This is a genomic window from Scytonema hankhaensis NUACC26 (assembly GCF_045865695.1).
In the GTDB taxonomy this organism is placed as follows: Bacteria; Cyanobacteriota; Cyanobacteriia; order Cyanobacteriales; family Nostocaceae; genus Scytonema.
This window is the reverse complement of record NZ_BAACAP010000208.1, coordinates 1-57,671: the sequence shown is the minus strand read 5'-3', so window position 1 is coordinate 57,671 and position 57,671 is coordinate 1. Positions and strand designations below refer to the sequence as shown.

Genomic DNA, 57,671 nt, shown 5'->3' with positions numbered 1-57,671 from the left:
AGAGGAGAAGCAACTCTATCTAGACTCCAGCAAGAAAGAGAACTGCTTATTCAACGACAAACAGAACCAGAAAACCAATTAAGCACTTACCAAAAAGAGATCGAACAGATAGAAATCGAACTTCAAAATCTCATAATTCGTGCTTCTGCTTCTGGAAAAATAGCACAACTCAATTTACGAAACGTCTCCCAAGTCATTCGTTCTGGAGACACGATCGCCCAAATTGCACCCAGTGAAGCACCTCTGGAAATCAAAGCTGATGTTCCTTCTGAGGAAATCAGTAAAATTCGGTTAGGACAAAAAGTATATATACGCGTATCTGCTTGTCCTTATCCCGACTATGGCTCTTTACAAGGTACAGTGAGTAGTATTTCTCCAGATGCAATAGAACCTCAATCTCATTTAAATTCTTCTAACTCTTCTTTAGGAATGAGGGGAATTTCACAAGCAGCTAGTTACAAGGTGAACATCAAACCGGAAAACTATATATTGAAGATGGCGGGAAAAGAATGTGCTATTCAACTAGGAATGGAAGGAAGCGCTGATATTCTTTCTCAAGAAGAAACTGTATTGCAATTTGTTTTGAGAAAAGCAAGATTACTCGCCAATGTGTAGTAATATGAGAGTCAAATCAACAATTTCTTCCGATCGTGTCTTAAAAGATTTTTGCCACATATGATTAGGAAGTTAAAAAAATCAAGTGCTGACCGGGTAACTGACGTAGTTCATCGGGAGTCCCAGTCAGTTTGGACTCGCCTTTTTCCAACAGTACAATAAAATCAGCCCGCTCGATCGCTCTGGGGCGATGACTTATCATAATAGTTGTTTTCCCCTGACGATACTCTAATAAATTATCTAAAACTTTAGTTTCTAATGCTGGATCTAAAGCACTTGTAGATTCATCTAAAATTAATATTGGTGGGTTAGTAACAATCGCCCTAGCTATTGCTAATCTTTGCTTTTGTCCTCCAGAAATATTTGCGCCGAATTCTCCTAATGTAGTTTGATATTTATCTGGTAAGTTGCTAATAAATTCATCTGCACCAGCTATCTGACAAGCTTTGACAATTTGTTCAAAATTAACTGAAGGATAGGCAAAACGGAAATTATCAATAATTGAACGGCTCCAAAAGTGCGGTTCTTGGGGAACTAATACGATTTGTTGACGGCGACATTCTAAAGATAAATCTTGTTGATTGTAAATACCATAGCGAATATTACCAGATTCGATGTTATATAATCCCGCCATTAACTTGACTAAAGTGCTTTTGCCACAACCTGATTGTCCTATTAAGGCTGTTACTTTTCCCCCTGGAATGGTGAGAGAAAAATCTTTTAATAAACTAACTCTACCTTGATGATGAAAGTTAAGATTAGTACAAACAATATCTGTATCAGCAGGAACTTGCGCCCAAGGCTTTTTATTATCGTTTTCATCCTCTGCTGTAGCATCTAGGACTTCTGTGAGTCGTTGAATCACGACTTGAGCAGCGATAAATTCATCAACTAACCCTACCACCGAACTTAAAAAGCCTAAGAAATTGCCACTCATGCCGTTAAAGGCAAGTAATTGACCTACACTGAGGGTACGATTAATGACAAAGTAGCTGCCTAACCAAAGTAAACCAATATTTGTCAAGCTACTGAGTGTATTTGTAACTGTGCTGCTATACAACCCCAGCTTCAGGGTACTCCAGTTTAAATTAGCGAGGCGGCTGTAATTAGCTTGATACTCTTCCCAGGCTTGATGAGTCCCTTGGGTTGTTTTCAGAATTTGAATCCCGCGAAAAGTTTCTACAAGAAAACCTTGACTTTCCGTACCTAAAATAATATGACTGCGAGTTTTTTGCCGCAAAGCTGGTAAAAATAGCAAGTTGGCACCCATAATTATCATAAAGACAAATAAGGAAGTTAAAGAAAGCTGCCAACTATAAAAAATCATTATACCCAAAGAGATGACAGCGATAAAAAATTGACTGGGTAAACCCAAAACAATTCGAGAAACCAAGCTATTAACCTTTTCTACATCATCAATGCGACTGACAACTTCCCCACTGCGACGAGTTTCAAAATAAGATAAGGGCAAGCGGAGGAGTTTATACCCGTAATCTAAAATTAATCCCAACTGTAGGCGTTGAGCATATTGTCCTACCAAGTGAGATTGAATAATACCAATAGCAGCCTGAAAAGCATTCATAGTAAGAACTACAATGGCTACGGTAGTTAACAGTTGCATGTCTCCCCTCACCAAAACATCATCCGTGAGGATTTGCATCATAAAAGGAGAAGCCAGAGAAAGAAGTCCAACCACAATATTGATTGCGATCGCTTCTGCAAGAATGTTGCTATAGGGTAAAACTCGTTTGAGGAAACGTCCAAAGCCTGCTATTTTATCTGACTCTTGTTGGTAAAAGCGAGCTTCATCCGGAGTCAGTAATAACATGACACCATTTGCCCAACCCTCTAATAACTCTTGACGGTGAAGCTTGCGAATACCTACTGCTGGGTCGGCAATAATATATCTTTTGTCCTTTTGTGCGTATAATACAACCCAGTGATACTTTTTCCAGTGAATGATGGCAGGGAGAGAAATTCTATCCAATCGTTCTATTAATTCAGGAGTTGCTCTCACTGCACGAGCATTAAAACCTAAGGTTTCCGCTCCTCGTCTTAAACCAAGCAGAGAAGTACCTTGGCTACCCGTACCTACTAATTCCCGCATTTTGTTTATAGCTAAAGTTCTACCATAGTGTTGTGCTATGGTTGCTAGGCAAGCAGCACCACAATCTTCTTCACTGTGTTGTAAAACGACTTTCATTATAGGGCAACACCTAATTTTTCATCTTATGTTTCCCCATTGGCTTGTGAAAATAACATAATTTGACCAGTGACCAGTGACCAGTGACCGAATGGCACGCTTGTTAAAGATTTTTTCATAAGGTTTAACAAAGCTACACATCTGCTGTGCAACCAATCACTGACTTTTAATATTTATTATCAGACATCTAAGTAGATAGTCAGCTAGACTACTGTAGTAATTGTTTGTGTAGTAGGAAATTAAATTCGTCAAAACTTTTCAGACAACATACCTTAAAAAAGGAAAATCAAATTTTATAAAGTGTAAACAAGATTTGATAAGTCATGTATCTTTAGATAAGATTTCAAAAATTATCGATGACACAAACTACAATGAATTTACTCAACTATTAACAATAGAGGTTCAAAGTGCTTAGCGATTTACAACAAAACATTAATGTAACTAGCTTAAAAGAAGCTCCCATACATATTTCCGGTCAAGTTCAACCACATGGAGTTCTTCTAGTCCTTAAAGAACCTGAGTTAACTATATTGCAAGTCAGCACCAATGTCTCTTCGGTATTTGGTATGGCTCCGGTAAATCTGCTGCACAAAAAACTAGAAGAGTTACTCGATCCTTTTCAAATCGAAAAAATTAAAGCAGGTCTTTTAGAAGATAGCCTAGATTTCATCAATCCTACAAAAATTTGGGTGAGGAAAAAAGGTGATGATTATGTCGTCTTTGACGCGGTTTTTCACCGCAACCCAGAGGGATTTTTGATTCTGGAATTAGAGCCTGCTATCGCTCAGGATAATATTCCCTTTTTAAGTTTTTATCATTTAGCACGAGCATCCATTAACCAACTAGGAGAAACAAGCAATATTAGGGAGTTCTGCCAAATTATTGTTCAAGAAGTCCGAAAGGTTACTGGATTCGATCGCGTCATGCTCTATAAATTTGATAATGACGGGCATGGTTCTGTTGTTGCTGAAGAAAAACTAGACCATCTAGAACCTTACTTGGGTTTGCATTACCCAGAATCTGATATTCCCAAACCAGCAAGAAGGTTATTTATTTCCAATTGGATTAGAATCATACCGGATACTCGTTCCCAACAATCAGAAATTTTCCCCATCAATAATCCAGTTACTCAACGTCCGCTTGACTTAACAAATTCTAGCCTCAGAAGTGCGGCTCCGTGTCACATCCAGTACTTGCATAATATGGGTGTGGGTGCTTCTTTAACTATTTCTCTGATTAAAGAAGGAAAACTTTGGGGTCTCATTGCTTGTCATCATCAGACACCCAAATATGTTGCCTATGAGTTACGGAAAGCATGCGAATTTTTAGGTCGAGTCATTTTTGCAGAACTTTCAGCCAGAGAAGAAACGGAAGATTATGACTACCGCATGCAGTTAACGTCTATTCGATCGGCATTGGTTGAATATATGGCGCAAGAAGAAAATTTTATTGATGGGCTAGTTAAACATCAACCAAGTCTTCTCGATCTCGCGAGCGCTCAAGGTGCAGCTATCTGCTTTGGTGGAAATTACACGTTGATTGGTGAAACTCCCAAAGAAGAAGATTTGAATTTCTTAGTTCAGTGGTTACGGAATAATGTCAAAGAAGAAGTCTTCTATACAAATTCTTTGCCACATATTTATCCGGATGCTGAAAGATTTAAAAATGTTGCGAGTGGGTTACTTGCAATTCCCATATCTAAGCGAAATTATGTTTTGTGGTTTAGACCAGAAGTCATTCAAACAGTAAACTGGGGGGGCGATCCCAATAAGGCTTTTGAGTTGAGCCAAACAGAAGGGAATTTCCACTTGCAACCCCGAAAATCGTTTGAACTATGGAAAGAAACAGTTCGTTTAACCTCTTTATCATGGCGACCCGTAGAAATAAAAGCAGCACTGGAATTGCGAAAAGCAATTGTTAACATCGTATTGCGTCAGGCTGATGAACTCGCTCAACTCGCACACGATTTGGAACGTTCTAACGCTGAATTGAAAAAGTTTGCTTATGTCGCCTCCCACGATCTGCAAGAACCTCTCAATCAAGTGGCAAATTACGCGCAGTTGTTAGAGATGCGTTACGATCGCCAACTTGATGAAGATGCTAAGGAGTTTATTGGTTACGTTGTTGAGGGAGTCAGTCTCATGCAGACTCTGATTGACGATGTGCTAGCTTATTCTAAAGTGGATATGCAGGCGATCGAGTTTGAACTCACAGATGTTGATACAGCTTTGGAACGTGCTTTGACTAATTTGCGAAAGCGAGTCAATGAGACTCAGACTGTTATTACTTATGATGAGTTACCAACTGTGATGGCTGATAGTACCCAGTTGATGCAGTTATTCCAAAACCTCATCGGTAATGCTATCAAGTTCCGGAGTGACAAAACACCAGAAATTCATATAGGAGCAACTCGCCTAGAGGATGAATGGTTGTTTTCTGTTCGGGATAACGGTATTGGTATCGATCCCCAGTTTAGCGATCGCATTTTCGTCATCTTTCAGCGTTTGCATACGCGAGATGAGTACCAAGGTACGGGAATGGGTTTGGCAATTTGTAAGAAAATTGTCGAATGTCACCGGGGAAAAATCTGGGTAGAGTCACAACTCGGAGAAGGAGCAACTTTCTACTTTACCATTCCAGTCGGAGGACGCGATCGTGAGCGCAGAAATGGAAGAAAAGTACAAAACAATCTTTTTGGTAGAAGACAATAAAGCTGATGTTCGTCTGATTCAAGAAGCATTGAAAAATAGTACAGTACCGCATCAAGTCATTACGGCTAGGGATGGTATGGATGCTATGGCTTATTTGCGTCAAGAAGGGGAGTATGTCGATGCACCCCGTCCTGACCTTATTTTGCTAGATTTAAACTTACCAAGAAAAGATGGTAGAGAAGTTTTAGCAGAAATTAAAGCCGATCCTCATCTCAAACGCATTCCTGTCGTCGTGCTAACAACCTCACACAACGAAGATGATATTTTACACACCTACGATTTGCATGTGAATTGCTACATTACTAAATCCCGCAACCTCAGCCAGCTTTTCAAAATTGTCAAAGGAATAGAAGAGTTTTGGCTAGCAACCGTGACTTTACCATCTGAATAATTATGAATTATGAATGCTGAATGCTGAATGCTGAATGCTTAAACCTTCTATTCATCATTCATAATTTATAATTCATAATTCCATAGGGGGCGAGCGGGCGTGAAAATTTTGTTAATTGAGGACAATCTTGCAGAAGCAAGACTGTTGGAAGAGTTCCTCAAAAACGCCGACTCCAATCAATTTAGTTTGTTTCATGTTCAGCGATTGGGGGAAGCATTCCCTTGGAAAGGTCAGGGAATTGGAAATTAAATTTCCCCCCTTTCTAAGGCTACGGTGTACACACAAGTCTCTGAAAGTGCATTCTTACGATTTCGATCCCCCCTAACCCCACGCCAGTCGCCTACGGAGGGAGACCCTCCGGAGAGCGCTGGCTCCCCTTAAAAAGGGGGGAATTGAAATCAAACTCTCCTGTTTTCAGGATGTTTCATATCTTTTCTAGACATCTGTGTACACCGTAGCTTTCTAAGGTGGGATTAAGGGGGGTAAATCTAATTTGTGTGTACACACAAGTCTGAAATAGTTGATAGACCTGCATTTTAGCCTTATTTTACCCCACCCTAGCCCTCCCCGATGTATTGGGGAGGGGACTGGAAATCTAGTTTCCCCCCTTTATAAGGAGGGATTAAGGGGGGTAAGTTCAACTTGTGTGTACACCGTAGCCTTTTTAAGGGGGGCTAGGGTCCCCTCTGGGGTTGGGGGGCTAGGGGTCCCCTCTGGGGTTGGGGGCTGATGGGGGGATCTTGATACAACGGTAGACTTTACAAACATCCTCTAAGAAAGATTTTCTCGATCCAAAATCCAAAATTGAATCACTTGATATTTTGAAAGATAATTTTTAGTAAATCTACTTGTGAAAAAGGTTTTGTCAGATATCCTGTGGACTTAACCATTTTTGCCTTCGCTTTATCGATCAATCCCGTTCGTCCCGTAATCATAATTATGGGTGTGTTTTGAAAATATGAATGTTTTCTTAATAATGAACAAATTTCATACCCATCTAAGTTGGGCATTTCAATATCTAATAAAATGATGTCTGGTTTAATACGGATAATCTGCATTAACGCTTTAAGAGGATCGCTAATTCCTGTAACGGTGAATATTTGTCGATCTAAAAAGTTTGTAATAGCATTGACAACAACTGGACTATCATCAATACAAACAACTTTATAAAGTTTTTGCTCGGTAATAGGTTGAAAAGTTTCTTGTTTTGTATTATCAGTTTCTGTTTCGGGATCGCTAATACTAGGCTTGAAAAACTGAGTGGAGTCATTGATGACTTCATGACTATCTTGTTTGACAAATTTTTTCTCAATTTTGGCTTGATATTTTCGTGCTTTTGCTTTGATAAATTGTATGCATTGCTGTTGAGCACTTGCAGGTTTAGCCTTTCTTTGTCGCTGTCTATCTTGACATTCTTCAAAAAGCACTCGTAAATCTAAACGACAAAATCTCGGTAAATCGCCTAAGTTATTTTCTGGTATGAATTCATAGCTTCCATCTTCAATACTTAGTAATGGCTCCAACACATCTAGTGCCATTTGCTCTATCAACATTCCTGCTTCTGCAGAAGTCATGTGATTTTCATTAACTAACCAACAAATAGCTCTATACTCTGGAGTTTCTACAAATTGGTTATTCTTTTGAGTTTCCAATAATGATTGGAAGTGTCTATCGATCGCATTCCGAAGATTAGGGACTTGCTCGCTGAGCCGTTGCAAATTTCTATGAAGAATATCAAACATTTGCTCGCTATAGGACATATAAACGAGTTTGCCTTTCTCCATATAAATTAGCCAGGAAGACGATGGACTATAAACTTGCCAACAACCAGTATTGGTGTTACTAGCTATTTTACTTAGTAGAAATAGCGGCTGTATTTTCTGGAAAAACCTGTATCTACCAATGGGAAGTGTAGTCATATTCATGGCTCTAAATTGAAATTAGGATTTGCAACCAAATTGGGGTTACGAACAAATTTATGATTCACAATATCTTGCCAGGATAATTGCAACATATAGACAGCAAATTGCCCATGTTGGCATAAACCTGCTCCTTTCTCTTCTAACTACCCTTGTTCTTGTGAAACCCAAGTTGTAGAAATTAGAATTGTGAAATTACAACTAGTTCACAAAACTGGCGGTACTTATTGTTAGGGAGTTTTGTTTGGAGATGTCTGATTCCTACTCAATTAATTTGGTAACCCGGTAAATTTATAGTTTTTTCGGCTATATTATCCTTGGCAAGGGCAAGGATGGAATCACCAACAACTGTTTTAGAAAATCTAAGCATCTGTTTAAGGTAGATTTGAGCAAGCGTACTAAGCCGCAAAGTCTGACGAACTGCAAAGTGTTGATATGGTAGACAGCTTTTCTCCAAAAAAGTTCTTATTTGACACAATCGCATATCAAGACTCTCTTGTCTTTTCATATGCCTTGGGCAGATAGGTAAATTCTGAGAGCACTTGCTATCTTTGTTTAACACTTGTTCGCTCGATAGCTCTGTCTCTAGTAAACTTAGAACACTACCTCGAATAAAATTCATGGTACGATTCCTCCAAAGGGACTGGATGTCAACTCATACAACAACACTACGCGGTAAAAAGCACTGAAGACAGTGAAGAAGAGATTCCATTCTTCCCGCGCATTTGGGAACACACTTTGACGTTGCTGTACGATGGGCAGTCACCCTGGGGCATACGATGCCAATTCTAGAACTTTTTAACGAAATTTAAGAAGTGCAGTGCATACCTGAAATATAAAAATTTTTAGTTAACGGTAGATGATAAACAGCTTAACCTTCTCACACTAGGGTAGATGGTAAGTAACTTGCTCTCTATCATTTAGGTTACTATAATTTTCAAAAAAAAGTTAAAGGATGTGTAAAGAGTAATATAAGTGAATAAAGAAACTATAAAAGGTCATTACTCTTTTAACATAAATGTCTTGTTAGGTTGTATACTACGTGGTCTTTTTTTCAGTGTATATACTTAATTATCTATCAGGAGAGAAATTATTAAAACTTTATACTCTCAGTAGCAGAAAATCAGCCCTAATTTTTTTTATAGTAAAAATACTGCTCAATAAGTTCTTAATATTACTAGTTATCGTGAGGAGACTTTTATTATGAGCAGTAGAACGTTAATAATACGTGTTTTTTTTATACACAAAGTCAGATGCGATCGTAAATGCTTCGCTCGAGAGAGAAATTTTATTTGGAAATTTTACACTTAACCTTTCAGTAACTTTGTTAGTTTCCTAAAGAGAGAGAATTTTGTCTACAAAACTGAGCTTTAATTTGTTCAAAAGAAATAATTTATACAAACTTTTTAGGAACGTCTTTTTTTGTTTGTCTAATTTTATACAAAATATGCAAATATTCACCTGAGAAAATCAATAAGACATCTCCATATTATATATCTCAGAAATTAATGTACATTGTATGTAACCCTTTCGGCAAAGCATTGTATTACCCATGTAGCTATTTTCTTTAATTTGTGAAATACGGGTAGGATGGGCAATACTCACCAAAAGTCTTAGTGGTGGGTATTACCCACCCTACAGTGCTTTAATTTTTTCACGAATGATTTAGGATTGCTATATTACAAGATATGGGATTTTCAGAAATCAGTATTATCAAGAAAAAAGTAACAAAAGATACTAGCAAAGGAACTCACTTTTTTATACCTAACAACAAAATCTTTCAATAAAGAACGATCGCATTTAAACTTCACAGAATCTTTACAAAGCCACTAGAGAAATCCTATTTGATTTTTACAACATACTTAGAGAGAGTAATACTGAGTGTATCAATCTTGTGGTGGGCGTTGCATTAACAGTAGGAGTCAGCAAAACAGAACAATTAGTAATCTAACGGTATGACAGAAATCAATATACAAGTTTCAGAAGAAAGTACTCAATCTGTTCCTTCCAAGGATGCGCGTTTAGACCGTTATCTCTCACAAGAACTACCAAATTTATCTCGTTCTAGGATTCAACAGTTAATCGAGCAAGGTAACGTTCAATTGAATGGGAAATCCTGCACATCCAAAAAGATATCTGTAAAAGCAGGGGATCGGATCGCTCTGAACATACCAGAAGCAGAACCACTAGAACTTAAAGCCGAAGAGATCCCCTTAGATATTCTTTACGAAGATAGTTCATTACTGATTATTAATAAACCAGCAGGTTTAGTTGTTCATCCCGCACCAGGTCATCAAGATGGAACTCTTGTAAACGCGATTTTAGCTCACTGTCCCAACTTACCAGGAATTGGAGGAGTTCAAAGACCGGGAATTGTTCACCGATTGGATAAGGATACAACTGGGGCTATTGCGATCGCCAAAACAGAACAAGCTCATCAAGTACTGCAAGTGCAACTGAAAGCAAAAACTGCCGGTCGCGAATATTTGGGGATCGTCTACGGTGCGCCTAAAACGGAAAGCGGTACGATCGATCTACCCATTGGTCGCCACCCAGTGGATCGTAAAAAAATGGCAGTTGTTCCTGTGGAAAAAGGTGGAAGAGTGGCAGTGACGCATTGGAAAGTGAGAGAACGTTTAGGCAACTACACCTTAATGCACTTTCAGTTGGAAACTGGACGCACCCATCAAATTCGAGTTCACAGCGCTCAAATAGGTCATCCCATTGTTGGCGATCCTGTCTACAGTTCCGGTCGTTCTTTGGGAGTTAACTTACCCGGTCAAGCACTTCATGCTTGGAAATTGAAATTACAACATCCGGTGTCTGGGGAATGGATAGAAGTTAGTGCACCTCTTCCTCAGACATTTATGACTTTACTTGAGGTTTTACGACGAAGAACAGGAAACAGTGACCACCTGACCAGTGACCAGTGACCAGTAATTAGTGACCACCTGACCAGTGACCAGTGACCGGAAACTACTCCCTTTGGGCTCTAAAATTCCACTCACTTTGTAGGTAGGGCTATGCCGTACATTCGCCGTTGTAGGGCATAGCCCCACCTACCTGCAATGGTAGTCTTCTGACGGGAAGAGAGTAATCTCCTACTGTCAATTGTCTATATTGTCAATCCATAATTAGAAAAATTTATATTGGATTTTCATCTTCCTACAGATACAAACTTGACAAATACAAAAATGAGAAATTTTACAAAATCTTCTTAATTTAACTTAATATACATTTACATAAAAGTTCGCTTTCAATTTGCTATCGTTCTCAGTCTAATTGTGAGTAAGATTACCTTTGACGAATTATTAGATGATAGTCCAATTAGATAAAGATAGACGAAGGAATATGTCGAATTGTAAAAATCCATTTATATCGAGCGTGCTAAAAGCCTGACTGACAAAGAGCTTTTGCAAAATGCTGTCAGGTTTTACACAAAATTACAATTCTTAATAAGAAATCTACTCAAGCACTATATAAAATCTAAAAAGTAATTAAGAAATCGAGCAAAAAGCAAAGACTTCAACAAACAATATCGATAGCACAATGTAACCATAATTTTTGGTAATTATGCTCTGGGTTTGTGTTTGAATTGCTATGTTCTTCTGCTACGATTTACGAATTGCTTTGAACGCGACCGCAAGCGAATTTCAGAAATTGGATAAGCGGCAATAAAATTGAGGAGAAAAGAACGATGCTAGATGCTTTTTCTAAAGTTGTTGAACAAGCTGACAAAAAAGGTTCTTACCTGAGCGATAACGAAATTAACGGATTATCAACATTAGTTGCTGATAGCAACAAGCGTTTAGATACAGTAAATCGTCTCACTAGTAATGCATCCTCTATTGTGTCAAATGCATATCGCGCTCTAGTAGCAGAACGTCCCGAAGTTTTCAATGCTGGTGGTGCTTGCTTCCATAATCGTAATCAAGCTGCATGCATCCGCGATTTAGGATTCATTTTGCGTTATGTCACTTACTCTGTATTAGCAGGTGATGCTAGCGTTATGGACGATCGCTGCTTAAATGGTTTGCGTGAAACCTACCAAGCATTGGGTACTCCTGGTGATGCTGTAGCTTCTGGAGTTCAAAAAATGAAAGATGCTGCCATCAAAATTGCTAACGATCCCAATAACATTACCAAAGGAGATTGCAGCCAACTCATGTCTGAAGTGGCTAGCTATTTCGACCGGGCTGCTTCTGCTGTTGTTTAACATCATTTTTCCCAACCAAGTTGCTTGAAAAGAACGTAAGAATCAGAGAGATTTTCGAGGAAAAATTTCTCAGTTCTAAGCCATTATATCTGTTAACATTTGGAGATTAAGAAGACCATGAAGACCCCACTCACTGAAGCGATCGCAACTGCTGATGTTCGCGGTACATACTTAAGCAACACCGAAATGCAAGCTGTTTTTGGTCGTTTCAACCGTGCGCGTGCAGGTTTAGAAGCAGCCAAAGCATTTTCTCAAAATGGTAAAAAATGGTCAGAAGCAGCAGCTAACCACGTCTATCAAAAATTCCCTTACACCACTCAAATGCAAGGACCGCAATATGCTTCTACCCAAGAAGGTAAAAACAAGTGTGTACGGGATATCGATCACTACCTCCGCACCATTAGCTACTGCTGTGTAGTAGGCGGTACTGGTCCTTTGGATGAATATGTTGTTGCAGGGTTAAACGAACTTAACAACGCTCTTGGTTTGTCCCCAAGCTGGTATGTAGCAGCGCTAGAATTTGTTCGCGACAATCATGGTTTAAGTGGTGACGTTGCGGGTGAAGCTAACACCTACATCAACTATGCGATTAATGCATTGAGCTAATAAACAACTTAACGTCTTCTGCTAGTGGCTAATAGCTAATAGCTAATGGTTAATTGCTAATAACATTAATAGCAATTAGCGGTCGGCAATTAGCCATTAGCCACGAATTTTAAGTAATGAGCAATTAGCAAAATTGGAGTTTAAGAAAGATGACTAGTTCAGTTGTAGAACGACTAGGCGTTAACGATTGGATAGGCAAAAAAGTTGAGCTACGCCAGAATTGGAACGAAGATGATTTGCAACTGGTGTTTCGGGCTGCTTACGAACAGATTTTTGGACGCCAAGGAGTCTATGCCAGTGAAAAATTCAAAAGCGCCGAATCTTTGTTGCGGAACGGTAAAATTAATGTCCAACAATTTGTTGAGATTTTAGCTAAATCTGATTTTTACAAAGAGCGCTTTTTTCAACAGAACTCCCAAGGACGTTTCATTGAATTAAACTACAAACATTTGCTCGGACGCGCTCCTTACGACCAGTCAGAAATTTCCTATCATGTAGACCTCTACGCTTCTCGTGGCTATGATGCTGACATAGAGTCCTACATTTACAGCCCAGAATATGAAAATGCTTTTGGTAATTATGTCGTTCCCTATTATCGTGGATTCAAATCAATTCCGGGAATGAAGACAGTTGGCTATAACCGCATATTCGCACTTTATCGTGGTAGCGCTAACAGCGATAACTCGCAATATGGTGGGAAAAATTCCCGTTTGCGATCGAAGATCTCGATGAACTTGGCAAACATGATTGTGCCATCAACATCACCATCTGGTGGTGGCTTTGCAGCCGCGCCATCCCTCATCAGTTCTCCTGTACGAGGCGATAATCGCGTGTTTGTTATTGAAGCAGTTCTGGGTTCACAGAACACTGGTGTGGCAGTACGCCGTAGCAGACAAGTCTACACTGTTCCCTATGAAAGACTGTCAGCCACCTATCAAGAAATTCACAAGCGTGGCGGTAAGATAGTTAGCATTACTCAATCTTAAAAACATAATTCAAAATTCGTAATTTGTAATTACCAATCGAATTACGAATTACGAATTACGAGTTACGAATTATTATGACTACCACTCACCAAACAGAACCAATTCTATCAGCAGAAACTGCGATCGCATCGCTCCAAAGCGAAGATAATCAAATCCGCTATTATGCAGCTTGGTGGTTAGGAAAGCACCAGATACAAGCAAGTTGTACGGCACTATGTGAAGCCCTATTTGACAAACGTTATCGAATTCCCAACGGTGGTTATCCTCTACGTCGTCAAGCAGCACGGGCGTTAGGTCAACTGAAGAATCCACAAGCTGTCACCTCCTTAATCGCAGCACTAGAGTGTGAGGAGGATTTGCGCCTGCGTGAAGCAGCAATCCAAGCTTTAGGAACTATTGGAGATAAAAGGGCTGTTGAACCTTTAGTCAAGCTTCTGGAATCAACTAAAGAGGAACCATACGAAGCGCTTATTGAAGCTTTAGCTACGTTAAAAGTTTGGTCAGTTCGTTCTCACATAGAGTCTTTTCTCAATCATCCTTCTGAACGAGTACAGTGTGCAGCATCTCGCTACCTGTATCTTTTGACTCAACAACCCCAGTATATCGAACGCATTCTTAAAAATCTTAACCACGAGAATATGTATTTGCGTTGGGCTGCTGTATTTGATTTAGGGGCGGTTGGTCATCGACGAGCCATTGAAGCTATTTTGGCAGCTCGAATTCCAAACAGTCTCAAATTGCTGAATTTGAAACGAATTTTAGAATCGGTTTTAGATAGTCATGAAATTTGCGATCGCGAAACATCCAACTTACTATTTAAAGCCATTGATAATTTATTAATCCAACTTTAAACTCGTCATTAGTCATTGGTCATTGGTCATTAGTCCTTTGTCCTTAGTAAAGGCTTTAGTGCGTTTATACACCTTTACCACATTTTGTTATTTTTTCTCGCCTATCTAGTAATATAACTGACCAATAACCAATGACAAATGACAAATGACTAATGACCAATGACAAATGACCAATGACCAATAACCAATGACAAACATCTCTGCATTAATCCAAGCTTTGAACAACAACCAGACTCACCAATGCTTAACGGTTGTTGAGTCTCTAGTAAAGCTTGCACCTGCAACGGTAGAACCACTGATTTCTGCTTATCATAGTTCTACGGATCAAGGCTTACAAGCAAACATAATTCAAGCTTTGGCCCAAATTGGCGATCCTAGAGCAATAGAGTTACTAGGGGATGTTGTGGGTACAGCAGTTGCTAACCATTGCCAGGGCAATGTCCGTCGTATTGCAGCACGAGGATTGGGCAAAATATGTTGTACTACCGATAACCCCACTGTGATTCAGTATGCGGTAGAAAAACTAACTTGGGCCTTACTTATTCCTGAAGATTGGGGATTGCGTTACGCAGCCGCAGTCTCTTTACAAGAAATTGCAACGCCAGAAGCATACTCTGCTTTACAGATGGCTTTCGAGCAGGAGACCGATAAAGTTGTGCGATCGCGAGTCAATCTAGCTTTAGGAGGTTGACATAACTTCTTCGATTTGTGGTACGGGCGTCCTCGCCCGTTCTTTATTAGTGACGGGCGAGACGCCCGTACCACAAGAGAAAGTTGGTTATTTTTTTCTTTGGAAGTCCCTTACAGTTTTCCTCCTTAAAAAGCCGGGGATATTGCATCTCCGAGATTTTGCTATTTGTAAACTTGCTTATCAGAACATCAAAAAAAAATCAATATTTTTTATTAAAAATTTAGATTGTGCCTTTTTTCCTGTGCTTTTTGCTCCGACCTTCTCTTCTCAGAAAGAAATTTATAAAATTACAGAAATATTTGGAGTCGTTTTGTTAAGAAAGATTTACATAACGATTTGAGCGCTCGGAAACAGTGAGAAACTGCAATATGTTGTCTTCACTAGGTCTTATCAAAAATAAAAAAATTATTAATAAGCCAAAATCATGTTTTTGGAAAAAAGAATATAAAGTTTTGTTACAGATATTTTTTCTTTTCTCAGCCTGAGTCTCTTATATGTAAAGGATTTGAGGCTTTTCTTATTGGTCTATCTCATTTCTTCATAATTTGTAACAGATAATGCCCCAATAGCGTTGTATAAACATAATCTGGAGGGGTTAAAGAACAGACGAAAGTTAAATGAGGCAATCAATTTATAAGGTTTGCCAGTTTCTCATAAAATCACCCCAGTTTCTCATAATCTCTCGTTAATGCTCAGGCAGGCTAGAGATGAGGAACGTAAAGAAGAGAAACAGTTTAGTTCGGTATCTGTTGTTTACCATTCCACTCATTCATAAAACAATCTCAGTTTTAATCAAGACAGCACTCAACTAAGCGATTAGGAGAAAAAAGTCCATGTTAGACGCATTTGCTAAGGTGGTTTCTCAAGCCGACTCCAGAGGTGAATTTTTGAGCAGCGAGCAACTAGATGCTCTCAACAACCTGGTTAAAGACGGCAGCAAGCGTCTGGATACCGTAAACCGGATCACCAGCAATGCTTCCACCATCGTTACCAACGCTGCTCGTGCTTTGTTTGAAGAGCAGCCCCAATTGATTGCTCCTGGTGGTAACGCTTACACCAACCGTCGTATGGCTGCTTGTTTGCGCGACATGGAAATCATCTTGCGCTATGTTACCTACGCAATTTTAGCAGGTGACGCTAGCGTATTGGATGACCGCTGCTTGAACGGCTTGCGCGAAACATACCAAGCATTGGGTACCCCTGGTTCTTCCGTTGCAGCTGGCGTTCAAAAAATGAAAGACTCTGCAATCAAAATTGCTAACGACCCCGCAGGTATCACCCCTGGTGATTGCAGTGCATTGATTTCTGAAGTAGCTAGCTACTTCGATCGCGCTGCTGCTGCCGTTGCCTAATAGCACAAGAAAAGCCCAGAACCTAACAAAAGGTATCTAGGCATAAAGAAATGTAACACCAAGGAGATTGTACACCATGAAAACCCCAATTACCGAAGCAATTGCAGCCGCTGATACCCAAGGACGTTTTCTGAGCAACACCGAATTACAAGCTGTTAACGGTCGTTTCGAGCGTGCAGCAGCAAGCTTGGAAGCTGCTCGTGCTTTAACATCCAACGCTCAGCGTCTAATTGACGGTGCAACTCAAGCAGTTTATCAGAAGTTCCCTTACACAACCCAAATGCAAGGACCTCAGTACGCTGCTGATTCTCGTGGTAAGTCCAAGTGTGCTCGTGACGTTGGTCACTACCTGCGGATTGTTACCTACTCCTTGGTTGCTGGTGGTACCGGTCCATTGGATGAGTACTTGATTGCTGGTTTAGATGAAATCAACCGCTCCTTTGAATTATCTGGAAGCTGGTACGTAGAAGCTCTCAAGCACATCAAATCCAACCACGGTCTCTCTGGTCAAGCTGCTAACGAAGCTAACACCTACATTGATTACGCTATCAACGCTCTAAGCTAGATTGCGGATTGCCCGGAGAGGGATGCAAGTGCTGGATGAGTTCACCTAGCAGTTGGATCGCGCTCCGGGCATTGTTTTACCTGGGGAAAGATAAAAAATACTTATCAAAGCACTCTTGTAGTTAGACCAATTTGAACAAAGAATGCGATAGATAGTTGGACTAAATAAAGTCTAGGTAAGACTTTTTCAATCCAAAATCTAAGATCAAAAATCCAAAATGGTATTAGCTAAAGTGCTAAAGAAATAGGGGGAAAGAAAAATGGCGATTACAGCAGCAGCATCCAGGCTGGGGACTGAGGCTTTTAGTGATTCACCTCGAGTAGAACTACGCCTTAACGCCAGCAAAGACGATATCGAAGCGGTGATTCGTGCCGTGTATCGGCAGGTTTTGGGTAATGACTATTTAATGGCATCAGAACGTCTCAAGAGCGCCGAATCACTCCTGCGAGATGGAAATCTAACAGTCCGGGAGTTCGTGCGTAGCGTTGCCAAGTCAGAACTTTACAAGAAGAAATTTTTCTACAACAGTTTCCAAACTCGAATAATCGAACTCAACTACAAACATTTGTTGGGTCGTGCTCCTTATGATGAATCTGAAGTGGTTTACCACTTAGATTTGTACCAAAACCAAGGGTATGATGCCGAAATAGATTCTTATATTGATTCTGTAGAGTATCAAACTAACTTCGGCGACAACGTAGTACCATACTATCGCGGTTTTGCAACTCAAGCAGGACAAAAAACAGTTGGATTTAACCGGATGTTCCGGTTATATCGTGGTTATGCCAATAGCGATCGCGCTCAAGTAGAAGGAAAAACCTCTCGTCTGGCTCGCGAACTAGCAACAAACAGTGCATCCTCCATCGTGGGACCTTCGGGTAGTAACGAGAACTGGAGCTACCGTGCATCAAATGATGTTGCGCCTCGGAAGAATTTAGGAAACGCTGTAGGTCAAGGCGATCGCGTTTACCGAATTGAAGTAGCAGGGCTATTGAGTCCGGGCTATCCCAAGGTACGCCGCAGCAGCACCGCGATATTTGTGCCATACGAAAGACTTTCTGAGAAGTTACAACAACTTCAGCGCCAAGGCGGCAAAATTGTCAGCATCAACCCTGCTTAATTGGAGATAGGGGATTAGGGATTAGGGATTGGGGATAGGAGAAGAATGTACCCCCAGTCCCCAGTCCCCAATCGCTAGTAGCTACTAAACAAAAGGAGATATAACAAGTTATGTTCGGACAAACCACAGTTGGAACCGGTGGTATTTCTAGTGCAGGTAGCCGGATTTTCCGTTACGAAGTCGTTGGCTTGCGTCAAAATGAAGAGAACGACAAGAACAATTACGATATCCGCCGTAGTGGAAGCGTGTATATCACAGTACCCTACAGCCGCATGAACGAAGAAATGCAGCGCATTACCCGTATGGGTGGTAAGATTGTAAAAATTGAACCTTTAACTGCCGAAGAAGCCAACTAAAGTCTATCAATGATAGAACCCAGTGCAGAAGAGTATTCAGTAGAAAGCACGCAACCGCTAACAATAGAGCAAGCAATTGCCAACCTGCGGTCGTCAGATTTAAGTCTTCGCTACTATGCAGCTTGGTGGCTGGGTAGGTTTCGAGTTAGTTCAACAGAATCTGTGGATGCTCTGATTGCAGCGTTAGAGGATGAAGCCGATCGAACAGAACTTGGAGGTTACCCTCTGCGACGCAATGCCGCAAGAGCACTGGGGAAAATAGGCAACGAGAGAGTAGTACCAGCACTCATCAAGTGTTTGGAATGCTCCGATTTTTACGTAAGGGAAGCAGCTGCCCAGTCTCTGGAAATGCTACGCGACCCTAACGCCGCCACTCCGCTGATGCAATTGTTAGAAGGGGGTGTTGCAGCTGCCATCCAGGTACCGGGACGCCCCCATCTAACCCAGCCATATGAAGCGGTGCTTGAAGCCTTAGGAGCAATTGGTGCTACTGAGGCTATTCCCTTAATTCAACCCTTTATCGAGCATCCAGTTCCAAGAGTGCAGTGTGCTGCAAACAGGGCAATGTACCAGCTCGCAAAAGACCCCCAATATGGGGAACGTTTGGTGAAAGTGCTGGACAACAGTAACCTGCAATTGCGCCGTGTAGCCTTAGGAGATTTAGGAGCAATAGGGTACGTAGCAGCCGCAGATGCAATTGCCAATGCCACCGTAGAGAATAGCTTCAAATTGATTGCTCTCAAAGGCTTATTGGAAAGTCAACTCAATGATGAGGAGTCCAAAGCATTGTCACTAAGTGATGATGCTATTCGAGTCATAAACTTGATGGATTCATTGTTGTAGTCATTTGTTATTTGTCCTTTGTCATTTGTTGTTTGTCCTTATTTAATGACTAATGACCAATAACCAATAACCAATGACTAATGACCAATGACTAATGACCAATGACGAACACCCAAGAATTAATTCGCGCCGTTACCGAAGCGGACTCCCCTGCGCGAATGGTGGCGGCAGTGCAAAAATTGGCAGCAGCAAAAAATCCGGTAGCAATTCCCACCCTAATTGCCGTATTTGGATACAACAATCCAGGGGCAGCAGTAGCGGCAGTTACCGGACTGACAGAATTAGGAGAGGTTGCAGTGCCACAGTTGCTGGAAAACATAGATGATTATAACTATGGCGCACGGGCTTACTCGATTCGTACTTTAGCTGCGATAGGGGACCCCCGCGCCTTAGATGTGTTGTTAACAGCATCTGCTACAGATTTTGCACCCACTGTTCGCCGTGCAGCCGCTAAGGGGTTGGGCTTTTTGCAATGGCACAAGTTGACTCAAAGCGATCGCATATCAGCTCAAATCAGAGCTGTGGATGCCCTGCAAGCCTTAACGCAAGACTCGGACTGGTCAATTCGCTATGCCGCCGTTGTTGGCTTGCAAGCACTAGCGAAAATACCCGAACTCCAAAGTTCTATTAAGACTAGATTTGAAGAAATGCTAACCAACGATGCCGAAAAAGCAATCCGCGCTCGCGTGCTGGTAGCAAAATCAGTGACCACCTGACCAGTGACCACCTGACCGGTGTGCAGTGACTAGTAACCAAGCAATTTACCAATCCCCAATCCCCAATCCCCAATCCCTAATCCCCAATCCCCAGATATCATAAAACAAGGTAAAAGTAAAGATGTCAATACCATTACTTCAATCCACACCAACCACGCAAAACCAGCGTGTTGAGGGCTATGAAGTGCCTAACGAAGACACTCCACAAATTTACCGCTCAACAGACGCTATCTCAAACGCTGATATTGATGCCATTATTTGGGCAGGATACCGACAAATTTTCAGCGAACACCTCATTTTAGACAGCTACCGCCAGCCCTTCTTAGAATCGCAATTGCGAAATCGGGCAATTAACGTCCGAGATTTTATCCGGGGATTGGGTAAGTCAGAAGTTTATCGGTCACTTGTAGGAGACACCAACTCCAACTATCGCTTAGTTGACATCAGCTTTAAGCGCTTTTTAGGACGTGCCACCTATGGCAAAGACGAGCAAATTGCGTGGTCTATTGTCATTGCAACAAAAGGCTTGAGTGGGTTCATTGACGCCCTAGTAGACAGTGACGAATACCGCCAAAACTTCGACAATGATATAGTTCCTTACCAACGCCGTCGTTTCAAAGATAGACCCTTCAACTTAGTGAATCCTCGCTACGCGGACTACTGGCGCAACCAGCAGTTGTCAATATATTTGGGAGGTAAGAGTTATTACCAAGCAAACGTTACAGGACAATCAGTACAAAGAGGCGTGCGTGGATCTATTCCTTCTAACTTCTTAACAATGGCTGCAAGTATTGCTCCTGGTGGCTTAAACTACCAGCGATCGCAAGACAGAGCAAGAAACTACATTGCCGACGTAGAGTTACCTGAAGCATATAGCCAAACAGCAGCCCAACCAACTGTAAAACCCACGAAAGTGAATTTACCTTACAGTTACATTCCTGGAAATAAAACAACTTAGGGAATAGGGAAAAACAATACCCAATGACAAAGGACAAATAATAAATATGACAATCCCTTTACTGCAATATAAACCCAGTTCGCAAAACCAGAGAGTTGCTGGTTACGAAGTGCCTAACGAAGATACTCCCAGAATTTACCGTTTGGAAGATTCTCCTTCTGATGGTGAAATTCAACAACTCATTTGGGCAGCTTATCGACAAGTTGTGAGCGAACACGAAATCCTAAATTTCTACCGTCAGAGCAATTTAGAATCTCAACTGAAGAACCGCGCCATCACTGTACGGGACTTTATTAGAGGGTTATCTAAGTCAGAAGCTTATCGCCGTCTAGTGGTTGAGACAAATTCTAATTACCGTGTTGTAGAAGTGACTTTGAAACGGCTGTTAGGACGTGCGCCATACAACAAAGACGAAGAAATTGCTTGGTCAATTAAAATTGCCACTTTAGGCTTTGATGGCTTTGTTGATGCTTTATTAGACAGCGAAGAGTATGTAACCAGTTTTGGTGAAAATACAGTTCCCTACCAACGCCGTCGCTTTAAAGACAGACCTTTTAATTTAGTCACACCTCGCTACGGTAATTACTGGCGAGACAAAGAGGAAGACGAGCGCTATAAGTGGGGAGATATCAATAACTTTTTGGAAATGGCAAGTTCCATCAAAATTACTCCAGTTAAATTCACACCAGTAAACACAGCAAGCATCAACATTCCCGATACAACACGGGAAACAAAGCCAGAGGGAATTCCTGTTTCCATTAGCCCCACTGCAAGTTTCCCAATTCGGTAAAGGGTTAGTGGTTAGTAGTTAGTAGTTAGTGGTTAGTGGTCACTGGTCAGGTGATTACTGGTCACTGGTCAGGTGATTACTGGTCACTGCTCACTGTTTAGTGGTCACTGGTCACTGAATGCGGGACAATAAAGAAAGAGGATATTCAGCCTCTTCTATCAAGCCAATTCTTTGTTTAGCATAGTTAGTTTACGAGGAAAAACAGAGCATGGCATTGCCATTACTTCAATACAAACCAAGCAGCCAAAATCAACGGGTTAAGAGCTTTGGTAAAGCCGACCTAAACGAAGATACACCATATATCTATCGTTTAGAAGATGTTAGCAGTTACACTGACATTCAAAATATCATTTGGGCAGGATATCGCCAAGTCTTTAGCGAGCATGAGATTTTGAGCTTTAATCGCCAACAAAACCTAGAGTCTCAATTGAAAAATAGTTCAATTACTGTACGTGACTTCATTCGCGGTTTAGCTCAATCTGAAGCTTTTTACCGTTTGGTAGTCTCTGTCAATAATAATTACCGTTTGGTAGACATTTGCCTCAAGCGTTTGTTAGGTCGCGAGGCTTACAATAAAGACGAGGAAATTGCTTGGTCAATTAAAATCGCTACCTTAGGCTTTAAAGGTTTTGTTGATGCGCTTGTCGATAGTCAAGAGTACACCGATAACTTTGGTGACAATACCGTTCCTTACCAACGTAAGCGTATGGAAGGTCGTCCCTTTAACTTGGTGACTCCTCGCTATGGCGAAGACTTCCAAGAAGTAGCAGGTACCGTAACTACCGATTGGCGCTTTACTCTGGACAACTTCTACAGCCGCAAGTCCCAAGAACGGAGACTTCCAGAAGGCGATCCGCGTAAGTATCGCGATTTGGCAGAATCCCTCAATACAAAAGGTAACTACGCTCAACGTGTTTCTGCTTTTGACCTGGATTATCTTAACCTCGTACCCAACCGTGGTAGGCGCTAAGATTTTCTGTTGAACAGCTCAAACCTATATTGGGTCTGGTAACTGTGTTTGTGCGTTAGCTAGTTAACCTCCGCGTGTTAACTAGGTGTTGCATAAAGCAGGAACCAGACCCATTGATTTTTTCCATATTGGAATGCTCCAAATTTAAGAATATGATGTTAGACTGGTAAGGCTAATAATCGCTTCAACTAATCGATCGGGGTCTACTGGCTTGGCAACACGATCTTGAAACCCTACAGCAAGTGCTTTTTGCCGATCTATCTCTCCTGCGTAGGCAGTCAGAGCGATCGCTTTTAACTGACTGTTTTGCTCGCTTTGCATTGCTCGGATTTGTTGCACGAGCATATAGCCATCCATATCTGGCATCCCAATATCACTAACTAACACATTGGGTTGAGTTTTCGCCATAATTTGGAGTGCTTCAAGTGCAGAAGCAACTGCTGTAACGATCGCGCCACGTTGTTCTAGGATAAAAGTAACTAACTCTCTTGAATCGGCTTCATCATCTACCACAAGCACCTGCATACCACTTAAGGGTAATGCTTCATGTGCGAGCAAAGAGGAATTATCTTCATCTTTTATGCTGTTGTCTTCATTTAACACTGGTAGAGAAACGGTAAAAGTCGCTCCAAGCCCTTCCCCTGGACTTTCGGCTCGAACTGTGCCACCATGCAGTTCGACTAAGTGACGGACAATTGCCAACCCTAACCCCAATCCGCCAAACTTCCGAGTTGTTGTCGCATCTGCCTGACGGAAGTAATCGAACACATAAGGCAGAAAGTCAGGATGAATGCCTTTACCCGTATCGCTGACAGTAATTTGAACTCGACAGTCAATGCACTCTAACTGAATTTTTACCCTTCCTCCTGGTGAAGTGAATTTAACGGCATTAGTCAGTAAATTCCAGATTGCTTGCTGTAAGCGAGCTGAATCTCCCAAAACCAGCCCGGTATTTGAGTCAAAAACTGTATCAATTTGAATTGACTTAGCTTGAGCCGCTAACCGTACTGTTTCAATAGCTGCTTCAATCGTCAATGCCAAATTGACAGGAACCATTGCAAGGCTAAGTTTGCCACGTAAGATGCGAGAAACATCTAATAAATCTTCAATCAGTTGTGCTTGGAGTTTAGCATTGCGCTCGATTGTTTGTAGTGCGTGAATTGTTTTTGTAGCATCCAACTTGCTGCTTAGGAGTAATTGAGACCAACCTAAGATAGGATTGAGGGGAGATCTTAACTCGTGAGAGAGTACTGCTAAAAACTCATCTTTGATCCGATTAGCAGTTTCAGCTTCCGCACGAGCAGTTTGTTCTTGCTCGAGCAACCATTGGCGTTGTTGGTCGAGTTGTTTTTGATTTTCAATATCTGTTGCCGTACCAAACCATTTAATAACTTGCCCTTGTTCGTTTTTCAGTGGTACAGCTTGGTGTAAATACCACCGATAAGCTCCATCTGCTCGTCGCATCCGACCTTCAGCTCGATAGTTTACACGCGCGTGTTGCGCTGCTGCCCAATTTTGGCTAATAGTTGGGAGATCGTCAGGATGTGCGATCGCTTCCCAACCAAATGTTTGAGCTTGGGCTAGGCTTAACCCGGTATAATCTGACCAACGTTGATTGACATCAGTAAGTATTCCATCAGCATCAGCAGTCCATACCAGTTGCGGGATTGATTCTGCTAAATAACGATAACGTTCTTCGCTTTGCCGCAAAGTTGCTTCAGTTTGCTTGCGATGAGTGATATTACGGAAGAAAATGTCAAGACCATCTTCATGAGGATAGGCGTCAATCTCGATCCACAAATTATAGGTGGGAGGTTGGTAGAAATGATGCTCGAAGTGGACGGGAATTTGTTCTGCCATTGCCCGTCGATATTGGTGTTCTACGTTCGTCCCTACCGATGCAGGCCACTCCTCCCAGTGAGTCTTACCAAGAACTTCTGTACGAGGTTTGCCGTTAATTCGCTCGGCTTCCACATTTTGGTAAACAATGCGCCAGTCTCGGTCAAGTGCTACGAAAGCATCGCTGGTATTTTCTAAAGTCCGTGTAATTCGCTGATTGGCTTCTCGTAACGCCCGTAAGTTTGTCTTGGTTTTTTGGTTAGCGTTCCGTAATTGCGTGCAAAGTAACGCGATAAAAAATGACACTAGCGAGAATGCGAACAATTGTACCAAGTGATTTACACTCGTGATGGTGAATGAATGGGTCGGCTCAATGAAGAAGTAGCGGCTGTAACCAATAGATAGAGCGATCGCAAGCAATCCCGGTTTCAATCCCCCATACCAGGCACTGGCTGCAACAGCAGCAAAAAACAACGGAAATATTAGCGGATTTAGGAGAGACAGAAGCAGTTGTGTTAATACAAGGGCGACTGTCGCTGCTAAAATCGCAACTCCATAAGCTAGCAACCGAGAGCGCATACAATAGATTTCCTTACGTACAGTCTCCATCATGTTGTGAATCTAGCCTTATTGTACCTATAAGGTAGAAGCTATCGTGTTTCAGTCGCGATAAGCTGGGTACGGCTTGCGTTTCGCGAGCGCGAACCTTCCTAGTCATGCGGCGTCAAATCAATTTGATGACTTCTGCCACAAAATCATCCGGATCGACCGGTTTCACTAAGTAACTTTGAAATCCTGAAGTGACAGCAAAACTACGTCCTTCCTCTGTTGCAATTGCAGTTACAGCGATCGCTGGAATATCTTTTTGCGGTGAGTTTAAATTTCTAATTTTACGTATTAAGGAATAACCGTCTACTTGTGGCATAGAAATATCTGCAACCAACAGACGCAATTCAAATTTTTGGATAACTTCTAAAGCTTCTATAGCTGATGATGCTGTTATAACTTTAGCACCACTCTGTTCCAATATAAAAGTCATTAAGATTAGATTATCAGTATCATCGTCTACCACAAGTATAGGTAATCCTTCCAAGGTAGGAATGCTGCTTCTATCATCATTAGGATGAAAATAACTGGGATACTCTGACACCATGAGATCGTCTCCTAGTTGCTTGTTCAATTAGGGGGAAGTCCTGCTAGGAGCTAGGTGTGAGCTAGCTGTCTAGTGGGCATACTTGATTATCATCTCCAATCCACCTACAAAAGGAATCTTTTGTAAGAAAGTTAATAAGATTGGTAATAGGGAAATCAAGAATGTAAATGTGAAAATACTTTATTGATAATTCACTGCTGCTCAATCATTGACTACTACCCATAGATAGATGTACTATTTTTTCAGATTGCCAACAGATCAAAAGTTGAGTAGCTTTGAGAAGAGATGTTACTAAAATTAATACTATTAAATAGAAAAATAGAAATTAATAGAAAGTTAGAGAATGTGCGCCGTCTAGGGCAAACGGAGAGAGATTCTCTCTCTTTTCTAGCTCTTGTTCCCTATATTACATAAGGAGAGTCAATAGCCTCTTCTCGCTCGGCATCCACTAAAGCTTGATAAACCATAACTGCAACTTCTGCACGGGTAGCATCTCGGTTGGGATTGAGATGTTTTGGATTAGGAAAGTTGACAACCATCCTTCTCTGCGTAGCAATAACTATCTCTTTCTTTTTAGACTCTGGAACTTTTTCCCAATCAGTATAAACATTGTTGGCAGTAAATTTATCGGTGCTTAGTTCCAAGCCGTTGACGAGAGAGACAATAACTTGCAATCGTTTCATATTTAAATGGGGACGAAAAGCGCTATTGGGAAAAGCTGAGATGAACTGCCCTTCATATGCCTGCTGGATTGCCTTATAACCCCAAAAACTTCCCGGTACATCTTTAAAGTCTACTGCCTGCCGTTTGCTCTGTGGATTAAATGCTTTGACAACTATTGCTGCATACTGCGAGCGCGTTATGGTAGCATCAGGTTTGAAAGTGCGATCGCGAAAACCAACGACTATTTCCAACTTAAATAATTTCTGAATAAACTCCTCTGCCCAATGATTTTTCATATCAATTAATTTTTTTGGAGGAGGGGTAAAAAATATAAAACTACTTACAGGTGTAGAAACAGGTGTAGGTGAAATAGATGTAAGTGAAGTAGGTGTAGGTAGGGGCAGAGGTACTTGGGCAGGTGCGGGTACGGGTTTTGGAATTGGAGTCACAACAGGTATTGGTTTAGGAGTCAAAGTAGGGGCTTGATTGTACACTAACTCTACGTATCCCTTGATTTTACCTGGATCTATTTGATTGCCAACAGCTAAGAGTCTGTGAGAACCAGAATTTTGTAAATCGAATTTACCATTAAGGCGTAAGATATTGCCTCCATAATCATTGGTATTACCTAAATCTGGCAAGGCATTAGAAGTTACAGTTACACCATCTTCCGTATTTCTTTCACTAATATTATTTCGCAAGACTGGATGGGCATCGCCGGAGATAACAATTCCAGAACGATTTTCGTAAGTATAATTATCTGTAAGAATCGGAGAAGCGCGATCGCCGATAGCTATACCAAAACCCGATCTATAGCAAATATTACCCCGAATTTCTCCTTGAGAGTCGCGAATAATGGAAATGCAATTCGTAGCATTCTCTGTAAATAAACTATCAATAAGGGTGACATGAGCATTCCCAGAGGCAAGAACACCGTCACGGTTACAATTGATGAAAGTACAATTAGAAATAGTAGAAGCAACTGATTCAATCCAAACGGCAACTCCACGGTTAGTCTGATTTGTCAGTGTTATTCCGCGAAGTTCTGTGCCATTGGAGGACAGAATAAATGTAACATTTTGCTTTGCTAGGGTAGGGCTACGATATTCGCCACTACCTTCAATAAGCACATTGCTACCTTTATGACTTTCATTTCCCAAAATCGTGACAGCTATGGAAACGTGGAGTGGAAAAATTTCACCGCTAGCAGCATTGTAAGAACCCTCTGCTAATTGAATCTGACTACCCGATGAAGCTCGCTTCAGGGCTTGAGTAATTGTTTTTAACGGTGCTTGTTGGCTACCAGCCGCACTGTCACTTCCTGCTGTCGGATTAACGTACACAGTCTCAGCCATGTTCATATACTTTAAGAAGCACTGCGGCAATACTACCTCAAAGATGTGTTCTCTACCAGTTCTATTGCATAACCAGCTGATGCTCCAGTTTTAAATACGCTCACGGAATTTTGCAATTGCTGTGTCACATCTACAGTTTGTTCTAAAGACAAAGACACAATAGACGATGAATTAGCAGTGCGTTCTGAAGCTCGAGCAATTTCTTTCATAAGCATAGCTACAGCTTGAGAGGTTCTCGCTTGAGATACTGTTGCTTGAGAAATTGATTGAACCAATTCGTCAATTCGATGAGAAATTTCCATAATTCTTTCTAAACTTTGTTTGGTATCCTTCACGAGTTGAACGCTTTCAACAACCCGATGGGTTCCAAATTCCATCGCTTGCACCACTTCATTCGTTTCTGCTTGGATGTTTTGAGCTATAAACTCAATCTCTTGACTAGCTTGAGATGATTGCATAGCTAATTTATTGATTTCTTGAGCTACGAGCCCGAATCCCCGATCTTCATCAGGAGTCCGAGAGGCTTCAAGACTAGCATTGAGAGACAGTAAGTTTGTTTGCGTAGCAATTTGCTCGATTAAGGTGACTGCTTTGGAAATTTGTTGGGATGATTCGCCAAAATTCCTCACTTTTTCTGCTGTTTCTGTCACAGCTTCTCGCAAATCTAATATACTAGAAACTGTCAGTTCCATTGCCTGTCTTGCAGCTATAGCTGTATCTGAGGCTGCACGAGCAACTTCTGTGGCTTGGTTAGCGCTATCAGCAACGGCTTGAATAGATTGGTTCATTCGCTCGACTTCATCCAAAGTTCGCATAATTTCTTCGGCTTGTGCGAATGCTTCATCTGCTAAGTTACGAATTGCTTTGGAATTTTCTCCTACAATGTAAGTTACCTGTCGGGCTGCTTGCTTAACTCTTGTCACTGTGTCTCGCAGGCTTTCAATAATCGTATTGAAAAAATCAGCTACAATTCCGATTTCACCAGTTGCGATATCAGACCGAACTGTCAGGTCACCTTTGGCGACTTCTTCTACATCGCTAATGAATTCTAATAAATTCTGTTGGAGAATTTCTTTACTCAACTTTAATTCTTCTTCAATCCACTTACGTTGAGTGATATCAGTTTGTATACCAATGAAATTTATAATTCGTCCAGATGTATCTCGAACGGGAGAAACCGTCAGTTCATTCCAGAAGGGAGTCCCGTCTTTACGGTAATTCTGAATGACAACCTGACATTCTTGCCCCAATTGTATTGCTTTGCGGATCTGCTCGCTCGCTTTGGGGTCGGTTTCTGGACCTTGTAGAAAACGACAGTTTCGACCAATAGCCTCTTGTTGTGAATAACCTGTAATACTTTCAAAAGCAGGATTGCAAAAAATGATAGGATTGTCAGGCAGGCGCGGATCGGTAATAATTATGGCATTGCTAGCGTTGGCGATGGCGCGATCGCGGAGTTTTAAAACTTCCTGTGCTTGCTGTAGTTCCTGGAGAAGATAGGCTTGCTCTAGGGCAATACCAATTTGAGTTGCCAATTGCTGAAATAAATCGATTTCTGGTTGTTGCCAATTCCGGAATTCAGAACATTGATGACCGCATATTAAACCTAGTAATTCATTATTAGTAATAATAGGCGCAACTATATTTGACTTAATCTGGAAACCTTCTAAAATCTCTTTGTGGCAATCTGTAAAACCAGCTTCGTAAATGTTATCTGTGGCTCGAATTCGACCATTTTTATACATCTCTATATAATTTTTGCGGAATGGATCGTTTACAGTTTGCCCTAAAGTTTTTACCAAATCCGATGTTGTTGCTTCAGCAACAATCGTGCCTGTCTGGTCTGGATTAAAGCGGTAAATTACCACTCGCTCTATCATTAATGCTTGCTGAACTTCACGGACAGAAGTGTTTAAAACATCGTCAACATTTAGCGATTGCCGAATGCGGAGGGCTATTTTTGTAAAGAGTTGGGAGCGAAAAGTTTCTGCTTCTTGCCGTTCCAAGAGTTTTGCTTGTTGAGCGAGCAATTTTTGATTTACGTAAGAGGTCAAGATAGTAAAACCAAGAATAACAAGTGTCGCTATGCCGATGCTTAATGCCAGCCAGTTGAAGGAAATGTTCATATCTTTAGTAGCAACTGCACTCACAGTCTTCGTTGAGTGAAAAGAAGCAGCCGCCATTCCTGTATAGTGCATTAGAGCGATCGCACCTCCCATAACCAGCGCACTCAAAATTTTTGGCAACCTATCGCCTTTGCGAGGTCGCTTTCCTAGCTCAGAGACAATCCAGAGTGCTGCTATTGACGCACCAATTGCGATCGTAACAGAAAGTGCAAACAAGAAAGGATTGTACTGAGTCGTTGCATCTATTTCCATTGCTGCCATTCCAATGTAGTGCATAGCAGCAATACCAATACCCATTAACACCCCACCCACAAGCAATTGCTGTTTGCTGAAAGCTTGACGACTCGTCAGCAACAGCGCTTTACCACAAGCAACAATAGCAGGTAACACAGAGATGATAACAGTAGATACGTCATAGACCATTGGTATCGGCAACCGAAAAGCGAGCATACCAACAAAATGCATCGACCAGATACCAGTACCCATAACAACAGCACCGCCAATCAACCAAGTTAGCCTACCCTTTGCTCGAGTTGTTTTCACTCGCCCCGCGAAATCTAGAGCCGTATAAGAAGCAAAAACTGCTATGACAATTGAAAGTAAGACAAGGCGCGGATCGTAAGTACTATTAATGACTACATCTGCCAGAAGCATCTCAATGAACCTCAAACGAATATTTGACTGTTAACTGCTAAAGTGTTGAGCGTTAACAAAGAAAAAAGCCTGGTAGATGCACAGAAGTCCTTATACTCGTAATGATGATAGATGCAAAATATTCTACGCTCTACTGATAAAACAGTAGAATGATTGCCAATCTATAAATTTTTACTTGAAACATCTATCTCAAGAATAGATTAAACTCTATTCTTGCAAGAATGTAAAGTTTTTGATGAATTCTTAAGAAATTCTTATGGTAACAATTGGAACTATCATAGCTCATACTTGATGGTCGAGCTTCTGGATAACTATTTCAATACGATGGTTCTTTTGCCTTACAAAGGCGCGATCGGAACAATCAAATGACTGATTTGATACAATCGGTTGAGATTCACCATAACCTTGTGCAGTCACCATTGAGGCATTGAAGTCATGTTGTTTGCTTAACCACTGTTGTACGGCTACAGCCCTCCGTTTTGATAGTTCAAAATTATCCTTGCTACTACCTCTAAAATCACTGTGGCCCAAAATTTGTAACCAACTGTCCGAATACCGATTATTGACTGCTTGCTTCACTTGATTTAATATCTTCTCTGCTTTTGCAGCAATTTGATGCTTACCACACTCAAATAATAAATGAGTTGGTATCGTGATTATAGTTAAGTGCTTATTTGCCTGCACTTGAATCTGTGGCAATGTAATTTCTGACAACTTTACAACTGGATAGACATCAAGAGGAAAGCTAACAACAGGAATTTGTTGTTGAGGAAGTTCTACTGATAATGTTTGCGCTTCTTGTGCTTGGATCTGCTGATAATTGGTAAAACTCTCCTTATATTTTGTAGTCGTGGAGTGCAGAAATGTTCCAGCAACAATGCTTGCCACTATAGACACCAAGCAATTCATGAAACGAGGTGAGTACATTTATCCTGTAAATGAAATGAATTCTTTACAATTCTTGTAATCTACAATAATTTCACGAGACAAGATTAGGCTTCTACCGCAAGTCATATTAAGAATAATGCGATCGCTTATACATTTTACGGGCGCAAGACATTGCATCCCTACTAACCCTTAACGCAACTTAGTTCCACAAATCTTGCAGAATTTAGCATCCACATCGTGAAAAAGAAGACCGCAACCAGAACAAGTTGTTTCTACTTGATTGGCTGTTTTGAACAATCGCTTAATAAGATCCCCCACTTGCCAAGGAATCAGAGCAACACCAGTCAAAATCATGAATACAGTTAACAGACGCCCTAATTTAGAAATAGGAGTCACATCACCAAAACCTACCGTTGTCATAGTGACAACAGAGAAATAAAAAGCATCCAGAAAAGTCACAAAAACTTTTGGATTTACAGGATGTTCTACTTGATAAATTAATCCAGAGTATACAAAGATAATAGCAAATAGAGTAAACAATATACGTGCAAAGATCGCGCCATCTTCAGTATCAATACTAAATAAAAACTTTTTATCTATAAATCTAATTAATCTTAAAATCCGAAACCACCTTAGTAGCCGAATAAAGCTAATGTCTACCGTTCCTACAAAAACAGGTAAGATTGCCATTAAGTCAATCACTGCATAGGGACTAAAAATATACTGAATCTTATTTTCTGCACTCCAAAGACGGAGTACATATTCTACTGTGAAAACATACAATATTACGGTATCTATTACATTTAAGTTTAATCGAATAGCATCAGGAATATTGTATGTTTCTGCTACAAAAATCCCGGAGGATAGTAAAACTAAGCTAGCAATAGTAAGATTAATAGCTTTGCCTACTGGTGTTTCCAGATCTTTCAAGTAAAATGCTGTTTTTTCTCTACTCAATAACATAATTAATAAGAGAAGGCAGACTTTATTTATATATAATAGCTATCTTAAATCATTTGTAGAATTCCAGTAGGTGGGGCTATGCCATACAACAGCAAACAGTGGGTAGTGCCCACCCAACAAAGAGCGGTAATTTTAGAGCAAAAAGGGAGTAAATTTATCAGTTCGAGTATAGTCATTCACGGGAAAGTACCACAACCAATGCCCAATGCCTTATTTTCAAATTTTTGGAAAGGTAGTACCAGTTAAAAAAAAGGGCGTTGCTGATTGATAGTATAAAAATCTCATGCAAAGGCGCAAAGGCGCAAAAAACCTTAGCGTCTTAGCGACGGCAGGCACTACAACTCTGGGAACCAGAGCAACGCGCTGCCTCGTCTTTGCGTGAGGCTAAAAAATAATTCATAGGTTGGTTCAACAACGCCAAAAAAAGCTAGTACCCCTGTTACTTATGTTTTATAAATTTTCATCTTTAGAAGGTTTACGTAATATAGGTTTCAAGCTTTTAAACTTCGTTTCCAAGGCTGTCACTCTTTCTTGTGCAAGCCTTTCCCTTTCTTCTTGTTTGGCTTTTTCCTTAATTTTCAAGTATTCCTTTATATGGGTTGGTAGTTTTTGGTCAAAACCAAAATAATCTGCATACGCAATTAAATCGGCATCCGATAGTGCTCCGTAGAATTCCCGCATTTTGCTTTGAAATTTGGGATTGAGAGCGATGAGCTGACGGCGAAAACTCAGATAACCTTGCCAGTCTCTATTAATAATCGAGAGTTTCATTACTTCTAACAATTCTTGTTCAGTCATATGGCATTTTTAAGGGATTTGAGGAAATTAAACCGTTTCTTTAGTGGTACGAGTGTCCTCGCTCGTTCTCTCGTGCAATTTTCAAAGCACAACAGCTTAACTACTCAACTATAGGTAATCCAGATAGAGCCATTGCCACCTCAGAAGCGCTATATTCGGTATCAACAAGCCGTCCTGCTTTATAATCGATATAAGCTTGCATATCAAAGTGTCCGTGACCGCAAAGGTTAAACAAAATCGTCTTGCTCGCTCCAGTTGACTTACAACGCAAAGCCTCATCAATCGCTGCTTTGACTGCATGGTTAGCTTCTGGTGCTGGCAAAATTCCTTCGGCGCGTGCAAAAGTTAATCCAGCAGCAAAGCAACCGAGTTGGTATTCCGCACGTGGTTGAACTAATCCCAAGTTCACAATATGGCTGACCAGAGGAGCCATACCATGGTAGCGTAAGCCTCCGGCGTGGATACCTTCTGGTACAAATCCACTCCCCAAAGTGTGCATCTTGGTGAGTGGAGTCAGGTGGGCGGTATCGCCAAAATCATAAGCATATTTGCCACGAGTTAATGAGGGACAAGCTGCTGGTTCAACAGCTATGACTTCTATATCTCGTTCTCCTCGAAGTTTAGCACCAATAAATGGAAAGGTAATGCCAGCAAAGTTGCTACCGCCACCCGTGCAGCCGATAACAATATCGGGGTAATCTCCTGCCATTTCTAGTTGAGTCAGTGCTTCTAGCCCAGTTACAGTTTGATGTAGCAGTACGTGATTGAGAACACTGCCTAAAGCATACTTAGTGTGTTCATCAGCAGCAGCGACTTCTACAGCTTCACTAATCGCAATCCCCAAACTGCCCGTGCTATCAGGGTATTGTGCTAAAATTTTGCGTCCGGCTGCAGTTTCAACGCTTGGGCTAGCAACTACCCTTGCACCGTAGCTTTCCATTAATGCTCGGCGGTAAGGCTTTTGCTGGTAGCTAACCTTGACCATGTAAACTAAAACTTCTAGATCGAATAGCGCACCAGCAAAAGCTAGAGACGAGCCCCACTGTCCCGCTCCTGTTTCAGTTGTTAGCTTTTTTACTCCAGCTTGTTTATTATAGTAAGCCTGGGGAACCGCAGTATTCGGTTTGTGGCTTCCAGAAGGACTAACACCTTCATATTTATAGTAAATTTTTGCAGGTGTATCCAAGGCTTGTTCTAAACGACGAGCGCGATAAAGAGGAGTCGGTCGCCATTGGCAATAAATAGAGCGGACTGCATCTGGTATGTCAATCCATCTTTGTTGACTAACTTCTTGCTCAATCAGTGCTAAGGGGAACAGAGGTAATAGATCGTCTGGTGTAATTGGCTTACCAGTACCAGGATTTAAAACTGGTGGTAACTCTTGCGGCAAGTCAGCCTGGATATTATACCAAGCTGTAGGCATTTGGTTTTCACTTAGAACGTATTTAATTGTGTCCATGAGATGAGTTAATGCAAGTAAATTGGCATAGTTATGATTTTCCAATTAAAAGGTTAATTTTTCTCAATCTCCTTGGGGGCATTCTTCCCACAAAGTTGTGATCTCCCGCAAACTTTGATGAGTTCCATCACCTAAAATCAAATGATCGAGTAAAGGAACGCCCAATAAGTTTGCCCCAACGAGTAACTGACGAGTTAATTCAATATCCGCTTGACTGGGTTCAAGGTTTCCAGATGGGTGATTGTGGGCTACGATTAGTCTTGTTGCTCCTTGCCTGATCGTCTCTCTAAAAATTTCCCTAGGTGGAGCTAGGGTTTCTGTTGCAGTACCAATTGTAATCACTTGCGTTCCTAACAAACGGTTTTTCACATCCAACAGAACAACAGCAAACCTCTCCTGATTTTGCCACATTAAGTCTTGGCTGAGGGCTGCAGCCGCCACAGCTGGGCTATCAACAATCGTCTTTTCTCCAGGACGAGATAGAAATGCTCTTTTACCCAATTCAATTGCTGCCACAATGGTTGCTGCTTTCGCAGCTTTAATTCCATGAATTTGCATTAACTCGGCGGCGCTCACATCTCGCAAAATCGTTAAAGGCTCATCTTCATGCTGGTGTTTGCCCAATTCATTCAAAATGTACTGCCCTAGACCCACAGCAGAAAGTTTTCCAGCTCCTTGACCGGTACCTAGCAGAATTGCTATCAACTCGGCTGTAGCCAAAACTTTGGGACCGTATGTTAACAATCGCTCTCGCGGGCGTTCGGTCATGGGCATATCAGCAATTCTAAGGCTATAAGTCATACAAGAGAGCGGAAGATAAGAATGATACATTCACTTATTCCATGAAATCCCTTGTAAACTTTGAAACTAATTATTTTTTGAAAAAAAAATTAATATTTGCCTGTACCTCGATCCGATCGCTCACTGGTCACTGGTCACTGCTCACTGTCAATAGTGAATTTGCGTAGCCTTTAGCATATGGTAGGTAATCAGTAACTGAGTGATAGCAAGCGGGTTACTTTGAATGGTTTCTCCCGTGGTACCAGCGACTTTGCCTAATTCTGGATTCCCTTCGCGATCGCATATATTTTTCAGATGCGGCATATCAGAGCAGAGAATCTGTTCGAGTTTATTTACCTGCTCTAGAGTGGCATGACCATCAACTTCCAAAACATCCACAGGTTTACCCATGTCCCTATCCAATCCCAGGCGAATTGCAGATTCCATACCATTACCGTAGTTAATAATTTGGGTAAAATCAGGGTGTGGAATGGTAGGACGGAGTACTAGACGAACATTCAAATCCCCATTCGCTTGGTCTAACTCATCATTATACGGGTAGAAACTCACCACGATATCAGACCATTGCCTTTGCGGACGAATAAAATCTTCTGAATCTGGTTCGCGTTTTCTGAGTTCTTCAAGAACTTGTTCTTCCGTATAACCTCGCTTTTGGGTATCTCGCTTCACTTTCCATGTAGCACGCACAGACTCGGGAGGTGCAAGATATACTTTAACGTCGAAGCTGTCACGCGCAATACGAGTGGAATAACCCAATAGCCCTTCTACAATCACAAAGTTGTTTGGCTTAATATACACAGGGGGTTCAAAAGTTCCCGTTTTGTGACTGTAAACGGGCTTGAGAATTGGCTGTCCGATCCGTAATTGTGACAACTGCTGCTGCATAATATCCAGATAGTTGCAATCAGGGTGCAATGCAGTAATACCAATTTCAGCACGCTGTTTGCGATCGTATTTATGATAATCATCCGTACAAATAACCGTAACGTTCTCCGGACCGAGAACTTGAGCAATCCCCTTAGTCAATGTTGTCTTACCAGCAGCACTATCGCCAACAATACCAAGTATTATAGGACGGCTCATAATTCCCTCTCACTCTTACAGTAAAGTGTCTTTTTAAATTGTATGTTAATTTACCATTTTTGGAGAAATTAATAAAATCTGTAGAGCCACTTAATGAAAGGTAAAATGCTTGTCACCAGAAAGTTAATTTCCTCAAAATGGAACTTCTATGTGTTGTATTGACCCACATATTAATTTAGCTCGAGCATCAGTATTAACCAACTCTTTGTGTCACAGAACGTTAACAAAAATCTCTAAAAATCAAATCCTTTATACTTAATAACTTTTCGTCATATAACTTAATCATAAGAGCCATTGGGTATCGAGAATTAGAAGACTTTTAACAAATAACCAATGACAGATAATCTACTTAACAAGATTTGCGAACATAATAACAATCAAAATAATCTAGAGCCTCGCCGGTGGAGTCAAAGTTACGAACAGTATACAGTGGTGCGCCTTGTCTGTTAGATTGACGCTCCCATACCTTTAAGTAGTAGCTCTTGTTATCTGTTGTCCGCCAAATTTCATAACTGTAATCACCACCGGAACCGTTAATAGTCATTGAATCAGCGATCGCCGTAGAGGAAACAATCAATAGAGCAAATATACTAAAAAAAGCAAATTTGATTTTGCGAGATATCATTGGTAGATCTTAGAAAGAACACTTAATTGATAACCTTTTTAGGGAGCGAAAGGGTAAAGCGATCGTTCTCCAAAAGTAAAGAGATCTTATTATCTTGATAAATCTAAATAAGAAATTACTAATAATTATCGTAATATTACTGAATTTCAAACATATGTAATTCTGAGTATGGTCACGCCACAAACTTTGTGCTGACGTCCATCGGCTTTAGTGCGCTACTCATTATTAAGAGTGTAGTCAAACAAGAGAGACAGTCGAACCCAAACAACTTTCCAACATTCTAACTCGGTAAAATGATTCCGAGCAAAGTCATCAGGAGCTACTTATCTTATGAATGCAAATTATCAGAATTTACTTATTCTTACAGCAGCCATCATCGGTACATTTCTGGGTTCACTTTTATTGGATTGCTGGTGGCGGGAACGTATTTGGAGCGGGAGAGAGGCTCAAGTCACTAGGTTTAACAAGCTTGAAGCAATCTCGTTAACTGGGAGGACAAAATCTACAGTTCCGGTGGCAATAGCAGCGCTAGGCATATCGAAAAAGTCACTAGTACTCTCATCAGAAGTTATTACTTTACCGCCCATCTGATGAATTGCCTGTACTCCCAAAGCCCCATCGTTGCCTGTACCACTGAGGATTACGGCGTAAGCCCGCTGTTTGAAAGTAGCTGCCACTGACTGAAACAGCAAGTCGGCAGAAGGGCGGTCAAAATTCACGAATGTCGCCTGCGAAAGGCAGAAGGTACTGTTTGGAGTGACGAAGAGGTGTTCGTTTGGGGGAGCAAAGTAAATAATAGACGGTTGTAATGGCTCTCCTTCTTGTGCAAGCTTGAGTGGCAAAGCTACTGAGTAGCTGAGAGCGTCCGCTATTAAGCTAGAGTTGGATTGGCTGTCCAAGTGCTGTACTATGATGATGGCTGCCGGAAAGTTCAGTGGTAAGGCAACTAGGATCTCACTTAAGGAGCTTATCCCACCGTCACCTGCTACCAGTACCACCACTTTGTCGGCAACTAGCTCTTGTTGCGTCTCCTTATTAGGTACTGGGTTAGTTGTGGTTTCAGTAACCTTAGCAGGCAATTGACCCATGAACAGTGCTTGCCGGATGAGGTCAGAGCGCTGTTGCGCCTCAATAGCCTGCGCTTCAAAAAGCTTTGCTGACTGGGTGCGGTTACTGGAGCGAGCATTGGCAGCCATGTTTAACATCAGCTCGGCTCGCTCTTCTAAAGAACGAATTGCTGCCCACAGTGCCTCCTCTTGGACTTGAGCCTGCGCCGCCTGCAAATTAGCTGCTGAGAAGCTGTGACCCACGCGGCAGCGGAACTGGAGGAAATTTCTTTCCTGGAGTTGGAACAGGCTACCGCCGCAATCTGGACAACTTAAGTTCGCGCTTTTCCCAATCTGTTTGTTGCTCCGTAAACCTACCCCATCGAGTTCCACAATGTCGGGTTCCATTTCCAGTTCGCTCTCGTTAGACATATTCAAAGATCCTTGTGTTGTTATTGGTTCATAAGCTAGGTGTACTAAAACAGGAGCTATTGACACCAGTGGCAGGATACGATCGACGTCTACGTGTTGGATGGCACTGTTGGGCATTCCGGAAAACAGGGCATCATCGGGATTTTGAACGACTGCTACACCGCCAAGTTTTTTCACGTCTATAAGTCCTGCAGTTCCGTCATCAAGCGCCCCCGACAACACCACACCAACCACTCGGCTTTTGTACGCTTTTGCTGCTGTGCGAAACAAGGGATCGACCGCCGGACGGCAGCGATTTTCCTTAGGACCCATCACTAGGCGGATATAGCCGCGTTTAACTAGCAAGTGGTAGTCCGGCGGTGCTACGTAGATACGCCCGTGCTCAATAGGCTCACCGTCTTTTGCATGAGCCACAGGTAATAAACTACGGCGCTTGAGGATATCTGGTAAGAAGCTCTTATGTTGCGCTGAAACGTGAACGACGATGAAGATTGCAGCTGGCAAGTCACTAGGCAAAAGGGCTACCAGTTTCGTCAGCGCTTCTACGCCGCCGGCTGAGGCTCCAACAACGATGATATCGTGACCGAGCATTTACCTTTCCTTGTATAATAGTGTTGGAATTGGAACTGACTCTGTAGTATCCCAAGCAGAATTTGTCTTGCTGCTTTCACTAAAATAACTACTACTATCACATCTAACTTCTAGCTAAAGAATATATAAATATTAAGTTTAAAAGTATCTTTAAATACAAATTTAACGAGGCAATGGGTTGAATTTAACGAGCGCTGCAATTATTTTAGGAATAAAATATGGGATTTCCAAGAAATAAATTATTCATCTTGTGGGACCTAGAGCAGCGCCCCTATCTCCTATCGGAGACGCACTCGCGAACCATGCGGGGGTTTCCCCCGTTGAGGCGACTGCGGAGCGTCCTCGCCCGTTCTATACAGGTAGCGGGCGAGACGCCCGCACCACAAGAGAGCACTTTAAAAGACTTGTGTGTACACCGTAGCTTTTTAAGGGGAGTCAGCGCTCCTGGAGGGTTAGCCCTCATTTAAATTTCTGCCTCTGACTCCGAAGCTTGGTAAAGCTTATTCGCTATTTGTGCATCTACGATCGCACCTTGCCGATCTCCCAAATGATGGCGGGCTTTACCACGAAGTTCATAAGCTTCGGGTTGTTTTGAATCAATTTTTAGAGCAGAGTTTGCATCGGCGATCGCTGCTTTGTAATCTTTTAACTGTAGGTAAACCTGTCCCCGTTCCAGATAAGACAAAGAATTGTTAGGATTTAACTTGATAACTGTGCTATAATCAGTAATAGCACCTTTGTAATTGCCTGACAAATTACGTGCTTGCGCCCTTCTACGGTAAGTTCGACTATCATTAGGATTTAAGCCTAAAATCCAATCGTAATCTTGAATGGCATTCTTGTAATTTCGCAAACGTAGATGAAAACTAGCCCGAGTGAGACGATGGGGAACATTATTGGGGTTTAGCTGCACAATCCGGTCATAATCTGCAACGGCTCCTTTATCATCGCCCAAGGCGAGACGTAGTTGTGCTCGTCTAATATAAGCATGAGTGTTCTTAGAATTTAAACGCAACGCTTCAGTTGCACGCTCAATTTCTTCTTTTCTGACCTCAACTGCACGTTTTCTAATTGTTTCGGGTGTTTCAAATAGAGAAACTGCCACCCTAAACCAATTGGGCGAGATTGCACTCAAACTTCCAGCAATCCCCCCAAGTAAGCTACCACAATAAACAAGGGAAAGAAGAAAAACTGTTGTCCACTTAGTATAAGATTCATAGTGACGCTCAATTAGATTTTTTACCAATACATACCTCTTACTAAAAGGCAAATCTCCATAACCCAGGTGCTTTAACTTATTGAAAATAGAATGCAAAAGGCTTTCTTGGTTGAGGGGTTTTTCTTGTTTTAGTTCTTTTTGTACCTGAGAGTTAACTTTTGCAGTTCTAAAGTTCGACGGAATGTTAAAAAGAACCACCAGAACTAATAATAAAAATCCTGGTTGAGATATGGCTATCAATCCCAAAATAACTGTACCAAAAATCTTAAACAGAACATCAGTATAAGGAAATCGAGAAAACAGCAATAAATTAGCAATTTGACCTCCATCTAAAGGATAGACAGGAAGTAAATTAAATAAATTCAAACCAATCAACATCCAAGCAGTTTCTGTTACCCAACCAGAGTAACCACCGTTGCGACAAGCGATCGCCAATCCTACACCAAGAATTAATCCTGGTAACGGACCTGCTAGGGAAACCCAAAATTTTTCAGCGAGTGTAGCATCATCTTTACGAGCGGTAGCGACTGCACCTAAAAAAGGTAGAAATAACATAGATGTGTCTTGATAGCCAAAAAGTTTCATGGCTAACAAGTGTCCACCTTCATGAAACAGCAGAACTGCTACAAAAATGATTAAGCTTTGAACTGCAAACAACTTCGTATAACTAGCAATAAACAAACACAAACTTCCCAATAGCAACCAAGTCCGTAATTTACCTCCTAAGAGCCCTTTTTGCTGGAACTCCATCCATTGGAATTGTTCCACTTCCAGTTCTACAGGGATTTCGATTGGAAGAGTCCCATTTGTTTTAGCATGTTGCTTGCGCTGTGCGACCAATCCTGATGCCTTATTAGCACCCTGTACGGTCTTTTTTGTCATTTTTAAAGCAACTAGCCAATGCAATCGAAATAAATCGGAATCCTGAGTAGGTAAGATTTCTTTTTTCTTCAGCAAACAGTCAACGTAATTCTTGACGTATTTTTGAAGAGCTTTAGCAAAAATTTCAGGTGCTAAACTCCAAGGTTGTACCTTAGCAGCTAACTGATTTAATTTATTTTCATGAGCTTGCCATTGAATAGTAGTTTGAGTTGTATATGCATCTTGAATAATGGCATTAGGAGTATCGCCAAAAACACTGTACCCTTTACCATTCATAGTTACAAGTAGGCTTTCATCTCGGAAGAAGGTGAAAAACTCTATATCAAATAGATTAATGGTTTCAGCTGGACGACGAATGCTAACTATAGCATAGGTTTTATACGCTTTGTGATAGAGTAAAAGCTCGCAAGTTGTAGGAGGATCGAGCCTAACCATTGGTTGAACCAGTAAATAACTACATGGTTGAAACCCAAATTCCTTTAATTCTTTTATTGAAGCCTGAAATAGCTGTTTGCGGTATGTTGGTACTGTGTTAGCGTTTTCAAGCTGGTATTTTGGGTATTGGAGCCTTGACTTACGAAGTTGTAAAAAGGTGATAAAGTACGTAAGAACAATCAGCAGGACGTAGATCGCGATCGGGTAGAGCAAGTATTGCATAGCAACCTGAGAGGTTAAACTATACTCAGTGTTCCCAAATTTCAGCATAAAATATCCAGTGCCTGTAAAATTGGGAACAGGATAGAAAAGCTTTGTCCATACGAAGTTGTACAGAAATAGCGATCGCCGTCCAAGAATATTATATACTGATAATATTTAGAGAACAATTTGTCTGGCGGATATCTCCAAAAAAACATGAACTGTCTCGCGATATAAACTCCATTAACTACCAGAGAACCAGACAACAATAAAAGTGTCCGCCAGACAGGAACGAAAAGACTTTCTTACTCTACTGCTTTGACAACTGCCGATGCAACATCAGACATCACTTTTTCGCGAGCTTCTATAGGAGCTTTTGAACCAGCTACAAATACAGCGATCGCAACTCGTTTTCCATTGAGCGAACTCACAATACCAACATCATTTGTAGCAGTACCTGTTCCAACAACATCGGGACCAGTACCAGTCTTATGTGCAATAGACCAATTATTAGGTATTCCTGCTTTCAGACGCTTTGCTCCTGTTGGGGAATCAGTCATAATTTTGAGTAATAAAGCAGTCGATTTTTGAGACAATAACTGATTGGATTGTAACTTAGCCAAAAGGTCAACTATACCTTCAGGAGTGGCAGTATCGCGAGGATCTACAAGATACTTTTCCAAAGCAGATTTTTTAACGCTATCGGGAATCTTTTGTACGGCTTCAGACCATTTTTTTTCATCAGCTAACTCTGGACGAAAATTTGTCAGCCCCACACAATCAGGCTGTAATTGCCGCTCCAACCTATCTACACGGACATCGTGAATTTTCAGCCCACTTAAAATCGCGTTAACTTGTCTAGTTCCACCCACCAACCGCACCAGAACATCAGCAGCCGTATTATCACTAATACCAACAGAACGTTCGAGAAGATTTTGAACCGTAAATTGTTGACTGTTACCCTTAAACTCCCGACTCATCGGACTCCATGGTGGCGAAAGTTCTTGACGAGTGACAGTTATAGGTTGGTTGAGTGCAAGCTTACCGTCATCCACCCGCTTTAAAACTGCGATCGCGATGGGAAGTTTGTACACACTTTGCATAGGGAAACGCTGCTTGCCATTACGAAACCAACTTTTACCAGTCTTCAAATCTAAAACCCCAATCCCAACACTACCTCGAGCAGCCGAGACATCAACACTGTTTAACAGAGCCGCGTTCATCTGTGCTGTAGTCAAAGATTCCCGTGCTAGAAGTGGTAACGACACAGACACCAGCAACACCACTGCCAACGAAAGCAAAAAACGACGTACAAAAACTGAACTCATCCCAAAAAAATCTATCTTCATCAGCGTGCATCCGCTACAGAGTGCGGTTCCATTAAAATAGTACAAGCTAAAGTTCAATAACTTAATATGAATCAAGTTGTCATTGTTGGAGCAGGACCAACTGGTGCAACACTAGCACTCCTCCTAGTCAAACGAGGCATATCAGTCAAACTCATTGAAGCATCGCGTAATTTCCAAAGAGTATTTCGCGGTGAAGGACTGATGCCCAGTGGACTAGATGCCCTAGAACAGATGGAATTACTACCCGTGCTAGAATCCATTCCCCATCGCCCCCTAGACGCTTGGGAATTCTCCATCAACAACCGAACCTTATTTCGAGTGAACGAACCATTAGAACCAGGTAGTAAACCTTGCACCCTCGTTTCACAGCCCGCCCTCCTCGAAAAATTAATTCATCTTGCCAGCACCTATCCCAATTTTGAATTCGTGCAAGGTACAACCGTCAGAGATTTACACTGGAATGACAAACGGGTTTCTGGTGTAAAACTAGGTGACGATCGCTCGTTTTCTGCCGATTTAGTCATTGGGACAGATGGTCGTAATTCCATTGTTCGGAATTGTGCCAAATTAGATCTAGAGCAACAATCTCAAAGCTTTGACATTCTGTGGTTTAAATTAGCAGATAGCCCCCGCTTTAAAACTGAAAATATTTTTTATTCAATTCTTAAAGACACGAATGCATTTGGTTTGTTCCACTCCTCAGAAGGCAATCTCCAAGTAGGCTGGGCGCTACGCGAACGAGATTCCCTAGACTGGAAACACATCGATTGGTCTGTTAAGCTTGCTTCCGCATCACCCCCATGGTTAGCAGAGCATTTTCTGCAAAATGCTCAAACTATTGAACGTCCCGTGTTATTATCCGTTGTCGTTGGGCGCTGTCCGCGCTGGTATGCACCAGGATTATTACTTTTAGGAGACGCCGCACATCCCATGTCACCTATCCGCGCCCAAGGTATTAATACGGCATTACGAGATGTTATTGTTACAGCAAATCATCTCGTTCCCCTGTTGCATTCAGGAGCCGGATATGAAGCAATTGATGCAGCACTGCCACAGATTCAAGCCGAGCGAGAACCAGAGATTGTTAGAGCACAGAAACTTCAAGCTGAGGAAGCACATCTTGCGGAACGACTAGGAAAAAGTGCCTTCCTGAGATGGGGAGCGAGTCAGTTTGCTCCTTTAATTCGCCATCCCGTGCGACAGTCTTGGCTCAAGCGACAGCGCGAGTTGCGTCAAGGCATTAAGCAGGTAAAATTAACTATTTGAAAGAGTTAAAGGATGTCCAAGAAATAAATTATCCATCTTGTGGTACGGGATTGGTGCCCGTCACTCGTAAAGAACGGGCGAGGACGCCCGTACCACAAGAGAAAGTTGGTTATTTTTTTATTTGGAAGTCCCTAAATCTGAAATTTACTATAAACTGTAAAAATGCGAAAACTTTTAGAATCGACTTCTAAGCGTGCCATTCGTTATCTTGAGGAGTTGGAAAGCCGTAACGTTGCTCCTTCAACAGAAGCCGTCATCAACCTTGCTCAGTTTGATGAGCTATTACCGGAGGATTCTACCAATCCAGAACTGGTTCTACAATTACTTGATGAAATTGGCTCTCCTGGAACGATGGCAATGGCAGGATCTCGTTTTTTTGGTTTGGTGACAGGAGGTTCTCTCCCTGTTACTCTAGCAGCAAACTGGTTAGCTGGAGCTTGGGATCAAAATTCTGGGATGGCTCACATCACACCTGCAACTGCTTTTTTGGAACAGGTGGCTCTAGACTGGCTTTTGGATTTACTACATCTACCTTCTGAGTGTGGCGGTGCATTCGTTACAGGAGCAACGGTTGCCAACTTTACAGCACTCGCTGCTGCTCGTCACGCTGTCCTCGATCGCGTTGGTTGGAATGTAGAAGCAGATGGGTTGTTTGGCGCACCACCTATTACAGTCGTAGTGGGAGAAGAAGTGCATCCGAGTTTGCTCAAAGCACTGGGATTATTGGGATTTGGTCGCGATCGAGTGGTAAAAGTACCAGTGGACTCTCAAGGGCGAATGCGTCCGGAGGCGATCCCGTCTGTGACGAGTCCTGCTATTGTTTGCACCCAAGTTGGAAATGTCAATACAGGTGCATGCGATCCCGTGGGGGATATTTGCGAACGTAACCGTACACCAGGAGTGTGGGTACACGTTGATGGTGCGTTCGGACTTTGGGCAGCCGCATGTCCATCTCTAGCTTATCTGACACATGGTGTGGAACAAGCAGATTCTTGGGCAACCGATGCTCATAAGTGGTTGAATGTTCCTTATGATAGTGGGCTGGCATTTGTTCGCAATGCAGATGTTTTAAAAGCATCAATGGCGGTTAGTGCTTCATATTTACCAACTCTTAGCGATCGCCGCAATCCATCTGACTACACACCTGAATTTTCTAGACGCGCCCGTGGTGTTGAAGTTTGGGCTGCATTGCGATCGCTTGGTCGTTCTGGAGTTGCCGATCTCGTTGAACGTACATGCTCTCATGCGAGACATTTTGCCAGAGAGATTCAAGCAGCTGGATATCAGATTCTCAACGATGTAGTGTTAAATCAAGTCTTGGTATCTTTTGGAGATGCAGAAATGACCCTTCGTGCGATCGCACAGATTCAAGCAGAAGGAACTTGTTGGTGTGGGAGTACGGTTTGGCAAGGACAAACAGCGATGCGTATTAGCGTATCCTCTTGGGCAACAACAGATGAAGATGTGGAGCGTAGCATAGCAGCAATATTACATATTGCTAAGAAATAGTCTTACAGGAAAAAACATATGCTAAGTTTCCCTGTCGCCAATCGCCAATCCCTACGCTCGCAATTATTAAATTTTACAGAGCTTTTTTTCGGATTTAGTCAAATTGTATCATCATTACCTTTTGTACGGGGACAAGCACTAAGCACTACGCATAATTACAGATTATTAAAAGTACCCTTGAAGGTAATACCAGAAAAGGGTTTTGTCTGACACCTTAGAAAAAAGGCAGTCAACGTAGTGTGAGTGCCAATAGTGCATAAGCTGATTTCACTGACACCTATAGAAATAAAGACGGGAGTTTTGGAACCTCAAGTAACATTGACGACTTCGAGCTGCAAAGCCTTCTAAAGAAGAAAACATAAACGAGGAGAAGACAATGCAAAGTATTCCATTTCAGTTTAGCCATGGTGGTTACATCAAGGAAGAGGAGGTAACAAGATCTATTGAAGGAACCAACGCGCGAGCGATCGACGTAGAAACAGATTTTGATTACCTTTTTCCAGAACTTGCCAAAGATCCAAACAGCCTACTTCCTGCGACAAACACCAAAGATATCATTGCAAAGCTGAAAGCTTTGGGTGATGCGATGATTGACAGCACTGATTTCAGCGGACCGCTGCCACCACAAGCACCAATTAGCTCCAAGATACCTCCAATTTTTACTTATTTGGGGCAATTTATCGACCATGACATTACTGCCAACACAGATCGCACTGCTAAAAATCTAAAAACTGACATTACTAATGAAGATTTCAAACCTCTGCCACCTAGTACTGTCATTGAGCAACTTAAAAATTTGCGCCGCCCCACCTTCGATCTAGACAGTGTTTATGGTGACGGACCAACCCTAGATCCTTCTCAAACGCCAACGGAAGCAAAAGGTTTCTATCAGGAAAACGACCCTGTTAAACTGAAAGTCGGTCAAGCGACTGATAGTCCTGATATACAAGGAGTTAAAATTCCCCCAGAAGGCGATTTGATGCGCGATTTGCCACGCGGTGAGGACAAGAGAGCCATCATTGGTGATAGCCGTAATGATGAGAATCTGATTGTGGCACAACTCCATGTTGCTTTTCTACGGTTCCATAATGCAGTCGTAGATTGGGTACGGGCTAACGAACCTGAAAATGCTGGAGACAATGTAACTCTGTTCGAGCGATCGCAACAGTTAGTTCGCTGGCACTACCAGTGGTTGGTTATCAATGATTTTCTGAAAACATTAACAGTCAAGGGGACAGTAGATAGTATCCTTACCGGAGGTCTAAAATTTTATAAACCTCGGAATGGAGAACTTTTTATGCCCCTTGAATTCTCCGTTGCAGCTTATCGCTTTGGACATAGTTTGATACGCGGTGCCTATGACCACAATCGTAATTTTACAGACAGACCATTAACGCCACCACCACTGGCTATCTCAACATTTGATTTACTCTTTGTCTTTACAGGAAAAGGAGGTTTCAGAGGTAGTCCGACTCTTCCCTTTAACTGGATTATTGAATGGAATCGTTTTGCTGACAAAGGAAGAGCTTCTATAAGAGGTAGAAACTCAGCACGCAGGATTGACACTCGTTTGACAAAGTTTTTGTCAGATATGCAAAATGAAATCGACCCAAGTAAGACACAAGCAATTAACGACCTTCTCAAGCACCTTGCGAAGCGGAACCTACTACGTGGCTACTTCCTCAGTATTCCTACCGGACAGAGCCTAGCTGATAAACTAGGTGTCAAAAGATTGACAGCCGAAGAACTTCAGCGTCGTAATTCATCACAAATGAATCAAGCCCTCGCACCTTTCCTAGAAAAGACTCCAGCATGGTATTACATTCTTAAAGAGTCTGAAATTCGTGCCAATGGCGACTCTCTGGGTGAAGTTGGTAGCCGCATTGTCGCTGAAACCTTTATTGGTTTGATGAGAAACGATCCATCTTCCTTCCTTAACCAAGATTGGGAACCATCTCAAGGCGTCAAACTACCAAACGGTAAAGAAATTCGCGAAATGGCTGATTTTCTGAAGTTCGCTGGAGTTATGCTGTAACCAGTGACCAGTGACCAGTAAAAATTAATAACAGAGGAGTGGGATAATAAAATGCCACCCTCTTGTTTTTTTATATCCAAAATCTAAAATCCACGCATCGATTAATCCAATTCTTTCTGTGACTCAACAGGAAGCACGATAGGTGGATTGGCATCATCTTGAGATTGATAAGTTGGCGTGTCAATATCTGGAAGAACTACTTTTAAGGCTTGCTTGAGTACTTTCAACGTTACTGGAACCTCACCAATTGGATGTCCATCAATATGAACGGGTAATTTAGCGTTTGAGGAGAGACGAACAGATGCAACTTGGTAAGTTTCAATCTTGGGATTGTAGTTGTATTGTCCCCGACTGATTGACCAAAAATGGCGCACTAGTTCCCACTTACTAAATTGACGGTAAATAGTGACTGTTAGCAAACCGTCATCTACGATCGCATTTGGTGCAACCATAAATGCTGCACCATAATAGGGCATATTTGCGATCGCAACCAATAAAGCTTTAATCTGAAATTCGTTGCGACTAGCTATTTTTCGTCTTAAAAATCTTGGGCTTGGCTTTGGGTGAGTTCTAGCTTCAGCAATGGGACGATCTAACTCAATTGTCAGGAGTTGCGGTTGATAACCCATTGCTAAGCGAAAAGCTTGCAGCATCCGTCCCCATTTTCCACCTTTGATTTCTTCGCCAATAGGAAATAGAGTTGCATCAAGCCCTACCCCGGCTGCTTCTAAAAAGAAATGCTCGTCATTAGCTTGTCCAACATCTATGTTCTGAATTTGCCCTCGACCCAGCACCTGACAGGCTTGAAGAAAATCCATTGGTAAATTTAGGGTTCTAGCTATGTTATTGTAAGTGCCAATTGGTAAAATTCCCAGTGGAATTGGGGCATAAAGCAATCCTTTTGCAACTTCGCTAACTGTACCGTCACCGCCCCCTACGATCACCATATCATAGTAACCTTCTTCAACAACTTTTTGGGCAATGACTGCCGGAGATTCGTCAGGTTTAGTAAATGCTAAGTCAGCGCGAATACCTTCTGCTTCTAGCGCTGTCAAAATATCTGGCAATTTTAGGGGATTAGGTTCATCAGTTCCAGACACCGGATTCATAATTAGACGTGCGTGTTTCATTTGCCCAACTCCAAGGTGCTGTAACATGACCTGTATAAACGATTCTAGCTGATACAGCTGGAATTTTCTCAAGATGCGTTATGGACACAAGTAACAATACAATTCAATTAGACCAGTTTTTGAAGTTAATGGGCGTAACTCCAACTGGAGGGCAAGCAAAACTGATGATTCAGGGTGGTAATGTCAAAGTAAATGGTTCGGTTGAAACTAGGCGGAGACGGCAATTAGTATCGGGTGATGAAGTGACAGTGGGAGAGCAAACCCTTAAAGTGGATTTTAAGAATTTTTGAAGAAACTACAAAAAAATAAATGAGCTTACCATAAATTATTTCATCTTGTAGTATGTGCATCCTGCCCGGAACGCAAAAAATAATTGGGATATATAACAATCCTATTTGATTTGTAAACAAGTAGCGTTGCCTACCAATATTGAATGGTGGGCTACTTATAAAAAACGGGCAGGATGCCCGTACCACAAGAATTGTTTGGATATAGGATATGTGCTCTACAAGAAATTATTAGGATATATTTATTTAGAGGCTTCTCATGTATTGTGACTCAATTTCCAAGGCTTTGTTGATAGCTTGAGGCACTTTCAGAAAGCAAATCGCTATATCCAATTGTTTGAAGAAAAGCGATCGCTATCGGCACAGGGCTATAGTTTTCTAATGCCCAACGCCTTCCTGCTGTGGCAATTTCTTCAAGAATTTCTGGTTGTGCAGCTATTCTATCTACAGATTCTTGTATGTTATCTAAATCTATCCCAATATAATGTTGCCAATTCTTTGGCATTGTAGGTAGAGAAAAACCGTATTTCTCAAAGTCTAGATGAAAAGTTACGCATCCTGCTGCTAATGACTCCCATAATCTCCAGCTATCCCATTGAACAACTGTGTTGGACTTTAATTTCAACTTAGTGAAAACACGCTTTCCAAAACGACTCCCAAAACTCCCAGGATTTTTAAACCAAGAGGGTACAAAAAACCCTCCAAAGGCAGCACATGCGGCTGAATCTTTGAGACGTTTGTAGTAATTTGGGTAGTGGCGTCCACCCGATTGCTTCCAGTGATGATGATGATAAGTGTCTGTTGGCTTTTCATTATCTACATAGTGATGGACGGGCAATATTTTTTCAAGACTTGGGATAACTTGGCTACCAGTAATTTGCCTTACAGAATGGGTATTTGTTGCCCAATGTCTGTAATTGATAAGTAGGTGTCGATCTCTATCTTGAAAGTTAGGTACTTTATCGAGTTCTTGTAAAATACGGTAAGTGAGTCCAAAAGGCCAAGGATAAAAATTTTTGCCATAGTGAAGATGTTTGTTATAATGATTTCTCAATATGAAATCAAACTGCCTAAACTCAGGTCTGTCTATATAAGTGCGATCGCCATCCTCCCCATCTATGTAAACAGTTAAATATTTTCGATTTGGATGAAATAAATTTTTTGGTAAAGGAAGGTTAACAGTGTACCAATTATTTGTAAAAATAACTACAGAACAATCATCGGGGTTAATATTTGGATTGTGACGAATAAGATACTCTTGTTCTGGAGATTCTTGCCAGTAATTGGTATTAGAAAAAAATGGGATACCTAACTCCCTAAAACCCTCGGCTAAGCAAATCAAACAATGCTGTAACTTGTCACCTTCTGGAACGCCCTCTCTTGGATCGCAGTAGAAGTATATTGGTGCTTGAAGTTGTCTCATAATTTTCCTTGGTAGTAGTATTTAACGTTCAAGGATTGACACACTATGTTCCTATTTTTGCATAAAATTACAGTAAGGTGGGTATACTACTCTCTTTCTACTCTAAAATTACCGCGCTTTGTAGGTGGGGCTATGCCCTACAAAGCGCGAATGGTGGGCAGTGCAGTACCCAACGCCAATCCTAGTAGTCACGGGGGAACCCGCGCACTTCGGGTGGCTCCCCTACGTGTTTGAGTAATCAAGATAAGAGCACGCCCAGGAAGTAGTTTTCATTTATCAGTAAATGTCCATACACCATTCCAGTTTTTGGGAACTCCCTTTTCCAACAATATTTTGACTCGTTCTAAATAAAGCGTTGCTGTCTTATCTGAAGGATGGATAGCAAGTACTTTTTCAAAATATGTTTTTGCCAGTTCTAGATCGCTGTTCTTGTAGTACTCCAAACCCCGCTCAAATTCTGGTTGTGTTTGAAGTTTAAGCGCATGGATTTCTTCAATTTCTGCATCTAAGACTTCATAAACTGCGATCGCTTCCGTCCGCCCTTTCACAATTGCTCGATCTAAAAACCGAATGTGATACTTTTCAGGGGTACTCAAATGATGAAGCGCTTGCTCGGAAATTAACAAAGACACGCCATAAAATTTCGTCAGCCCTTCCAAGCGAGCTGTCAGGTTAACATTGTCAGAGAAAGCATCTCCCTGCATCCGGTTTTCTTCACCCACCATACCCAACATCATATGCCCAACGTGAATGCCTATACCTACCTGGAGGGGAAGGTAACCTTTCGCTGCGCGTTCTTTATTGTATTCGTGAACTCGTCGATGTTTGGTAACTCCCGCCGCCACTGCATCATCGGCTCCTTCAGGAAACACAGCCATCATGCCATCACCTAAAAATTTGACAATAATACCGTAGTGAGAGCGAATTTCAGGGCTGACACGTTTGAGATAAGCATTAACAAAGTTAAAATTGTCCTGGGGTGTCATGGTTTCAGAGATGGTTGTGAAGGAGCGAATGTCACTAAACATAACCGCCATGACTTTGCTTACATGGTCGCCCAATTGCACATCTGTAATCGTTTGTTTCCGTAAAAACCGCAAATATTCATGGGGTACAAACCGCCCGTAAGCTTTTAACAAAGACTCTAACTGAGCATTAGCACTAGTTAGCTCTTTTTCTCTTGCTTTAACGATTTTGACCATGTTGGTAAAAACTCTTGCTAATTGTCCGAGTTCATCGCTTCGTTTAGTTACCTCTGCTAGAGCCTCTGGTTGAAAAGCATCTTTTTCTACATCACTAGCAGCAGATGTTACCTTATTTACCTCATCTATATATGCTGCTTGACGTAGAATTTCAGCTTTGAAAAGAGCTTCCGCTTCCAATCGCTTGCGAAAGTTAACGTAAGCTTTTGAGTGATAGCGGATGCGAGCAATCAACTCCATGCGATCGGGTAGTTTGACTAAATAATCATTTGCCCCTAGTTCAAACGCTTTGGCTTTAATCACAGGATCTTCTTTACTAGAAAGCACAATTAGGGGAATATTGCAAGTAGGTGCGTCTTTGGAGCGTAGAAACTTTACTAACAGCAGCCCTTGCATTTGTGGCATAACCAAGTCTTGTAAAATGACGGTTGGTTGGCAATCTTTGGCTACTTTGATTGCTTGGGTCGGATCGTTACAGTAGTGAAACACAATATCCTTTTCGGGAGCCAGCATTCGAGAAATGGCTTCGCCAATGATGGATTGGTCGTCAATAAGTAATACAGTTATTTGCTCGTCCATAAGAATTACTAATTTTAAATTTTGAACCGCAGATGCACGCAGACGAACGCTGATAATATTTTCTATCTGCGTCCATCTGCGTTCATCTGCGGTTGCAATTTTAGATTTTGAATAAGGGTAGACGCGATCGCATCTGGTGATAAAATTTCGACGGCTGCATCTAATTCAACGGCTGCTTTGGGCATTCCATACACCACACAACTTGCTTTGTCTTGGGCGATAGTGTGCCAACCTCGATTTTTCAAAGCGCTTAAACCAACAGCACCGTCTCTTCCCATTCCAGTTAACAGCACAGCCGTTCCCTTGCGCGTCCAGTGTTGAGCGAGACTTTTGAAGAAGACATCAACAGATGGACGGTAAGGGTAATTCACTGGATCTTTTGTGTAACTGAGGGTTAAGTCGGGCTTCAAATAAAGATGGTCGTTCGTACCAGCAACTAGAACTGTTCCCGATTCCAAACGATCGCCTGCAACTGCTAATCTCACAGGTAATGCTGTTTGTTGGTTTAACCACTCTACAAATCCTGCTGAAAAATCGGCATCAACGTGTTGGACGATGGCGATCGCCGTATTAAAATTGGCAGGGAACTTTGACAAAATAGAGGCTAGTGCTTTAGGTCCGCCTGTTGATGACCCGATAGCAATCAAAGAGGTTGCAGACAAGAGATTGCTGCGGCGCTCTAATTGAGGGGAGCGAACAGATGGCTTTGTGTTTGTGGGAGATACTTTTAGTAGTTTGCGGATTCTGGAAATTTTAGTCAATAACTGATTTGCAGTGCGATCGCTTTCTTGACCCAAAACTGGGGTATCAACTGCATCCAATGCACCATAACCCATTGCTTCGTATACTTTGGCGACGTTTTGCTCCGCGCTCACTGTCACAATCAGAACCGCACAGGAAAAGTTTTGCACGATCTGGCGGGTTGCTTCTACCCCATCCATCACGGGCATTACCAAATCCATTAAGATTAAATCTGGTGGATCTTGTTTGCATTTGGCAACTGCTTCGGCTCCATCATGAGCTACCCAGATAACTTGATAATCGGGAACGGTCTGCAAGACTCTTCTGAGTGCTGCTACTGCGATTGCTAGGTCGTTAACGATGGCAATTCTCATACTTAACGACCCACTAAATCTACAACGGCATCAATCAATGTGTTATCATGAAAACTAGTTTTTGTCAAGTAGTAATCGGCACCTGCTTCTAATCCCTGAATGCGGTCTTCCTCGCGGTCTCGGTAGGACATAATGATAACAGGCATTGAGTGCAAGCGGGGATGGCTCTTGATTTGTCGAACGAGTTCAATTCCATTCATGCGTGGCATATCAATATCGCTGATAACTAAGTCGTAATGGTTAGTACGAACAGCACTCCATCCTTCCATACCATTGACAGCGATCTCCACTTGATAACCCCGATTCTCTAATAACTTGCGCTCCATTTCTCGTACCGTGATGGAATCATCAACGACTAAAACTTTCTTACGCTTGTCTGCAATTTCTTCTGCTGTGACAACACCAACTTTGGTAAGCCGTCCCGCATTAAGGATAGCATCCATCGATCGCACCATATCCGACACATCTACAATCAACACTGGCGAACCATCACTGAGTAAGGATGTAGCACTGATATCAGGAACTTTCCCCAACCGTGGATCTAAAGGTCTAACAACCAAATCGTGTTCGCCAAGAAACTTATCGACTACTAATCCATAAGCATCATCGCGATCGCTAACCACAACCACCGAAAGTGCTCCAGACTGAGGTGGAGGTTCGCTAAGTTCTAGAATTTGATGAGCAGCAATCAAACCAATATTTTTCTGATTCATGGTAAAATACTGACGGTTCTCAACATCAGAAATATCAGAACGTTCCACTGTAATGATGTGACCAATTCGAGCCAAAGGAATAGCATAAGGTCTTCCAGAAATTTCAACTAATAGCGTGCGAACAACCGATAGCGTCAAAGGTAATTGAAAGTGGAAACTAGTTCCCAATCCTTTTTGAGAAACAGCACGCACCGTTCCACCGACTTCCTGCGCCATGCTCTTGGCAATATCCAACCCGACACCGCGTCCAGAGATTTCCGTTACTTGTTTTGCCGTTGAAAATCCTGGTAAAAACAGGAACTCCATTAGCTCGCTAATTGAGAGTTGAGCCGCCATTTCAGCCGTTGTTAAGTTTTTATTAATCACTTTCTGGCGCAATTGCTCTGGATCTATACCTTTACCATCGTCAGCAATGGTAATTGCTAACATACCTCCTCGATGAAAAGCTTCCAAACGAATTGTACCTACAGTTGGTTTTCCCACAGCCGCCCGTTCCTCTGGGAGTTCAATCCCGTGATCCACAGCATTTCTGAGAATATGAGTCAGAGGTGCTTCCAGTTTTTTAAGAATGTCGCGATCCACCGATGTTGCTTTTCCAACAATATCTAAATTCACTTGCTTGTTCAGTTTGCGTGCTAAATTGCGAATCATAGGTGGAAAGCTCTGTACGCCATCAGCAAAAGGGCGCATGTGAGAAGTAATGACTTCTCGGTAGAGACGATCTGATAAGTTAGCAGTTCGTTGAGCATAAAGTTCGAGTTCGTTCAGGCGATCGCTCAAAAAATCAAGACACTCTTGCTCCCGGTGTCGCGCCTCCTCCAGGTACTCCTTCCCATCTTGATGATATGCTCCCCTATCAAGAGCATCTTGCAAATGTTCCAAAGTTCTAGAAAGTTCAACCAAACGCCATTTGAGAGACATCATAGAATCAGCATGAGGTTGCAACCAGTTTGCTTCAATCAATGACTCCCCAGCCAAACCCATAATGCGGTTCAAGTTTTCAGCACTAACCCGCACCACCCTGTCTTGAACAGCAACCTGTTCGGATGCAGAACTCGAAGGATCTGCCAATTCCGAACGTTGAACCATTACTTGAGTTGGTGGTGGAGATTGATTAACCACAACAAGCGCTGAATCGGGATTTGATTCAGGTTTAATTTCGCTTAAAGTTTTTGGTTCAGAGGAAACAGGGACAGGAACACTAGAAGATACAGAAGACAGAGAAATTCCTTTCTCCTCCCTTGGTAAAGGTGCAGATTCAGGATTTAAAATTGTCGCTACAGATGCTCGCGTCTGTTCAAAAGCTACTTTATTATTATTTAGCCATTGAGGTAAATCTGCATTACTCACCAGGCTAATACCTTGCAATAAATCCACTGCTTGAAGCAGTACATCAACTTGGTTAGAATCTAAAGTAATAGTTTTATTTTGCGCCGCAACAAAACAATCCTCCATGACATGAGCCAAGTTGACCACCGCATCCAGTGAAACGATTCAAGCAGACCCCTTAATAGAGTGAGCAGCTCGCATTAACGTTTCCAAAGCTTGTGCAGAGCGAGGGTTACTTTCCAGTGCTAACAGCCCATCATTCATGACAGCAATCTGCGCTTCTGCTTCCAAGCGAAACAGATCCATCATAGAACCATCATCATCCCTCGACAGGGCATTCACAGAATGAATTGCATCCGATTGTGCTATAGGCAGTTGTGGTACGGGCGTCTCGCCCGTCAGTACATTTACAGAATGAATTTCATCTAATTGTGCTACAAGTAATTGTGGTACGGGCGTCTCGCCCGTCAGTACATTTACAGAATGAATTTCATCTAATTGTGCTACAGGCAATTGTGGTACGGGCGTCTCGCCCGTCAGTTCATTCACAGAGTGAATTGCATCCGATTGTGCTACAAGTAATTGTGGAACGGGCGTCTCGCCCGTCACTGCATTCATAGAAGAAATATTATCTAACTGTGCTACAGGCATCTCGCCCGTCACTACATTCCCACTCAGTAAAATTGAAATAGCTTTCTGAGTTGTAGCTAAATCCCAAGAATAATCAGAGAGCCATTGCTCAAAATCTCTATCTACTGCTTTACTCATACTCAAGAGCAAATCGCTAGCATGAAGTAAAAGCTCGATCTGCTCTTCACCCAAAGTAACAGTTTTGTTCTGAGCAGCCAAAAAACACTGCTTCAAAGCTTCCGCCAGGTTAGAAGCAACCTCCAAGTCCACAAGCCGAGCAGTTCCCCATACCGAATGAGCTGCTTGAGTTGCCCGTTCCAATTCTGTCATAGAGAAAGGCTGCGTTCTCAGTACCCCAAGAGTTTCCCGAAAGATTGTAACCTGAGTTTGGATCTCCTGACGAAATAAATCGATTATGGAGTATTCATTCATATATATCAAATAAATATTAAATTAATAATGACTGTTCCTAGTTGCTAGCCCGAAACGATTTTTCCTCTCTCGTTCCCAGGTTCTACCTGGGAACGAGGTGATATCCCTACAAAATTTTGTGATTGAGAGTGTAAAACAACAATTCAGAGTCAAGATAATTCACTTTTTCTCCCTGCCAATGAATAATCCCCTTGGTATAAGCTTGAGCAGCTTTAGTAATTACAACAGGAGCATCCCGTAATTCTTGAGAGTGAAAGCGGTAAATTCCATGAACTTCATCAACAGGAAAAACCCATTTGTTGTTCCCTTGTCCTGCAACAATCATTCGTTTTGTATTGTTGGAGGAAGAAGAAATCTCCTCTGTTGGTTGCAGATTCAACAGATAACTCAGGGAAGCACAAAGCAACGTTTCTCCGCGAATATTAACCAGCCCTAAAAATAACTCATTGCTACGATGAGGCAAAGGTTGAATTACGCATGGGTGAGTCACTTCTTGCAAAATTCCCACAGGAAAAGCCAATCGGGCGTTGCATAATATAGGGAGGAATTGAGGTGTTATACTATGCATTGTCCACACTGTGAGTCTACTCAGATTAGAAA

At 41.8% G+C, this 57,671-nt stretch carries 46 protein-coding genes and 1 pseudogene (1 of these 47 running past the window's edge); 23 read left to right on the top strand and 24 right to left on the bottom strand.

What is annotated here, in order from left to right:
- Positions 1–615: the end of an HlyD family secretion protein gene (locus ACKTT2_RS25835; RefSeq protein WP_407891926.1), read on the top strand. The gene continues 954 nt to the left of window position 1, outside the view; 615 of the gene's 1,569 nt are visible here — the last part of the coding sequence; the start codon falls outside the window, past its left edge; its stop codon occupies positions 613–615.
- Between the two features lie 64 nt (positions 616–679).
- Here ACKTT2_RS25835 and ACKTT2_RS25830 read toward each other — a convergent pair whose 3' ends face one another.
- Positions 680–2,818 (bottom strand): peptidase domain-containing ABC transporter, encoded by a 2,139-nt coding sequence (locus ACKTT2_RS25830; RefSeq protein WP_407891924.1) that lies wholly within the window; start codon positions 2,816–2,818, stop codon positions 680–682.
- A gap of 407 nt (positions 2,819–3,225) precedes the next feature.
- Here ACKTT2_RS25830 and ACKTT2_RS25825 point away from each other — a divergent pair, with 407 nt between their 5' ends.
- The 3 genes and pseudogenes from ACKTT2_RS25825 to ACKTT2_RS25815 form a co-directional block, all read left to right on the top strand.
- On the top strand, positions 3,226–5,529 hold the full coding sequence (locus tag ACKTT2_RS25825) for an ATP-binding protein (RefSeq protein WP_407891922.1): 2,304 nt from the start codon (positions 3,226–3,228) through the stop codon (positions 5,527–5,529).
- Positions 5,474–5,920, top strand: a complete 447-nt coding sequence (locus ACKTT2_RS25820) for a response regulator (protein WP_407891920.1) — start codon at positions 5,474–5,476, stop codon at positions 5,918–5,920. Before ACKTT2_RS25825 ends, ACKTT2_RS25820 begins: the two co-directional genes overlap by 56 nt.
- 99 nt (positions 5,921–6,019) lie before the next feature.
- Positions 6,020–6,136: pseudogene (locus ACKTT2_RS25815) on the top strand (hybrid sensor histidine kinase/response regulator); the annotation flags it as partial.
- Between the two features lie 593 nt (positions 6,137–6,729).
- Here the strand turns inward: ACKTT2_RS25815 and ACKTT2_RS25810 are convergent.
- Positions 6,730–7,839, bottom strand: coding sequence for a response regulator (locus tag ACKTT2_RS25810; protein ID WP_407891963.1), 1,110 nt, complete (start codon positions 7,837–7,839; stop codon positions 6,730–6,732).
- 265 nt (positions 7,840–8,104) lie between these two features.
- The gene (locus ACKTT2_RS25805; protein ID WP_407891918.1) at positions 8,105–8,461 is read right to left on the bottom strand and encodes a hypothetical protein; all 357 of its coding nucleotides are present in this window, start codon (positions 8,459–8,461) and stop codon (positions 8,105–8,107) included.
- A 1,333-nt stretch (positions 8,462–9,794) separates the two neighbouring features.
- Here ACKTT2_RS25805 and ACKTT2_RS25800 point away from each other — a divergent pair.
- From ACKTT2_RS25800 to cpcG4, 15 genes are all read left to right on the top strand, one after another.
- A complete protein-coding gene (locus tag ACKTT2_RS25800; RefSeq protein ID WP_407891916.1) occupies positions 9,795–10,772 on the top strand; it encodes an RluA family pseudouridine synthase in 978 nt (325 codons plus the stop codon).
- A gap of 764 nt (positions 10,773–11,536) precedes the next feature.
- The gene (locus ACKTT2_RS25795) at positions 11,537–12,055 is read left to right on the top strand and encodes a bilin-binding protein (RefSeq protein ID WP_407891914.1); all 519 of its coding nucleotides are present in this window, start codon (positions 11,537–11,539) and stop codon (positions 12,053–12,055) included.
- Positions 12,056–12,172: 117 nt separating this feature from the next.
- Positions 12,173–12,661 (top strand): bilin-binding protein, encoded by a 489-nt coding sequence (locus ACKTT2_RS25790; RefSeq protein WP_407891912.1) that lies wholly within the window; start codon positions 12,173–12,175, stop codon positions 12,659–12,661.
- Between the two features lie 149 nt (positions 12,662–12,810).
- Positions 12,811–13,647: a phycobilisome rod-core linker polypeptide gene (locus tag ACKTT2_RS25785; protein ID WP_407891910.1), complete on the top strand. Its 837-nt coding sequence runs from the start codon at positions 12,811–12,813 to the stop codon at positions 13,645–13,647.
- A gap of 74 nt (positions 13,648–13,721) precedes the next feature.
- Positions 13,722–14,498, top strand: a complete 777-nt coding sequence (locus ACKTT2_RS25780) for a HEAT repeat domain-containing protein (RefSeq protein WP_407891908.1) — start codon at positions 13,722–13,724, stop codon at positions 14,496–14,498.
- Between the two features lie 187 nt (positions 14,499–14,685).
- Positions 14,686–15,189: a HEAT repeat domain-containing protein gene (locus ACKTT2_RS25775; protein WP_407891906.1), complete on the top strand. Its 504-nt coding sequence runs from the start codon at positions 14,686–14,688 to the stop codon at positions 15,187–15,189.
- 833 nt (positions 15,190–16,022) lie between these two features.
- Complete coding sequence (gene cpcB / locus ACKTT2_RS25770) at positions 16,023–16,541, top strand: C-phycocyanin subunit beta (protein ID WP_407891904.1); 519 nt, start codon at positions 16,023–16,025, stop codon at positions 16,539–16,541.
- Positions 16,542–16,617: 76 nt separating this feature from the next.
- Positions 16,618–17,106: a C-phycocyanin subunit alpha gene (cpcA, locus tag ACKTT2_RS25765; RefSeq protein ID WP_407891902.1), complete on the top strand. Its 489-nt coding sequence runs from the start codon at positions 16,618–16,620 to the stop codon at positions 17,104–17,106.
- 259 nt (positions 17,107–17,365) lie between these two features.
- Positions 17,366–18,226: a phycobilisome rod-core linker polypeptide gene (locus ACKTT2_RS25760; protein ID WP_407891900.1), complete on the top strand. Its 861-nt coding sequence runs from the start codon at positions 17,366–17,368 to the stop codon at positions 18,224–18,226.
- 110 nt (positions 18,227–18,336) lie between these two features.
- Positions 18,337–18,582, top strand: a complete 246-nt coding sequence (gene cpcD, locus ACKTT2_RS25755) for a rod-capping linker protein CpcD (protein WP_407891898.1) — start codon at positions 18,337–18,339, stop codon at positions 18,580–18,582.
- Between the two features lie 9 nt (positions 18,583–18,591).
- The gene (gene cpcE / locus ACKTT2_RS25750) at positions 18,592–19,425 is read left to right on the top strand and encodes a C-phycocyanin alpha-cysteine-84 phycocyanobilin lyase subunit CpcE (protein ID WP_407891896.1); all 834 of its coding nucleotides are present in this window, start codon (positions 18,592–18,594) and stop codon (positions 19,423–19,425) included.
- Positions 19,426–19,526: 101 nt separating this feature from the next.
- Positions 19,527–20,141 carry a C-phycocyanin alpha-cysteine-84 phycocyanobilin lyase subunit CpcF gene (gene cpcF / locus ACKTT2_RS25745; protein ID WP_407891894.1) on the top strand — a complete coding sequence of 205 codons (615 nt, stop codon included), beginning with the start codon at positions 19,527–19,529 and terminating at the stop codon, positions 20,139–20,141.
- A 121-nt stretch (positions 20,142–20,262) separates the two neighbouring features.
- Positions 20,263–21,099 carry a phycobilisome rod-core linker protein CpcG1 gene (gene cpcG1, locus ACKTT2_RS25740; protein WP_407891892.1) on the top strand — a complete coding sequence of 279 codons (837 nt, stop codon included), beginning with the start codon at positions 20,263–20,265 and terminating at the stop codon, positions 21,097–21,099.
- Between the two features lie 46 nt (positions 21,100–21,145).
- On the top strand, positions 21,146–21,889 hold the full coding sequence (cpcG2, locus tag ACKTT2_RS25735) for a phycobilisome rod-core linker protein CpcG2 (protein WP_407891890.1): 744 nt from the start codon (positions 21,146–21,148) through the stop codon (positions 21,887–21,889).
- Positions 21,890–22,097: 208 nt separating this feature from the next.
- Positions 22,098–22,859 (top strand): phycobilisome rod-core linker protein CpcG4, encoded by a 762-nt coding sequence (gene cpcG4 / locus ACKTT2_RS25730; protein ID WP_407891888.1) that lies wholly within the window; start codon positions 22,098–22,100, stop codon positions 22,857–22,859.
- Positions 22,860–23,003: 144 nt separating this feature from the next.
- Here the strand turns inward: cpcG4 and ACKTT2_RS25725 are convergent, their stop codons facing one another.
- From ACKTT2_RS25725 to bla, 14 genes are all read right to left on the bottom strand, one after another.
- Entirely contained in the window at positions 23,004–25,310 is a 2,307-nt protein-coding gene (locus ACKTT2_RS25725; RefSeq protein WP_500691400.1) for a hybrid sensor histidine kinase/response regulator, read from the bottom strand.
- 112 nt (positions 25,311–25,422) lie between these two features.
- Positions 25,423–25,878: a response regulator gene (locus ACKTT2_RS25720; protein WP_407891886.1), complete on the bottom strand. Its 456-nt coding sequence runs from the start codon at positions 25,876–25,878 to the stop codon at positions 25,423–25,425.
- Positions 25,879–26,252: 374 nt separating this feature from the next.
- A complete protein-coding gene (locus ACKTT2_RS25715) occupies positions 26,253–27,869 on the bottom strand; it encodes a DUF1565 domain-containing protein (RefSeq protein ID WP_407891884.1) in 1,617 nt (538 codons plus the stop codon).
- A 32-nt stretch (positions 27,870–27,901) separates the two neighbouring features.
- A complete protein-coding gene (locus ACKTT2_RS25710; RefSeq protein WP_407891881.1) occupies positions 27,902–30,649 on the bottom strand; it encodes an MHYT domain-containing protein in 2,748 nt (915 codons plus the stop codon).
- Positions 30,650–30,931: 282 nt separating this feature from the next.
- Positions 30,932–31,537: an OmpA family protein gene (locus ACKTT2_RS25705; RefSeq protein WP_407891879.1), complete on the bottom strand. Its 606-nt coding sequence runs from the start codon at positions 31,535–31,537 to the stop codon at positions 30,932–30,934.
- A gap of 189 nt (positions 31,538–31,726) precedes the next feature.
- Entirely contained in the window at positions 31,727–32,500 is a 774-nt protein-coding gene (locus ACKTT2_RS25700) for an ion transporter (RefSeq protein ID WP_407891877.1), read from the bottom strand.
- 450 nt (positions 32,501–32,950) lie between these two features.
- Complete coding sequence (locus ACKTT2_RS25695; protein ID WP_407891875.1) at positions 32,951–33,298, bottom strand: hypothetical protein; 348 nt, start codon at positions 33,296–33,298, stop codon at positions 32,951–32,953.
- A 100-nt stretch (positions 33,299–33,398) separates the two neighbouring features.
- The gene (locus tag ACKTT2_RS25690) at positions 33,399–34,757 is read right to left on the bottom strand and encodes a TrpB-like pyridoxal phosphate-dependent enzyme (protein ID WP_407891873.1); all 1,359 of its coding nucleotides are present in this window, start codon (positions 34,755–34,757) and stop codon (positions 33,399–33,401) included.
- Positions 34,758–34,820: 63 nt separating this feature from the next.
- Positions 34,821–35,558 (bottom strand): RadC family protein, encoded by a 738-nt coding sequence (gene radC / locus ACKTT2_RS25685; protein WP_407891871.1) that lies wholly within the window; start codon positions 35,556–35,558, stop codon positions 34,821–34,823.
- 147 nt (positions 35,559–35,705) lie between these two features.
- Positions 35,706–36,641: a phosphoribulokinase gene (locus ACKTT2_RS25680; protein ID WP_407891869.1), complete on the bottom strand. Its 936-nt coding sequence runs from the start codon at positions 36,639–36,641 to the stop codon at positions 35,706–35,708.
- A gap of 349 nt (positions 36,642–36,990) precedes the next feature.
- Entirely contained in the window at positions 36,991–37,266 is a 276-nt protein-coding gene (locus ACKTT2_RS25675; RefSeq protein ID WP_407891867.1) for a hypothetical protein, read from the bottom strand.
- Between the two features lie 446 nt (positions 37,267–37,712).
- Positions 37,713–39,335: a chemotaxis protein CheB gene (locus ACKTT2_RS25670; RefSeq protein ID WP_407891865.1), complete on the bottom strand. Its 1,623-nt coding sequence runs from the start codon at positions 39,333–39,335 to the stop codon at positions 37,713–37,715.
- A 463-nt stretch (positions 39,336–39,798) separates the two neighbouring features.
- Complete coding sequence (locus ACKTT2_RS25665; protein ID WP_407891863.1) at positions 39,799–42,141, bottom strand: tetratricopeptide repeat protein; 2,343 nt, start codon at positions 42,139–42,141, stop codon at positions 39,799–39,801.
- A 236-nt stretch (positions 42,142–42,377) separates the two neighbouring features.
- Entirely contained in the window at positions 42,378–43,400 is a 1,023-nt protein-coding gene (bla, locus tag ACKTT2_RS25660) for a class A beta-lactamase (protein ID WP_407891861.1), read from the bottom strand.
- 87 nt (positions 43,401–43,487) lie between these two features.
- On the opposite strand from bla, the gene ACKTT2_RS25655 reads away from it, so the two are divergent.
- From ACKTT2_RS25655 to ACKTT2_RS25645, 3 genes are all read left to right on the top strand, one after another.
- The gene (locus ACKTT2_RS25655; protein WP_407891859.1) at positions 43,488–44,687 is read left to right on the top strand and encodes an FAD-dependent monooxygenase; all 1,200 of its coding nucleotides are present in this window, start codon (positions 43,488–43,490) and stop codon (positions 44,685–44,687) included.
- Between the two features lie 162 nt (positions 44,688–44,849).
- Positions 44,850–46,196: a pyridoxal phosphate-dependent decarboxylase family protein gene (locus ACKTT2_RS25650; RefSeq protein WP_407891856.1), complete on the top strand. Its 1,347-nt coding sequence runs from the start codon at positions 44,850–44,852 to the stop codon at positions 46,194–46,196.
- Positions 46,197–46,572: 376 nt separating this feature from the next.
- The gene (locus tag ACKTT2_RS25645) at positions 46,573–48,231 is read left to right on the top strand and encodes a peroxidase family protein (protein WP_407891854.1); all 1,659 of its coding nucleotides are present in this window, start codon (positions 46,573–46,575) and stop codon (positions 48,229–48,231) included.
- A gap of 101 nt (positions 48,232–48,332) precedes the next feature.
- On the opposite strand, the gene ACKTT2_RS25640 is transcribed toward ACKTT2_RS25645, so the two are convergent.
- Positions 48,333–49,361, bottom strand: coding sequence for a diacylglycerol/lipid kinase family protein (locus ACKTT2_RS25640; RefSeq protein WP_407891852.1), 1,029 nt, complete (start codon positions 49,359–49,361; stop codon positions 48,333–48,335).
- An 80-nt stretch (positions 49,362–49,441) separates the two neighbouring features.
- Here ACKTT2_RS25640 and ACKTT2_RS25635 point away from each other — a divergent pair, with 80 nt between their 5' ends.
- Positions 49,442–49,651 carry an RNA-binding S4 domain-containing protein gene (locus ACKTT2_RS25635; protein WP_407891850.1) on the top strand — a complete coding sequence of 70 codons (210 nt, stop codon included), beginning with the start codon at positions 49,442–49,444 and terminating at the stop codon, positions 49,649–49,651.
- A 268-nt stretch (positions 49,652–49,919) separates the two neighbouring features.
- Here ACKTT2_RS25635 and ACKTT2_RS25630 read toward each other — a convergent pair whose 3' ends face one another.
- From ACKTT2_RS25630 to ACKTT2_RS25605, 6 genes are all read right to left on the bottom strand, one after another.
- Entirely contained in the window at positions 49,920–51,071 is a 1,152-nt protein-coding gene (locus tag ACKTT2_RS25630; RefSeq protein ID WP_407891848.1) for a glycosyltransferase, read from the bottom strand.
- A 269-nt stretch (positions 51,072–51,340) separates the two neighbouring features.
- Positions 51,341–52,852: a response regulator gene (locus tag ACKTT2_RS25625; RefSeq protein ID WP_407891846.1), complete on the bottom strand. Its 1,512-nt coding sequence runs from the start codon at positions 52,850–52,852 to the stop codon at positions 51,341–51,343.
- Between the two features lie 62 nt (positions 52,853–52,914).
- Positions 52,915–53,967: a chemotaxis response regulator protein-glutamate methylesterase gene (locus ACKTT2_RS25620; RefSeq protein ID WP_407891844.1), complete on the bottom strand. Its 1,053-nt coding sequence runs from the start codon at positions 53,965–53,967 to the stop codon at positions 52,915–52,917.
- A gap of 2 nt (positions 53,968–53,969) precedes the next feature.
- A complete protein-coding gene (locus ACKTT2_RS25615) occupies positions 53,970–56,135 on the bottom strand; it encodes a response regulator (RefSeq protein ID WP_407891842.1) in 2,166 nt (721 codons plus the stop codon).
- A 39-nt stretch (positions 56,136–56,174) separates the two neighbouring features.
- Complete coding sequence (locus ACKTT2_RS25610; protein ID WP_407891841.1) at positions 56,175–57,071, bottom strand: Hpt domain-containing protein; 897 nt, start codon at positions 57,069–57,071, stop codon at positions 56,175–56,177.
- A gap of 106 nt (positions 57,072–57,177) precedes the next feature.
- Positions 57,178–57,671: chemotaxis protein CheW (locus ACKTT2_RS25605; RefSeq protein WP_407891839.1), on the bottom strand; the 494-nt coding region annotated here is incomplete at its 5' end.

Excerpts from the sequence above, each read along its gene's own strand:
- ACKTT2_RS25830 (WP_407891924.1), bottom strand. The coding sequence starts at position 2,818 with ATGAAAGTCGTTTTACAACACAGTGAAGAAGATTGTGGTGCTGCTTGC.
- ACKTT2_RS25810 (WP_407891963.1), bottom strand. The coding sequence starts at position 7,839 with ATGACTACACTTCCCATTGGTAGATACAGGTTTTTCCAGAAAATACAG.
- ACKTT2_RS25805 (WP_407891918.1), bottom strand. The coding sequence starts at position 8,461 with ATGAATTTTATTCGAGGTAGTGTTCTAAGTTTACTAGAGACAGAGCTA.
- ACKTT2_RS25800 (WP_407891916.1), top strand. The coding sequence starts at position 9,795 with ATGACAGAAATCAATATACAAGTTTCAGAAGAAAGTACTCAATCTGTT.
- ACKTT2_RS25795 (WP_407891914.1), top strand. The coding sequence starts at position 11,537 with ATGCTAGATGCTTTTTCTAAAGTTGTTGAACAAGCTGACAAAAAAGGT.
- ACKTT2_RS25790 (WP_407891912.1), top strand. The coding sequence starts at position 12,173 with ATGAAGACCCCACTCACTGAAGCGATCGCAACTGCTGATGTTCGCGGT.
- ACKTT2_RS25785 (WP_407891910.1), top strand. The coding sequence starts at position 12,811 with ATGACTAGTTCAGTTGTAGAACGACTAGGCGTTAACGATTGGATAGGC.
- ACKTT2_RS25780 (WP_407891908.1), top strand. The coding sequence starts at position 13,722 with ATGACTACCACTCACCAAACAGAACCAATTCTATCAGCAGAAACTGCG.
- ACKTT2_RS25775 (WP_407891906.1), top strand. The coding sequence starts at position 14,686 with ATGACAAACATCTCTGCATTAATCCAAGCTTTGAACAACAACCAGACT.
- cpcB (WP_407891904.1), top strand. The coding sequence starts at position 16,023 with ATGTTAGACGCATTTGCTAAGGTGGTTTCTCAAGCCGACTCCAGAGGT.
- cpcA (WP_407891902.1), top strand. The coding sequence starts at position 16,618 with ATGAAAACCCCAATTACCGAAGCAATTGCAGCCGCTGATACCCAAGGA.
- ACKTT2_RS25760 (WP_407891900.1), top strand. The coding sequence starts at position 17,366 with ATGGCGATTACAGCAGCAGCATCCAGGCTGGGGACTGAGGCTTTTAGT.
- cpcD (WP_407891898.1), top strand. The coding sequence starts at position 18,337 with ATGTTCGGACAAACCACAGTTGGAACCGGTGGTATTTCTAGTGCAGGT.
- cpcE (WP_407891896.1), top strand. The coding sequence starts at position 18,592 with ATGATAGAACCCAGTGCAGAAGAGTATTCAGTAGAAAGCACGCAACCG.
- cpcF (WP_407891894.1), top strand. The coding sequence starts at position 19,527 with ATGACGAACACCCAAGAATTAATTCGCGCCGTTACCGAAGCGGACTCC.
- cpcG1 (WP_407891892.1), top strand. The coding sequence starts at position 20,263 with ATGTCAATACCATTACTTCAATCCACACCAACCACGCAAAACCAGCGT.
- cpcG2 (WP_407891890.1), top strand. The coding sequence starts at position 21,146 with ATGACAATCCCTTTACTGCAATATAAACCCAGTTCGCAAAACCAGAGA.
- cpcG4 (WP_407891888.1), top strand. The coding sequence starts at position 22,098 with ATGGCATTGCCATTACTTCAATACAAACCAAGCAGCCAAAATCAACGG.
- ACKTT2_RS25725 (WP_500691400.1), bottom strand. The coding sequence starts at position 25,310 with ATGATGGAGACTGTACGTAAGGAAATCTATTGTATGCGCTCTCGGTTG.
- ACKTT2_RS25715 (WP_407891884.1), bottom strand. The coding sequence starts at position 27,869 with ATGGCTGAGACTGTGTACGTTAATCCGACAGCAGGAAGTGACAGTGCG.
- ACKTT2_RS25710 (WP_407891881.1), bottom strand. The coding sequence starts at position 30,649 with ATGCTTCTGGCAGATGTAGTCATTAATAGTACTTACGATCCGCGCCTT.
- ACKTT2_RS25700 (WP_407891877.1), bottom strand. The coding sequence starts at position 32,500 with ATGTTATTGAGTAGAGAAAAAACAGCATTTTACTTGAAAGATCTGGAA.
- ACKTT2_RS25695 (WP_407891875.1), bottom strand. The coding sequence starts at position 33,298 with ATGACTGAACAAGAATTGTTAGAAGTAATGAAACTCTCGATTATTAAT.
- ACKTT2_RS25690 (WP_407891873.1), bottom strand. The coding sequence starts at position 34,757 with ATGGACACAATTAAATACGTTCTAAGTGAAAACCAAATGCCTACAGCT.
- radC (WP_407891871.1), bottom strand. The coding sequence starts at position 35,558 with ATGACTTATAGCCTTAGAATTGCTGATATGCCCATGACCGAACGCCCG.
- ACKTT2_RS25680 (WP_407891869.1), bottom strand. The coding sequence starts at position 36,641 with ATGAGCCGTCCTATAATACTTGGTATTGTTGGCGATAGTGCTGCTGGT.
- ACKTT2_RS25675 (WP_407891867.1), bottom strand. The coding sequence starts at position 37,266 with ATGATATCTCGCAAAATCAAATTTGCTTTTTTTAGTATATTTGCTCTA.
- ACKTT2_RS25670 (WP_407891865.1), bottom strand. The coding sequence starts at position 39,335 with ATGCTCGGTCACGATATCATCGTTGTTGGAGCCTCAGCCGGCGGCGTA.
- ACKTT2_RS25665 (WP_407891863.1), bottom strand. The coding sequence starts at position 42,141 with ATGCTGAAATTTGGGAACACTGAGTATAGTTTAACCTCTCAGGTTGCT.
- bla (WP_407891861.1), bottom strand. The coding sequence starts at position 43,400 with ATGAGTTCAGTTTTTGTACGTCGTTTTTTGCTTTCGTTGGCAGTGGTG.
- ACKTT2_RS25655 (WP_407891859.1), top strand. The coding sequence starts at position 43,488 with ATGAATCAAGTTGTCATTGTTGGAGCAGGACCAACTGGTGCAACACTA.
- ACKTT2_RS25650 (WP_407891856.1), top strand. The coding sequence starts at position 44,850 with ATGCGAAAACTTTTAGAATCGACTTCTAAGCGTGCCATTCGTTATCTT.
- ACKTT2_RS25645 (WP_407891854.1), top strand. The coding sequence starts at position 46,573 with ATGCAAAGTATTCCATTTCAGTTTAGCCATGGTGGTTACATCAAGGAA.
- ACKTT2_RS25640 (WP_407891852.1), bottom strand. The coding sequence starts at position 49,361 with ATGAAACACGCACGTCTAATTATGAATCCGGTGTCTGGAACTGATGAA.
- ACKTT2_RS25635 (WP_407891850.1), top strand. The coding sequence starts at position 49,442 with ATGGACACAAGTAACAATACAATTCAATTAGACCAGTTTTTGAAGTTA.
- ACKTT2_RS25630 (WP_407891848.1), bottom strand. The coding sequence starts at position 51,071 with ATGAGACAACTTCAAGCACCAATATACTTCTACTGCGATCCAAGAGAG.
- ACKTT2_RS25625 (WP_407891846.1), bottom strand. The coding sequence starts at position 52,852 with ATGGACGAGCAAATAACTGTATTACTTATTGACGACCAATCCATCATT.
- ACKTT2_RS25620 (WP_407891844.1), bottom strand. The coding sequence starts at position 53,967 with ATGAGAATTGCCATCGTTAACGACCTAGCAATCGCAGTAGCAGCACTC.
- ACKTT2_RS25615 (WP_407891842.1), bottom strand. The coding sequence starts at position 56,135 with ATGGAGGATTGTTTTGTTGCGGCGCAAAATAAAACTATTACTTTAGAT.
- ACKTT2_RS25610 (WP_407891841.1), bottom strand. The coding sequence starts at position 57,071 with ATGAATGAATACTCCATAATCGATTTATTTCGTCAGGAGATCCAAACT.